At 28.9% G+C, this 57,671-nt stretch carries 57 protein-coding genes and 1 tRNA gene; 51 read left to right on the top strand and 7 right to left on the bottom strand.

Features of this window, described 5'->3' with window-relative positions; genetic code table 11:
* Window positions 1-10 precede the first annotated feature (10 nt).
* From OCV55_RS04135 to OCV55_RS04125, 3 genes are all read left to right on the top strand, one after another.
* Window positions 11-850 (top strand): Cof-type HAD-IIB family hydrolase, encoded by an 840-nt coding sequence (locus OCV55_RS04135; protein WP_317991241.1) that lies wholly within the window; start codon window positions 11-13, stop codon window positions 848-850.
* Between the two features lie 102 nt (window positions 851-952).
* A complete protein-coding gene (locus tag OCV55_RS04130) occupies window positions 953-1,651 on the top strand; it encodes an ABC transporter ATP-binding protein (RefSeq protein ID WP_147579892.1) in 699 nt (232 codons plus the stop codon).
* Window position 1,652: 1 nt separating this feature from the next.
* Window positions 1,653-4,010 (top strand): ABC transporter permease, encoded by a 2,358-nt coding sequence (locus tag OCV55_RS04125; RefSeq protein ID WP_147579891.1) that lies wholly within the window; start codon window positions 1,653-1,655, stop codon window positions 4,008-4,010.
* 24 nt (window positions 4,011-4,034) lie between these two features.
* On the opposite strand, the gene OCV55_RS04120 is transcribed toward OCV55_RS04125, so the two are convergent.
* The 3 genes from OCV55_RS04120 to OCV55_RS04110 are packed head-to-tail and all read right to left on the bottom strand — an operon-like array spanning window position 4,035 to window position 5,194.
* Window positions 4,035-4,433, bottom strand: coding sequence for a DUF6120 family protein (locus tag OCV55_RS04120; RefSeq protein ID WP_032091481.1), 399 nt, complete (start codon window positions 4,431-4,433; stop codon window positions 4,035-4,037).
* Window positions 4,434-4,455: 22 nt separating this feature from the next.
* Window positions 4,456-4,863 (bottom strand): DUF6120 family protein, encoded by a 408-nt coding sequence (locus OCV55_RS04115; RefSeq protein WP_147579890.1) that lies wholly within the window; start codon window positions 4,861-4,863, stop codon window positions 4,456-4,458.
* On the bottom strand, window positions 4,856-5,194 hold the full coding sequence (locus OCV55_RS04110; RefSeq protein WP_147579889.1) for a PadR family transcriptional regulator: 339 nt from the start codon (window positions 5,192-5,194) through the stop codon (window positions 4,856-4,858). The genes OCV55_RS04115 and OCV55_RS04110 overlap by 8 nt, the downstream gene beginning before the upstream one ends.
* 153 nt (window positions 5,195-5,347) lie before the next feature.
* Here OCV55_RS04110 and OCV55_RS04105 point away from each other — a divergent pair, with 153 nt between their 5' ends.
* The 6 genes from OCV55_RS04105 (at window position 5,348) to OCV55_RS04080 (ending at window position 7,880) form a co-directional block, all read left to right on the top strand.
* A complete protein-coding gene (locus OCV55_RS04105) occupies window positions 5,348-5,776 on the top strand; it encodes a hypothetical protein (protein ID WP_147579888.1) in 429 nt (142 codons plus the stop codon).
* A 37-nt stretch (window positions 5,777-5,813) separates the two neighbouring features.
* Complete coding sequence (locus OCV55_RS04100; protein ID WP_032091478.1) at window positions 5,814-6,374, top strand: hypothetical protein; 561 nt, start codon at window positions 5,814-5,816, stop codon at window positions 6,372-6,374.
* 203 nt (window positions 6,375-6,577) lie between these two features.
* The gene (locus OCV55_RS04095; protein WP_147579887.1) at window positions 6,578-6,868 is read left to right on the top strand and encodes a hypothetical protein; all 291 of its coding nucleotides are present in this window, start codon (window positions 6,578-6,580) and stop codon (window positions 6,866-6,868) included.
* Complete coding sequence (locus tag OCV55_RS04090) at window positions 6,865-7,404, top strand: hypothetical protein (RefSeq protein ID WP_147579886.1); 540 nt, start codon at window positions 6,865-6,867, stop codon at window positions 7,402-7,404. Before OCV55_RS04095 ends, OCV55_RS04090 begins: the two co-directional genes overlap by 4 nt.
* Window positions 7,391-7,648: a hypothetical protein gene (locus OCV55_RS04085; RefSeq protein ID WP_267309811.1), complete on the top strand. Its 258-nt coding sequence runs from the start codon at window positions 7,391-7,393 to the stop codon at window positions 7,646-7,648. Before OCV55_RS04090 ends, OCV55_RS04085 begins: the two co-directional genes overlap by 14 nt.
* Window positions 7,611-7,880 (top strand): GNAT family N-acetyltransferase, encoded by a 270-nt coding sequence (locus OCV55_RS04080; protein WP_267309810.1) that lies wholly within the window; start codon window positions 7,611-7,613, stop codon window positions 7,878-7,880. The genes OCV55_RS04085 and OCV55_RS04080 overlap by 38 nt, the downstream gene beginning before the upstream one ends.
* A gap of 132 nt (window positions 7,881-8,012) precedes the next feature.
* Here OCV55_RS04080 and OCV55_RS04075 read toward each other — a convergent pair whose 3' ends face one another.
* Window positions 8,013-8,267 (bottom strand): hypothetical protein, encoded by a 255-nt coding sequence (locus OCV55_RS04075; RefSeq protein ID WP_147579885.1) that lies wholly within the window; start codon window positions 8,265-8,267, stop codon window positions 8,013-8,015.
* A gap of 326 nt (window positions 8,268-8,593) precedes the next feature.
* Between OCV55_RS04075 and OCV55_RS04070 the strand changes: the two genes are divergently transcribed.
* The 7 genes from OCV55_RS04070 (at window position 8,594) to OCV55_RS04040 (ending at window position 14,801) form a co-directional block, all read left to right on the top strand.
* Complete coding sequence (locus OCV55_RS04070) at window positions 8,594-10,033, top strand: amino acid permease (protein WP_147579884.1); 1,440 nt, start codon at window positions 8,594-8,596, stop codon at window positions 10,031-10,033.
* A gap of 31 nt (window positions 10,034-10,064) precedes the next feature.
* Window positions 10,065-11,381 carry a M18 family aminopeptidase gene (locus tag OCV55_RS04065; protein WP_147579883.1) on the top strand — a complete coding sequence of 439 codons (1,317 nt, stop codon included), beginning with the start codon at window positions 10,065-10,067 and terminating at the stop codon, window positions 11,379-11,381.
* 1 nt (window position 11,382) lies between these two features.
* Window positions 11,383-12,021 (top strand): hypothetical protein, encoded by a 639-nt coding sequence (locus tag OCV55_RS04060; protein ID WP_052011132.1) that lies wholly within the window; start codon window positions 11,383-11,385, stop codon window positions 12,019-12,021.
* A gap of 56 nt (window positions 12,022-12,077) precedes the next feature.
* Window positions 12,078-13,001, top strand: coding sequence for a hypothetical protein (locus tag OCV55_RS04055; RefSeq protein ID WP_147579882.1), 924 nt, complete (start codon window positions 12,078-12,080; stop codon window positions 12,999-13,001).
* An 11-nt stretch (window positions 13,002-13,012) separates the two neighbouring features.
* Window positions 13,013-13,891, top strand: coding sequence for an HAD hydrolase family protein (locus tag OCV55_RS04050; protein WP_147579881.1), 879 nt, complete (start codon window positions 13,013-13,015; stop codon window positions 13,889-13,891).
* An 88-nt stretch (window positions 13,892-13,979) separates the two neighbouring features.
* A complete protein-coding gene (locus OCV55_RS04045; protein ID WP_147579880.1) occupies window positions 13,980-14,213 on the top strand; it encodes a hypothetical protein in 234 nt (77 codons plus the stop codon).
* Between the two features lie 195 nt (window positions 14,214-14,408).
* On the top strand, window positions 14,409-14,801 hold the full coding sequence (locus OCV55_RS04040) for a hypothetical protein (RefSeq protein WP_147579879.1): 393 nt from the start codon (window positions 14,409-14,411) through the stop codon (window positions 14,799-14,801).
* A gap of 142 nt (window positions 14,802-14,943) precedes the next feature.
* Here OCV55_RS04040 and OCV55_RS04035 read toward each other — a convergent pair whose 3' ends face one another.
* Window positions 14,944-15,828: a DMT family transporter gene (locus OCV55_RS04035; RefSeq protein WP_147579878.1), complete on the bottom strand. Its 885-nt coding sequence runs from the start codon at window positions 15,826-15,828 to the stop codon at window positions 14,944-14,946.
* 184 nt (window positions 15,829-16,012) lie between these two features.
* Here OCV55_RS04035 and OCV55_RS04030 point away from each other — a divergent pair.
* From OCV55_RS04030 to OCV55_RS03880, 32 genes are all read left to right on the top strand, one after another.
* Window positions 16,013-16,089: transfer RNA gene (locus OCV55_RS04030), tRNA-Arg, on the top strand.
* 239 nt (window positions 16,090-16,328) lie between these two features.
* A complete protein-coding gene (locus OCV55_RS04025) occupies window positions 16,329-16,781 on the top strand; it encodes a hypothetical protein (RefSeq protein WP_147358335.1) in 453 nt (150 codons plus the stop codon).
* 109 nt (window positions 16,782-16,890) lie between these two features.
* Window positions 16,891-17,712: a ParA family protein gene (locus tag OCV55_RS04020; RefSeq protein WP_147579877.1), complete on the top strand. Its 822-nt coding sequence runs from the start codon at window positions 16,891-16,893 to the stop codon at window positions 17,710-17,712.
* Window positions 17,666-18,622: a ParB/RepB/Spo0J family partition protein gene (locus tag OCV55_RS04015; protein WP_147579876.1), complete on the top strand. Its 957-nt coding sequence runs from the start codon at window positions 17,666-17,668 to the stop codon at window positions 18,620-18,622. The genes OCV55_RS04020 and OCV55_RS04015 overlap by 47 nt, the downstream gene beginning before the upstream one ends.
* A 636-nt stretch (window positions 18,623-19,258) precedes the next feature.
* Window positions 19,259-19,444 carry a hypothetical protein gene (locus tag OCV55_RS04010; RefSeq protein ID WP_147338256.1) on the top strand — a complete coding sequence of 62 codons (186 nt, stop codon included), beginning with the start codon at window positions 19,259-19,261 and terminating at the stop codon, window positions 19,442-19,444.
* Between the two features lie 22 nt (window positions 19,445-19,466).
* On the top strand, window positions 19,467-20,546 hold the full coding sequence (locus OCV55_RS04005) for a hypothetical protein (protein WP_147579875.1): 1,080 nt from the start codon (window positions 19,467-19,469) through the stop codon (window positions 20,544-20,546).
* A gap of 93 nt (window positions 20,547-20,639) precedes the next feature.
* Window positions 20,640-20,753 carry a DUF3789 domain-containing protein gene (locus OCV55_RS14075; RefSeq protein ID WP_370747613.1) on the top strand — a complete coding sequence of 38 codons (114 nt, stop codon included), beginning with the start codon at window positions 20,640-20,642 and terminating at the stop codon, window positions 20,751-20,753.
* Between the two features lie 59 nt (window positions 20,754-20,812).
* Window positions 20,813-21,472 (top strand): hypothetical protein, encoded by a 660-nt coding sequence (locus OCV55_RS04000; protein ID WP_147579874.1) that lies wholly within the window; start codon window positions 20,813-20,815, stop codon window positions 21,470-21,472.
* 79 nt (window positions 21,473-21,551) lie between these two features.
* Window positions 21,552-21,842 carry a hypothetical protein gene (locus OCV55_RS03995; RefSeq protein ID WP_032089823.1) on the top strand — a complete coding sequence of 97 codons (291 nt, stop codon included), beginning with the start codon at window positions 21,552-21,554 and terminating at the stop codon, window positions 21,840-21,842.
* Window positions 21,835-22,143, top strand: coding sequence for a type II toxin-antitoxin system RelE/ParE family toxin (locus tag OCV55_RS03990; protein ID WP_032089824.1), 309 nt, complete (start codon window positions 21,835-21,837; stop codon window positions 22,141-22,143). Before OCV55_RS03995 ends, OCV55_RS03990 begins: the two co-directional genes overlap by 8 nt.
* Before the next feature lie 346 nt (window positions 22,144-22,489).
* Window positions 22,490-26,125: a SpaA isopeptide-forming pilin-related protein gene (locus tag OCV55_RS03985; RefSeq protein WP_147579873.1), complete on the top strand. Its 3,636-nt coding sequence runs from the start codon at window positions 22,490-22,492 to the stop codon at window positions 26,123-26,125.
* 150 nt (window positions 26,126-26,275) lie between these two features.
* The gene (locus OCV55_RS03980) at window positions 26,276-26,971 is read left to right on the top strand and encodes a hypothetical protein (RefSeq protein ID WP_117852038.1); all 696 of its coding nucleotides are present in this window, start codon (window positions 26,276-26,278) and stop codon (window positions 26,969-26,971) included.
* Between the two features lie 10 nt (window positions 26,972-26,981).
* Window positions 26,982-35,216 carry a DUF6908 domain-containing protein gene (locus OCV55_RS03975; protein WP_267309809.1) on the top strand — a complete coding sequence of 2,745 codons (8,235 nt, stop codon included), beginning with the start codon at window positions 26,982-26,984 and terminating at the stop codon, window positions 35,214-35,216.
* Between the two features lie 2 nt (window positions 35,217-35,218).
* Window positions 35,219-36,172 (top strand): DUF3991 and TOPRIM domain-containing protein, encoded by a 954-nt coding sequence (locus OCV55_RS03970; protein WP_147579871.1) that lies wholly within the window; start codon window positions 35,219-35,221, stop codon window positions 36,170-36,172.
* A 90-nt stretch (window positions 36,173-36,262) separates the two neighbouring features.
* A complete protein-coding gene (locus tag OCV55_RS03965; protein ID WP_147579870.1) occupies window positions 36,263-37,756 on the top strand; it encodes a ribonuclease H1 domain-containing protein in 1,494 nt (497 codons plus the stop codon).
* A 24-nt stretch (window positions 37,757-37,780) separates the two neighbouring features.
* Window positions 37,781-38,134 (top strand): type II toxin-antitoxin system RnlB family antitoxin, encoded by a 354-nt coding sequence (locus OCV55_RS03960; protein ID WP_117816161.1) that lies wholly within the window; start codon window positions 37,781-37,783, stop codon window positions 38,132-38,134.
* 68 nt (window positions 38,135-38,202) lie between these two features.
* Window positions 38,203-38,400: a DpnD/PcfM family protein gene (locus tag OCV55_RS03955; RefSeq protein ID WP_147579869.1), complete on the top strand. Its 198-nt coding sequence runs from the start codon at window positions 38,203-38,205 to the stop codon at window positions 38,398-38,400.
* Window positions 38,401-38,539: 139 nt separating this feature from the next.
* The gene (locus tag OCV55_RS03950) at window positions 38,540-38,878 is read left to right on the top strand and encodes a plasmid mobilization protein (protein ID WP_230308170.1); all 339 of its coding nucleotides are present in this window, start codon (window positions 38,540-38,542) and stop codon (window positions 38,876-38,878) included.
* Between the two features lies 1 nt (window position 38,879).
* Window positions 38,880-40,229, top strand: a complete 1,350-nt coding sequence (locus OCV55_RS03945; RefSeq protein ID WP_147579868.1) for a relaxase/mobilization nuclease domain-containing protein — start codon at window positions 38,880-38,882, stop codon at window positions 40,227-40,229.
* Between the two features lie 15 nt (window positions 40,230-40,244).
* Complete coding sequence (locus tag OCV55_RS03940) at window positions 40,245-40,976, top strand: PcfB family protein (RefSeq protein ID WP_147579867.1); 732 nt, start codon at window positions 40,245-40,247, stop codon at window positions 40,974-40,976.
* A gap of 3 nt (window positions 40,977-40,979) precedes the next feature.
* The gene (locus OCV55_RS03935) at window positions 40,980-41,882 is read left to right on the top strand and encodes a hypothetical protein (protein WP_118487438.1); all 903 of its coding nucleotides are present in this window, start codon (window positions 40,980-40,982) and stop codon (window positions 41,880-41,882) included.
* The gene (locus OCV55_RS03930; RefSeq protein ID WP_032089834.1) at window positions 41,882-42,082 is read left to right on the top strand and encodes a hypothetical protein; all 201 of its coding nucleotides are present in this window, start codon (window positions 41,882-41,884) and stop codon (window positions 42,080-42,082) included. Before OCV55_RS03935 ends, OCV55_RS03930 begins: the two co-directional genes overlap by 1 nt.
* Window positions 42,069-43,838 (top strand): VirD4-like conjugal transfer protein, CD1115 family, encoded by a 1,770-nt coding sequence (locus OCV55_RS03925; protein ID WP_147579866.1) that lies wholly within the window; start codon window positions 42,069-42,071, stop codon window positions 43,836-43,838. The genes OCV55_RS03930 and OCV55_RS03925 overlap by 14 nt, the downstream gene beginning before the upstream one ends.
* 84 nt (window positions 43,839-43,922) lie before the next feature.
* Window positions 43,923-44,207 (top strand): glutamyl-tRNA amidotransferase, encoded by a 285-nt coding sequence (locus tag OCV55_RS03920; protein ID WP_449670219.1) that lies wholly within the window; start codon window positions 43,923-43,925, stop codon window positions 44,205-44,207.
* A gap of 32 nt (window positions 44,208-44,239) precedes the next feature.
* Window positions 44,240-45,070, top strand: a complete 831-nt coding sequence (locus tag OCV55_RS03915; RefSeq protein ID WP_147579864.1) for a hypothetical protein — start codon at window positions 44,240-44,242, stop codon at window positions 45,068-45,070.
* A gap of 29 nt (window positions 45,071-45,099) precedes the next feature.
* Window positions 45,100-45,501, top strand: coding sequence for a PrgI family protein (locus tag OCV55_RS03910; protein WP_147579863.1), 402 nt, complete (start codon window positions 45,100-45,102; stop codon window positions 45,499-45,501).
* A 118-nt stretch (window positions 45,502-45,619) separates the two neighbouring features.
* Window positions 45,620-46,075 carry a DUF4181 domain-containing protein gene (locus OCV55_RS03905; protein ID WP_147579862.1) on the top strand — a complete coding sequence of 152 codons (456 nt, stop codon included), beginning with the start codon at window positions 45,620-45,622 and terminating at the stop codon, window positions 46,073-46,075.
* Between the two features lie 143 nt (window positions 46,076-46,218).
* Window positions 46,219-47,976: a hypothetical protein gene (locus OCV55_RS03900; RefSeq protein WP_147579861.1), complete on the top strand. Its 1,758-nt coding sequence runs from the start codon at window positions 46,219-46,221 to the stop codon at window positions 47,974-47,976.
* An 86-nt stretch (window positions 47,977-48,062) separates the two neighbouring features.
* Window positions 48,063-50,390: a VirB4-like conjugal transfer ATPase, CD1110 family gene (locus OCV55_RS03895; RefSeq protein ID WP_147579860.1), complete on the top strand. Its 2,328-nt coding sequence runs from the start codon at window positions 48,063-48,065 to the stop codon at window positions 50,388-50,390.
* A 65-nt stretch (window positions 50,391-50,455) separates the two neighbouring features.
* Window positions 50,456-51,202 carry a DUF6674 family protein gene (locus OCV55_RS03890; protein WP_147579859.1) on the top strand — a complete coding sequence of 249 codons (747 nt, stop codon included), beginning with the start codon at window positions 50,456-50,458 and terminating at the stop codon, window positions 51,200-51,202.
* 13 nt (window positions 51,203-51,215) lie between these two features.
* On the top strand, window positions 51,216-51,605 hold the full coding sequence (locus OCV55_RS03885; RefSeq protein ID WP_147579858.1) for a DUF6075 family protein: 390 nt from the start codon (window positions 51,216-51,218) through the stop codon (window positions 51,603-51,605).
* On the top strand, window positions 51,602-53,116 hold the full coding sequence (locus OCV55_RS03880; protein ID WP_147579857.1) for a lysozyme family protein: 1,515 nt from the start codon (window positions 51,602-51,604) through the stop codon (window positions 53,114-53,116). Before OCV55_RS03885 ends, OCV55_RS03880 begins: the two co-directional genes overlap by 4 nt.
* Window positions 53,117-53,593: 477 nt before the next feature.
* Here OCV55_RS03880 and OCV55_RS03875 read toward each other — a convergent pair whose 3' ends face one another.
* Window positions 53,594-54,049 (bottom strand): hypothetical protein, encoded by a 456-nt coding sequence (locus tag OCV55_RS03875; protein ID WP_147579856.1) that lies wholly within the window; start codon window positions 54,047-54,049, stop codon window positions 53,594-53,596.
* A 424-nt stretch (window positions 54,050-54,473) separates the two neighbouring features.
* Here OCV55_RS03875 and OCV55_RS03870 point away from each other — a divergent pair, with 424 nt between their 5' ends.
* The 3 genes from OCV55_RS03870 to OCV55_RS03860 all read left to right on the top strand — a co-directional run bounded on the left by OCV55_RS03870 (window position 54,474) and on the right by OCV55_RS03860 (window position 57,172).
* Entirely contained in the window at window positions 54,474-54,701 is a 228-nt protein-coding gene (locus tag OCV55_RS03870) for a hypothetical protein (protein ID WP_147579855.1), read from the top strand.
* A gap of 202 nt (window positions 54,702-54,903) precedes the next feature.
* Window positions 54,904-56,085, top strand: coding sequence for a hypothetical protein (locus OCV55_RS03865; RefSeq protein ID WP_118662148.1), 1,182 nt, complete (start codon window positions 54,904-54,906; stop codon window positions 56,083-56,085).
* Between the two features lie 4 nt (window positions 56,086-56,089).
* Complete coding sequence (locus OCV55_RS03860; protein WP_118662149.1) at window positions 56,090-57,172, top strand: hypothetical protein; 1,083 nt, start codon at window positions 56,090-56,092, stop codon at window positions 57,170-57,172.
* Window positions 57,173-57,482: 310 nt separating this feature from the next.
* On the opposite strand, the gene OCV55_RS03855 is transcribed toward OCV55_RS03860, so the two are convergent.
* The coding region (locus OCV55_RS03855; protein ID WP_267309808.1) for a hypothetical protein at window positions 57,483-57,671 on the bottom strand (189 nt) is incomplete at its 5' end.

Here is a 57,671-nt window from a genome sequence, read left to right as displayed (position 1 = left end):
GAGATAGATTATGGCAATTAAAGTAATAATTATGGATATTGATGGGACTTTAGTCAATGATGAAAAAGTCATTACACCACTTACTAAAGAAACCCTTTTAAAAGCACAAGATAAAGGGGTACGTTTGGTTTTAGCTTCAGGAAGACCAACAAGTGGATTATTAAAACTTGCTGAAGAATTGGATATGAGAAATCATCATGGTTTATTTGTATGTTTCAATGGTTCAAAAGTAGTTGATTGTCAAAGTCATGAGACACTTTATAATCATGCGATTTCAGTAGAAGATAGTAAAGCTGTCTTAGAACATTTAAAGAATTTTAAAGCAAGACCAATGTTTGATAAAGATGAATATATGTATGTTAATGATGTTTTTGATAATACAATTACATATAAAGGAAAACCATTTAATGTGATGCAATATGAATCAAGAGGAAATAACTACATCTTATGTGAAAAAAGAGATTTAGCAGCCTTTGTTGATTTTGAAATCAATAAAATTCTTACATTTGGTGATCCAGACTATTTACAAGCACATTATAAGGAAATGATGGAACCATTTAAAGATCGTTTAAACTGTATGTTTACATCTGATTTCTATTTTGAATATACTGCAAAAGGTGTTGATAAAGCCAAAGCTTTAGATAGTGTTTTAATTCCTATGGGTTATAAAAAAGAAGAAATGATGGCTTTTGGAGATGCTCAAAATGATAAATCAATGGTTGAATATGTTGGCTTAGGTGTGGCTATGGGAAATGCTTCAGATGAATTAAAAGCAGTAGCTAATGAAATTACAGATACAAATAATAATGATGGTATTGCCAAAGCCATTATGAAACATATTGAGTTATAAAAACGGAGAAATCCGTTTTTTTCTTTGAGATACTTGAAAAAAAAGGAAAGGGATAGTATTCTATAGTTAGTTAGATTAGGCTAACTATAGGAGGGGGATATTATGTTTTTATCAATCAAGGATCTTAAAAAAAGCTTTGGTGAAGATGAATATAAGACAGAAGTTTTAAAAGGTATTGATTTTGAAATAGAAAAAGGTGAAATTTGTGTTTTACTTGGGCCTTCAGGTTCTGGCAAATCAACACTGCTAAATATTATTGGAGGAATTGATCAACCAGATAGTGGCACAATTATGATTCAAGGGAAAACAATTTCAACATTAAAAGAAAAAGATCTAACAAATTATCGTCGTAATCATTTGGGATATGTTTTTCAAATGTATAATTTGATTTCACATTTAAATGTTGAACAAAATATTGATGTAGGAAAATATTTAAGTAAAAATCCATTAGATAAAGAAGAACTTTTACAAACACTTGGTTTAAAAGAACATCGTTATAAACAACCAAACCAATTATCTGGTGGTCAACAACAAAGAACTTCAATAGGACGTGCAATCATTAAAAATCCAGATTTATTGCTTTGTGATGAACCAACAGGGGCTTTAGATTATCATACATCAAAAGATATTTTACAATTGATTGAAGATGTTAATAAAAAATATGGTAATACAACTATTATTGTAACGCATAATGATGCAATTAAAGATATGGCTGATCGTGTGATTTATTTACATGACGGGCGTATTCGTGAAAATATTAAAAATACACATAAAATTCCAGCAAAGGATTTGAATTGGTAAAATGAAGAATCCATTATTTAAAAGATTACCATATATTTTAAAAGATGAAATTGCAAAATATTTAATTATATTTTTATTTATGGCAGGGTCTATTGGTCTTATTTCAGGATTTTTAGTGGCTGATGGCTCAATGATCAAGGCTTATAATGACAGTTTTGATAAATACAATATTGAAGATGGACATTTTCGTTTAAATGATTCTCTTTCAAAAGAAAATAAAAAGACTTTAGAAAAAGAAGGTGTCACAATTTATGATCTTAATTACATTGAAGAAGAAGTAGAATCTACAAGTACAATTCGTCTCTTTAAACCAAGAAATAAAGTCAATCAAGTATGTATTATGGATGGAAAACTTCCTCAAAGTAAAAATGAAATAGCAATTGACCGTATGTATGCCGATAATAATAATTACCAAGTAGGCCAAACCATCAAAGTAGGTAAAAAGAAGTTAAAAATTACGGGACTCGTCGCGTTATCAGATTATAGTGCTCTCTTTTCAAAAAACAGTGATTTAATGTTTGATGCTATTAAATTTGGAGTAGGAATTGTTTCTAATGAAGGATTTGAAAGCTTTAAAGATGCTAAAATCTACTATAACTATGCGTGGACATATAATGAAAAGGTTGATAATGAAGTTAATGCCAGCAATGATTTTTTAAACGTACTTGTTAAAAACGTTTCAGGAATTGATGATTATATTCCTCAATACGCTAACCAAGCCATCCATTTTACAGGTGATGATATGGGTGGAGATGAAGCAATGATGACAGTTTTACTTTATATCATTATTGGAATTCTTGCCTTTGTCTTTGCAATCACTACTAAAAATACTATTGAAAGTGAAGCACCAATGATTGGAACACTTCGCGCTATGGGATATACAAAAAAAGAAATGTTGATTCAATATATGACATTACCTATTCTTGTTTCTTTAGTTGCTTGTATTGTAGGAAATATTTTAGGATATACATATTTTAAAGATGTCATGGCCGGTATGTATTATGGAAGTTATAGCTTACCAACTTATGTAACGATTTGGTCTGGGGATGCTTTCATTAAAACGACAATCATTCCATTTATTATGATGGTTTTAATTAATTATGGTATTTTAATGAAATCTTTAAAATTATCACCTCTTAAATTTATGAAAAGAGATATTAAAAAAGTTAAAAAGAATAAAAAAACATTGGTATTGCATCGTTTGGGCTTCTTTTCTCAATTTAGATTAAGTGTTATTTTAAATAATTTATCAGGTTATATTACATTATTTGTGGGTGTTTTATTCGCAATTATTTTATTAATGTTTGGAATGGATATGCATCCTGTTCTCAATCATTATCAAGATATTGTTGTTAATAATATGACTGCTAAATATCAATATATTTTAAATACACCAGAATCAGTTGATACCACAGCCATTGAACAAGTTTTTCAAACGATTCCTCAAGAATTTAGAGATAGTTTCTTAAGTTTGATTGATGATCAATATGATGAAATGTATGATAACTATAAAACTAAAACCAAAGGGGCAGAAGCTTTTTCACTTTATTCATTAAAAACACTTCCAGAAAGTACAATAGAAGAAGATATTAGCCTCTATGGTTTACAAAATAATAGTCAATATATTCATATAAAATCATTACCAAAAAAGGGTGTTTATATTTCAAAAGATGTTGCTGATAAATATAATTTAAAAAAAGGAGATCGTATTTCTTTAAAAGAAAGCTATAAAGATTTACGTTATACTTTTGAAATTAAAGGTATTTATGATGCACCTGGTAGTATGGCACTTTATATGTCAAAGTCTTATTTTAATGAAGTTTTTAACTGTCAAGAAGGATACTTCAATGGTTATTTCTCTAATAAAAAAATAACAGATTTAAAAGATGACTATATCGCATCAACCATTACTCAAGATGATTTAACAAAAGTATCAAGACAATTAAATGTTTCAATGGGGAAAATGTTTTATCTGGTTGAAGGTTTTGCGATGATCATGTTTATCATGCTTATTTATCTTCTTACAAAGATGATTATTGAAAATAATAAAGTATCGATTTCCATGGTTAAAATTCTTGGATATACATCAAAAGAAATACAAAAAATGTATGTTCATGCCACAACGATTGTTATTATGATTTCAACGTTACTTTCTTTTGGAATAACAACATGGATCCTATCTTATGCTTTCAAAATTGTTTTTGAAAAATATGCAGGATGGCTTCCTTTCTATGTAGAAGGTAGTGTTTATATCAAGATGTTTATTATGACAGTTATTTCTTATTTGTTTGTCATGATGATTCAAATGAGAAAAATCAAGAAAATCCCAATGGATGAAGCGTTGAAGAATGTTGAATAAAAAAATAAGGCTCCGAAAGGAGCCTTATTCATTTTCTATGCGACTATCTTCAGTGATTTCTTCTACCCAATATCCATGAATACTGTCTCTTGCATCTTGGTAGAGTTTGTTGAAATGATAAATTTCTAAACACCAAATACCAATAGATATAAATATAATAATGGTTACTAATGTTTTAAAAATATATTTTTTATTAAGTTGCTTTATTATGTCATCGTTTTCTAAACTTTCAATATATGATCCAGCAACTTCATTAGGACTACCAAATTCATCTATGATATTTTGATAAGTACAATTAGGTTGAGTATTTGAAAATTCAATGATTTTTTGTGTTAGTAACTTTAGAAATTCTTTTTTATCTTTAGAATAAAAAGGAATAATTTTTTTAACATATTTTATATATTTTTTGATTTCTTTATTCATTTTTTACTCCTAATTTAAATACTTATTTTTCTTGTTTTTCTTTTGCTATTTTTTCTTTATATTCTTCAGCTGTATATGTTTTCATCTTTGTATGTTTTGCTTCATCAATCAATTGATTGATTCGATATCTTTCAAATCCCCAAACACTTATGCATAAAATAATTATGACAGAAATAAAAATATTTATAATTTTCTTTTTATTAAGTTTCTTTATAATTTCGTCACTATTTAAAGTTTCAATATAAGAACCAGCAACTTCATTAGGACTACCAAATTCATCTACGATATCTTGATAACTACAGGAGTCATGTTCATTAGAAAATTCAATGATTTTTTGTGTTAATAACTGTATAAATTCTTTTTTATCTTTTGAATGGATTGGAATAATTTTTTTAACGTATTTTATATATTTTTTTATATCGTTACTCATCTTTTTTGCCTTCACCATATGCAATGATTTCAAATACACCTTGCATATTCTTTCTAAATTCAATAATTGTTTGTTCTAAATATTCTTTTCCAATTGGTTCAATATGATAATAAACTCTGATTTTTTTATTAACGATCTCATCTCGACATGAAATATATTCTTTTTTTAATAAATTATGTACAACAGGATAAAGAGTACCTTCTTTAATATCTAATGAGCCATTGGAAATTTCTTTAATTAATTTTACTAATTCATATCCATAACAATCCTTTACTTTCAACAAACTTAAAACAAGCATATCAATATTAAAGAAACTGTTAGATTTTGCCATCTTTTATCACCCAAATTGATTATAACATATGAATTATTATAAACAAGATACTATTATAATAAAAGTATAATTGACATAATGGTAGAAAGACGTATAATGAAAGTAAGGAAAGCGCTTCCTTGATTCATAATATTATGGATGGAGGAAAAGAAAATGAAGAAACAATATGATGTTTGTCTTATTTATTTAAGCTATGTTTTTGAAATAATAGGTTTATTAGCATTTAAATACTTTGATAATTACATTTCTACCCATTGGATTACAATAGGAACGGATGGAAATCCCATTTATGGGGAAGTAGGCTTGCTTTATAATTTATCAGTTGTCATACATTATTTGTTTTATTTTATAATGTTTGTTTATTTTTTTATGATGATTAAAAAGGTTGTTTCTAAAGAATGTATTGATCTTAAAAGAAATACTTTTCTTTTATTTGGATTACTTGTAATTGATTTGGTTATGTATCATTTTTCAATTATGACAATGTTTCATTATTCAAGTGCCATAACTTTTATGTGCGTTGGTTTGATCATTAATATGGTTTTATATTTAAAATATCGTACGTATTTAATTAATAATTAAATGTTTGAGTGGTTTTAACAAGGAAGGGTGAAATAAAATGAAAGCAAAAATGATTTTATTACTGTTTGTTATGGGAGTAATATTAGGTGGATGTAGTGTAAAATCTAATAAGGATATTTTATTAGATGATACTAAAACAATCATAAAATATAGCCCTTATCAAAAAATGTTTATGGATTTGAATAGCAATTTTACAGAAGAAGATGTTAAAAAATATATGGGAGATCATCGATTGATAGGAGGCAGAAGTAGTTTAGGTGATTATTTTGAATATCACATATTTTTATCAAAAGATGACAATAAAAAAGCTTGTCAAGAATTTGTAGCAGTACGTTTTTTAAAAGATGGACAATTAGAAGGTTTTCGATATGTATCTCCAGAATTTGAAGGCTATGTATTTTATTATGCAAAAGGAGTGTTTTTAGAGTTTAATGATCAAAATGCAAAAGATTATTCAGGATATTATTATCGAAGTTTACCAAAAAAAGGAAATAAAAAAGGTTTAGAAATAGAATATAAAGATAATACAAAGAAAAGCACACCCTATTATCCTATTTCAAACGCCAAAGAAGCAATAAACTTTTTGATAGAAAAATAATATTTTAATAACCATTGTATTGTTGAAAAGTAAGTAAATATATAATAAAACCTTTTAAAAATTATAATAAGGAGAAAAATATGAAAAGAAATATTGGAAAATATGCTTTATGGGTTACTTTATTTTTAATAGCAGTAGTTGTATTTTGTCTTTCATTGATTTGGCTTTCTCTTGCCTGCATGTAAAGGAAAGGATGAAATTTTATGTTTTATTGGATAGCGATAGAAATTATTTTTCTTATACGTATTGTAGGACAAATTATACAATTGCTAAATAAGGAAAATAACTATGGATTGATCATTATTAGAATTTCTAATGTTTTAGGAATACTGTTGATTGCATTAGCTTTTATACAAAATCCAATTCATGAAATGAATAGAGTAAAAGATAAATATTGGGATTATTATCCAATATATCTTGTAACAGTATTTATTGATCTTATTTTAGAAGTTTTACTTCGACGTAGATTATATAAAAAGGAAGAAAAGTTATGAAAAAATTGATTATAAAAATATGTGCATTCATGATTTTGATAACACTTTTTACAGGATGTCATCCACAAAATAAATTATATTCATTTGAAACAAAGAAAATAGATGATCAAGTTATTTTGATTTTAAAAAATACTTCAAATAAACCAATTGATCTATCATTAAAAGATCAAAAAATTAAATGTTTACCGGTAAATAAAGAAACTGCTTTTATCTTTAAAAAAGAGGAATTTAAAGATACTTATTATGACGAAATAGAAGCAAAAGAAAGTACCCAATATCAAGAGTATAATAATTTTGATATCGATCGTATAACTGATATTTCTTTACAACAATTAAATGAATGCATTAAGAAAACAAAAAATGATAAAAAGAAATGTTATGGGGAAGCTATTGTTTTCTTTTATCAAAATAAAGACCTTGTAGATATCCAAAAACATGATTTTATTTTAAAAGGAAAAGAAAAAGTAATCGCTTTTGAAAGTTCAAAAATATGGGATGATACAAAGATAATAGAAAATATATATGAAAAAAATTAGTTTGAAATCAGAGGATTTTATAGAAATATGTAATGGTGTTGATTATTTAGATCAAGTAAAAGAATTAATTATAGAATATACAAAGCGTTTGGGACGTGATTTATCTTTTCAAAATATTGATGAAGAATTAGGAAATCCAGCAAAAAAATATACAGCTCCTGAAGGAGAAATTTTAGTAGCTGTAGAAGATGAAAAAGGTGATAGGAATGGTTGCCTATCATCGCCATTCAAAGAGTCACTGTGAAATGAAATGCTTGTATGTAAAACCAAAATATAGAGAAAATAAATTAGGTAAAAAGCTTGTTTTAGAAATTTTAGAGTATGCTAAAAAAGCAGGTTATATAGAAATGGTGTTGGATACGATTATTCCTTTACAATCAGCAATTCATCTTTATAAAAAGGTAGGATTTGTTGAACGTGAGGCGTATTATCATAATCCGATGGATGATGTTTTGTATTTTAAAAAGATACTTTAAGTTATTGGGCAACCAATAACTTTTTTCTCACAATTTTTTACTTTTTTCCCAAAACAGCATGTCATTTGGGAGAAAAGTAAAAAATGGGCAATTATTGAGTGATAAAAAAAAGAGAGGCAAAACCTCTCATAATTATTTTATGTTCTTTTTCCAATAGTGCTGTATTTGTTCGAGCTCTTCATAATTGATTCTTAAAATATGATCTTTAATTTGTTTGATGAAATTGTCTCTAGAATGAGGACTGCTAAAATAGAAGGGTCTACCCTGAATGTGATCACTATCTAAAATTTCTATCAACATTTTAGAATATTCTACTTTGTAGATTTTTTTAGGATGGTTATTTTGGTCACAATGAATCATGTCTTTAAAATATAATGTATTTTCCATATTTGTCACCTCTTTTGATTTATATTAACAAAGCGGGCATGTGTTTGATGAAATAAATAGGTGTTTAAAAGGTAAATATTTGGTGTTAAATAGAAATGAATAATAATAAAAGTTTATTGATGATAAAAATAGAATATTATATTTTGGGATAAATGTATGCTTTTTTAGACAATTTACGGATAAATGTCTAAAAAAGAGCACAATGAAATAAAATATATAGCATTTATCGACATAATACGATATAATTGTTTATTGTGAAGTACAATGTTTGTATTTTATTTAAGAATAAACGACCTAAGTTATTCAAAAAATACGGAGGTAAAATCATGGAAGATTCAAAAAAAATCAAGTGGTATGGTTTAGCTTTCATGGCGTTTTCTACTGTTTGGGGATTTGGAAACGTTTTAAATGGCTTTATCTACTTCAATGGTATCCAAGTAGTTTTTAGTTGGGTATTAATGTTCGCACTTTATTTTGTTCCTTACGCTTTAATGGTGGGAGAACTAGGGTCTGCGTTTAAAAATTCTGGTGGAGGAGTAAGTTCTTGGGTACATGAAACATTTGGTCCTAAACTTGCATACTATGCTGGATGGACATATTGGGCATGTCACGTTACTTATATTGCAAGTAAAGGTAGTGGAGGTTTAAAAGCATTAAGCTGGGCAATTTTTAGAAATGCTGAAGTTTATGATTCACTTCCAACATTATATGTGCAACTTGCTACACTTGCAGTATTCTTATTTTTCTGTTGGTTTGCTAGTAGAGGGTTAAACCCACTTAAACAATTAGCAACAGTTGCAGGAACAAGTATGTTCGTTATGTCAATCTTATATATCTTAATGATGTTTGCTGCACCAGCAATTAATCCAAATGGGGGATATTTATCATTAGATTTTAGTTTTGACAAAATTGTTCCACAATTTAATGTCAATTATTTTACATCACTTTCTATTTTGGTATTTGCAGTTGGTGGGTGTGAAAAAATTTCACCTTATGTAAATAAAGTAGAAAATCCTTCAAAAGGATTCCCAAAAGGGATGATTGCACTTGCAATCATGGTTATGGTATGTGCTATTTTAGGTACATTTGCTATGGGTATGATGTTTGATCCAACTGTAATCAATGCATCACCAGAATCATTTAATTCTTATGTATCAAATGGTGCTTACTGGTCATTCCAAAAATTAGGTCAATACTATCATATGGGAGATGCATTACTAATTATTTACGCATTATGTAATATGATTGGACAATTCTCAACATTAGTATTAAGTATTGATGCACCACTTAGAATGTTATTAGATAATGAAGATGCTAGACAATTTATTCCATCTAAATTATTAAAACAAAACAAATATGGTGCTTATGTTAATGGAATTAAAATGGTTGTGGCTTTATCTGGAAGTATTATTTTAATTCAAATCATTGGTGGAAAAGGGGCTGCTGGAGTATTAGCCCAATTAAATAAATTAAATTCAGTATGTATGCCAATGCGTTATGTTTGGGTATTTCTAGCTTATATTGGTTTAAGAAAAGCCTATGATAAGATCCCAGCTGATTATCGCTTTGTTAAGAGTCAACCAGTTGCTTTATTCTTTGGTGGTTGGTGTTTCTTTGTAACAGCTGCATGTTGTATCATGGGTGTATACTCAACTGATTTATTTACTTTAGTTTTAAATATTATTACGCCAATTGTATTAACAGCGTTAGGATTAATTTTACCAGCTATTGCTAAAAGAGAAAAAGCCAACGCTATTACAGAATAATTGTGATAAAATATAGAAGAGGTGTTAGAAAATGTATAGGGGAATTTCAGAAGAATTATTAGATTTTTTACAAAAAAGTCCTACAGCATTCCATGCTGTTGAAAACATTAAAAAAGAATTAAACAAAGATGGATTTGTTGAATTATTAGAGGGAAAACCTTGGAAAATGGCTCCAGGTGGAAAATATTATGTTACTCGTAATAATTCAAGTATTATTGCTTTAAAGGTCGGAAGCAATTTAGAAAATTATAGTTTTAATGTTGCTGCTTCACATAGTGATTGCCCAACTTTCAAATTAAAAGAAAATGCTGAATTAGAAGTAAAGGGTAAATACACACAATTAAATACAGAAGGTTATGGAGGAATGATTTGTTCAACTTGGTTTGATAAACCATTATCTATTGCTGGACGTTTATTAATTAAAGATGGAAATGAATTAAAAACACAATTAATTAATATTGATCGTGATTTAGTTTTAATTCCAAATATGGCTATTCATATGAACAGAGCGGTCAATGATGGTTATGCATATAATAAACAAATTGATATGCTTCCTTTATTTGGCGGGGCTGATTGTAAACCAGGTGACTTTATGAAACTCGTTGCTAAAGAAGCAGGAGTTCAAGTAGAAGATATTTATGGTAGTGATTTATATCTATATAATCGTACAGCGCCATCTATCTGGGGAGCTAACGATGAATTTATTTCAAGCCAACATTTAGATGATTTACAATGTGCTTTTACTTCATTAAAAGGATTCTTAGCTGGTGGAAATGATCAATCAATTGATGTATTAGCTTGCTTTGATAACGAAGAAGTTGGTTCAGGAACAAAACAAGGAGCTGCTTCAACACTTTTATATGATGTTTTAAAACGTGCTAACAGTGCACTTGGAAAAACAGAAGAAGATTTCTATTGTGCAATTGCTTCAAGTTTTATGTTATCTGCTGATAATGCACATGCAGTTCATCCACATCATCCACAAAAAACAGACGCAACAAACTGTGTTTATATGAATGAAGGAATTGTTGTAAAATCTCACGCAGGTCAAAAATATACAAGCGATGCGGTAAGTGTTGCAGTATTTAAAGATTTATGTAAAAAAGCCAATGTACCTGTACAATTCTTCGCAAATCGTTCAGATGAAGCGGGAGGAAGTACTTTAGGAAATATCGCAATGGCACAAGTTTCTATGAATAGTGTAGATATCGGTTTACCACAACTTGCAATGCACTCTACATATGAAACTGCTGGTATTAAAGATACTTATTATATGATTCAAGTCATGACAGAGTTCTTTAATAGTCATATTAGCGAAGTAAATAGTCATTCGTTAAAGGTAGATTAAGATGAAAGAAAAGAAGTATGATTTATATTTTGAAAATAGTGTTAAAGTAAAAAGTTTAAATGATGATTATTTTAAATGTTATCAAGAAATTGAAAAATGCTTGTTTAAAAAACGAAAAGATGTTTTAAAGACAAATATTTTACTTTCTGAAATTCTTGATCAAATGAAATCTTTTCAAGATCAAGGAAAAACAGTTCAACAAGTGATGACTAAAGGAAGTCAAGCATTTGTTGATCAAATAGATAGAAAAATAAATTACAAAGAAAAAATCAATCAATTAAAACAAAGAGATTCTAATAAATATGAAATGTCTGGAATATTACTTACCATGTGTATATATATTGTGCTTCTTTTTGTTAAAGAATTGGTAGGAAATCATTATTTAATTAATTATTATATTGATTTATTAGTAGCAGTCATTATGCTTGTTATAAGTGTTAAGCAGCTTTTAAATCAAAGACAATTGATTAAACGATATCAAGTTTCATTTCAACCTTTTATCATTGAAATAGTAAGTATTGTTATATCATTATTGATTTCAATCTTATTTTATAACAGTCCTTTTGATATCACTTTTGTTATTTTAGTTGTCGCATTTTTTACAAGTAAGAAAATGTATTCAAAATCCTTAAGCAATTAAGGATTTTTTCTTTGCATTCATTCAAATTTATAGTAAAGTATTAGAAGGTGATAAAAATGGAAAAAGAAATCATATTAGAAAACTTAGATGAAAATATTGTAAATGAAGCAACATTTTACAATCAACAAAATATACCGTCACAAATCTCTAAAGCACTTTATTTATATGGAAGTACCACAGATTATCAAGTACTTGGATTTGTTGATGCCAGCGATGATGGTAGTCAAGGAATGATTTTTACAGATCAAGGTGTTTATTTTTGTTTTAAAGAGCCTCATTCCTTTTTATATGAAGATATAGAAGAATTAGTACTAGTAAAAAAAGAAGAAGGTTTTGATTTTTATGCGAAAATCAAAACAAAAGCAAATACTTTTGTTTTTAAAAATAAATATTTAAATTTAAAAGGATTTATTGAATGTTTAAGTGAAATTTTAGAAATGCCTGTTCATTATGAAATGTCAGCTTATGAAAAAGTAGAATACTTTGTACCAATTGTTTTAAATGATTTAAAAGAAGATGTTTATGAAGATTTAGAACTTAACGAACAACACTTCCAACAAATTAAAGATATTGAACATGAATTAGAAATGGCAAAAGAACTTAAAGATTTAGATTATCAAGATGAATGTCGTTCTTTATGTCGTTATTGTTTAGATTTCTTTGAAAGTTTAGGATTGGATAGTGATGAAATTGATGCTTTAAATGAAGCACAAAGTTTCTTTGATCAACAAGATAGTCAAGAAAACCAGCAATTAGAAGGGGCTAAACGTTGGGTCGATGAAATGATGAGTAATTATCAAAATGGTGATACAGGAATGTATGATCAAATGAAATCAACGATGGAAAGTTTAGGTATTGATGAAGAAAGACTTAAGAATATGTCTAATGAAGAAGTTGATCAATATGTTAAAGAAATGTGTAAAAAATTTGGTATTTCACAAAGTTTGTTTGATAAATTAAAAGATAGATTTGGAAAATAGAGGGAATTAGAATGATTAAATTAGTTGTATTAGATGTTGATGGAACAAGTATTGATAGAGATAATCATTTTTATGATGATGATATTAAAGAAATTGATTTTTATAAAAAAAAGGGCATTGAATTTATGTTTGCTTCAGGTAGAGATATGAATATGATGCTTGATATGATTGAAAAGTCTCATGTAGATGGAGATTTGATTATTAATAATGGGACACAATATCGAAATATTGAAGGAACTAAAAATATTGTGCATCCAATGGATGAAGATGCTTTTAGAAAGATGATTCCTATTTTACAAAAACATAATTATCATATTTCTATTCATACAACAAAAGGAAAATATATTTTAACAGATTTTGAAAGTTATTGGGACTTACATGTTAAATTATTAATGAAAGGTCGTGAGGGCGTTACTTTAGAAGACCTTCCAAATACGACATTCTTTAGAAGATGGGGATATTTAAATGATTGTACGTCGGTTTCTTCAATTGATGAAATTTATCAACAAGGAGCACTTCCTTTAAAAGTAGATGCTAGACATTTAAATCCTGAAGAAGCAAAGGGCGTAAGAGAACTTTTAGATTGTATACCTCATTTAAACATTTCTTCATCATATGAAGATAATATTGAAATTACTTGTGATGATTATGATAAAGGAATTATGTTAAGAGAAGTTTTAAAATTAAAAGGATTGACTCTTGATGAAGTAGCAACTTTTGGAGATGGTTTAAATGATGTATGTATGTTAAAAGGATTTCCTTATAGTTTTACACCAGCTAATGGATGTAAGGAGGCTAAAGAAGCAGCAACCTATACACTTACTAAAACAGGTGGAAATGGTGCTATTCAAGAAGGACTTCATATTTTAAAAGATTTAGATTTGATTTAACTTTCAAAGTAAAAGCTTTGAAAGTTTTTCTTTTTTTAAAGAAAAACGTCAAAAAATTGTCTATATAATAATAGGAGGGATAAATTAAATGGACCAAGTACTAGAAATTACATCAAATGATCATATTATCATGCTCGATAAACTCTGTAAAAGAATATTAGGACATCCAGAAACTTTAGGAAGAATCACCAAAGGCTTTGTTAAAGAAGCTAAGGATGTCTCTTTAGAAGAAATCATTGAAATTATTAAAGGAAAGAAAGATCAGGAAGGAAATTATTATTTTCAACAACTCAATAATGTTATTGATATACCTCATCATTGAAAAGTAGAATTTGATTATTTCTGTTATATCAATCTGTCACAAGTTGATGGAACAATGAAAAGAATCTAACTGGATGTAGAAATACAAAATGTAGAGAATCCTGGCTATGCTTTGCTTACAAGAGGAAATGATTATCTTTCAAGAATAATTACCAGTCAAAATGGTAAAGAATAGGATTATCGAAATTATGATGGGATGAAAAAAGCCTATGTGATATGGATACTGCCACAGGCAGCTAAAAAAGGAGATGGACATGTCAATCGAATAAGTTCTAAATTAGAAAATATCAGTGGAAGTACTATTGAAAGGTTAGAAAGTTATGATAAAAGCGAACAGATTATGGTATACTTAAATAAAGATTATGATATCAAAGAGAAGTATGAGGGTAGTGATTGGATCAAGGCACCGTTAGTCATCTTTTTAAATAATACATATGATCTTTTGAAAAAGAAAGAGATCATGAAAGAATATGGATTTGAAGAAATAGAGAAGGAGGTTGAAAAGATGTGTGATTTAGGAAAAATGATAGCGAGAGAAAATATAGAAAAAGGATTAGTACAAGGACAAAAAAGAAAAATATTGAACTGATTACAGATTTGATGAATAGCTTAAGTATTTCATTTTCAAAAGCGGTTGAATTGTTAAAAGTTTCTAAAGATAAAGTTTTAGAAATAGAAAAATATTTTAAATCATAAAAAAATGGCAAAAAGTTAAATACTTTATGTCATTTTTATGAAGCTTTCTTTTTATAAGATAATATAAAGATTGTAGACATAACCATAATAAAACCTAATACATCCATTAATGTAAAAGGAGAATGTAACCATAAACACATGCAAATCGTTGCACTTAATGGTTCAACTGCAGCAATTAATGAAGCTCTCATAGGTCCAATAAGATTGACTCCTATAAGATACATTGAAAAAGCTAAAACAGTTCCGATAACAATAATTCCTACCATTGCTAAATAGCCATAGATATCTAAAGAAACAGAGATATTCCAAACACGGCCAATTATTCCTAATACGACGCCACCTATAATCATGGCATAGCCTGTAGGAATCAAACTGCCGTATTTATTCATGATATGTCGAGGAAGCAATGAATAAAATGAAGCAGCCAATCCTGCCATCACTCCCCAAAACAATCCTTCAAAAGATAAGATCATTTCATGAATATTTCCATGTGTTGCTAGGATGAAGGTTCCACCAAAAGCTAAAATAACACAAAGAAGTTCTTTTTTATAAGGAAGTCTTTTACAAACAAGACATGTATAGAACATAATAAAGATTGGATTCAAGTATTGTAGTATAGCTGCGGTTGAACTGTTTGAATAATAGATTGTTGTCATATAGGAATATTGACAAAACATTAATCCTAATAGTGCAAACAAAATAAGTTGAAAGACATCATTTTTATTATTCCAAATACTTAATGTCTTTTTTGTATCTTTGATAAAACAAACACTTAATAGAATGATTCCTGCAAAGATCATACGCAATGTTGTAAGCCACATTGTATTTAAATGATAAGTTTGAAATAGAAACTGTCCCATGGTTCCTGAAATACCCCAAAATGTACCACCTAATAATGTAATAATAATTCCTTTTTTCATAACCTCACCCCATGGATGACATTCTAACAAATATTGATTTAAAATACTATATTTGATACATTATTTATCTCTAATATGATAGAATATATTTGCTGGTGCTATAGCTTAGCTGGATAAAGCGTACGTCTCCGGAGCGTAAACGGGTGTTTAGCTAAAATGATTATAATTTCTACAAAAAATATATGGTACTTTAGCTCAGTTGGATAGAGTATGTGCCTCCGGAGCACAGGGTCATGGGTTCGAATCCCATAAGTACCGCCATTTTTATTGGTTTTTCTATTAAAAATAGGATGTTTGATAGGTATTATTACTTATTAAATATCCTTTTTTCTTTCTAATGAAGTTAAGAACTTTTTTTGATTTTTTTTCTAACAAAAATAGGACTTTTCTAACAAACTAGATAACATATTAGAAATTAAAAGGAACTAAGTAAACAATTTAATAAGCAAAGGAGATTCAAAATGGATCTCCTTTTTTCATATAAAGGAGGTGATGAACTTATGAATAATGTATTGCTTTATTTTGCTTTGAAGCATGATGGTGACTTTGAAAAAATATATAATGATATAAAAGCAAAAGTTCCTGTAGATGAAAATGAATTTATTAAATTAAAAAGAGGATTGAAAACAAAGTATGTAACAATTTTAGATAACAACTATCCTACAGTTTTGAAACAAATTGCATGTCCACCATTCGTTTTATTCTATGAGGGTAATATAAGACTTGCTAAAGATTTAGTGGTTGGAGATGCTTTTATATATTCTTCTTTTAATAATAAAAGGTATTTAAGCACAGTTGAACCATCAGCTGACAGAGGAAAATTCTGTTTTGACTATATCATTGCTTCTGAAAGTCATGATAATTTTTTTAAACTTAGAGAGCATGTAATGGATAAGAAAGTTCCATTAAAAGACTACAGTAAAAATACAAAACATAAACAACAAGAAAGATAGCATCTAAAAGTCATCATAGTAGATGGCTTTTTTACATAGCCAATCATTGATTGGCAAAAAAGAAAGGAGGTTAATTTAATGCTATATATAAAGATAGGAGTGATTACAAATGAGCAAAGTAATAGCAATTGCAAATCAAAAGGGTGGTGTAGGTAAAACAATGACATCTGTTAGTTTAAGTGCATGTCTTGCATTAAATAACAAAAAGGTATTGCTGTTAGATTTAGATCCACAAGGACATTCAACAAAAGCATTTGGATTTTATGACAGAACACAATATCCTTTATCTATGAAGGATGTTATTGTATCAGTTATTGAAGATATACCACTTGATAGAGAACAGCTAATACTTCACAGTAATGAAAATGTTGATATTGTTCCATCAAATATTTCTCTTGCAGGAATAAATTCTAAATTAGAAAGTGCTATGTGTAGAGAAACGGTATTGAAAAGATTTATTGATACCGTAAAAGATGATTATGATTATGTCATTATAGATACAAATCCGTCACTGGATAATCTACCTATTAATGCTCTTACTGCTTCAGATAAAGTTGTTATAACTGTACAAGCAGAGCCTTATGCTGTTGAAGGTATGGCTGACTTATTAAGATCAATTAATATGGTTAGAAGAAACCTTAACCATGATTTAAAAATTGAAGGTGTGTTGATTACAATGACAAATGAAAGAACCAATCTATCAAAGAAAATCACACACGAAGTTAGAGAAAATTTTGGAGGTCATATCAAGGTATTTGATACAACAATTCCAAGATGTACAAAGGCAGCAGAAAGTACAGGAATAGGAGAAAGTATATTTCAATATGATCCAAAAGGTGCAGCAACTAAAGCTTATGAAGCTTTTACAAAGGAGGTCATCTTAAATGCCGAAAAAGAGCATAAACGACATAAGAGTTCCTACGTACGATGATTTATTTACCAACGAAGAACAAAGACAGGAGGCAAAACTAGAAAAGATAATGGAAGTTCCTGTTGAAGATATTCAGGAGTTTAAAAATCATCCGTTTAGAGTTAGAAATGATGAACAAATGTCTGAACTTGTAAAAAGTGTTTCAGAAAATGGTATTTTAGTTCCTGTTCTTGTAAGACCACATCCAAATGGTCACGGATACGAAATGATTTCTGGTCATAGAAGAATGAATGCAGCAATGGTAAATGGTCAAGAAAAGATACAGGCTATTGTAAGAGAACTTACTGATGACCAAGCAACAATCATTATGGTTGATTCAAATATACAAAGGGAAAACATTTTACCAACTGAAAGAGGATTTGCTTACAAATTGAAATTAGATGCAATGAAACATCAAGGTAAAAGAAGTGATATAACTTCTACCCAAGTTGGGCAGAAGTTGAAAAATAAGTACTCAATTGAACAACTGGCAGAAGATGTTGGCAACACAAGGACACAGATTCAACGATTTATTCGTTTAACTGAATTAATTGAACCGTTGCGAGATATGGTCGATGGTTTAAGAAGTGATGGAAAAAAGATTGCATTTAATCCTGCTGTAGAACTTTCATATCTTTCAAAAGAAAATCAACAACTTGTTGTAAAAAATATAGAAGGACTTGATTTAACACCCTCACATGCTCAAACAATAAGAATGAAGGAGTTGTCAAGAGAAAATCGTCTAGATGAAAATGTTATTTATTCAATAATGACGGAAGAAAAAGCGAATCAGAAAGAAAAATTGTCGTTTAAAATGGAGGATATTAATGAATACTTTCCAAAAAACTATACGCCTAGAGAAAAAAGTGAAGTTATATTGAAACTTTTAAAAGGATGGTCAAAAAGAAGAAATAAAGATCAAGAAAGATGACAGTTACATATATAACTGTATTTTTTGTACATTTTATTTCAGCAGACTTAGTGAAGGGGGAGTCTGTTTTTTGTGGGGAAATGTGACTCGGTTTTCCCCTAAGAACCCCTTTCCTGTTATCTTACTGGGAAAAGTAATATTAGTATAGAAGAGAAAAATAAACAATTTTTATTTTATATATGTGAATAATTATATAAATTGACAATGAAAAAGCTTACATAGTAAAATTTAATAAAGATAAAATGGAGGTGAATTCTTGTGAGGTCTTTGAAAAAGTATATATATCCAACACTATCAGATAGAGTGTATGAGATATTGGGCGAAAATTATTTTTTGATTTTGTACCCAGTTTTGTTGTTTTTTATCATTGCTGAAAAATATCTTAATATAATATCCTTCGATGGTTTAGTTTATTTTACATTACTTTTGTTGAGACGAAAATTAGTTTATCTCGATTTTCATTTTAAGAAGATATCTATTATTTTTTGGACGATTACTCTGCTGTTATCTGGATTAAGTTTTTCTTTCTTCAAACAAGCAAATTACTTATACATGACGAAAGCATATGTAGAGTGTAATGTTTTGGAAACAAAAGAGTATTCGCTCGTTCGTCGAAATAAGGGATATACAACTTTTATGATGAAAAATCAGAATGATATTGGAGAAGATTTTAAAGTTATTGAAGATATTATTGGAAAAATAGATTCATATGAAGTTAATCAAGAAAATAGTTATCTAATAAGATTACAAAATAAAAAGGAAAAGATTGTCCGTTTTAATAATTATAATCAGTTTACATTATTTAGTTTAGATGTTGATTAAGAGAAAAGAAAGGAGAAAACTTATGATTAAAAAAATACTTATTGGAATTGTTACGGCTGGTATGATATTAACAACTATTCCAACAGTAAATGCGGAAGATGAAATTACATTAAATGAAGTGACTGATCAAATAATCGATATTTCAGATAAGTATAATTCAGCTGGTATTACATCGGGACAATTATTGAATTTAATTACACTAACTCAAACGGATGATGAATTATTAGATACTATATCATTAGATAAAAATAATTTATTCGATACATCTATACCAAAAAAAGTAAATATACAATCATCACGAAGTGGAGATTTGTATGATGGAAACCCACCTGCATCTAAAGGGGAACAAAAAGATCGAATGAAATATATTAGATCTGTATATGATAATGAATATAACGATGGAAATCATGATGAAAGCATATATATTTTGTATTTGTATACCTCTCATTATATTGAAAATATAAACTATGATAAGAGTTTTTCAGATGAAAAAAATTTCGGACATCCTGTATATGCAAATATTATTTCGCAAAATGATATAGATGCATATGAACAATTTTATAAAGCACAAGCAGGTGTCGCTATTTATAAAGCATTTAGAACTTATACAATCGGAATAAAGAATTTTATTGAAAATGGTGCTAATTATACACTTATGAATGAATTGCTTGGATCAATAAAAGAAAATATGGATGATGAGTATTCAAAATATATAACAGCTCTTGATGCAGCTGGAATAACAAATAGTACTGATATTTTAGCAACAAGTGCCAAAATGTATAATGCATTTACTGGTGCTTTAGATAATGGAAAAACAAAAGAAGAAGAAATAATAGATTATATGAACAGCCAATTGGAACCTGGATTACAAGGGATGGTTTCTAGTACGTATTTCGGATTTGTGAAAAATATATTAGATAAATTAAGTGGTTCAGGAGCAGCAACTGGATTATTTTCTTCAGTTTTATCTGGAGTTGTTTACTATTTTGATACACTTGCAAATGTAATACCTACTTTGTCGCTTGCAGGCTTGTATTATTCTTATCAAATGAGGAAAGCAGAAAGATTAGGTATCTACTATGGATTAAAACCAAGACCATAAAATGAAATAATTTAATAGTTAACATCAAAACTAAATGTTTTAAAAGGCCTATAGCAATGACTATAGGTCTTTTTTTGAAGGAAGGTGGATATTATGAAGGAAGTAATAATTATTATTGTTTCAATGCAAATTGGTGCACTAATAGGTGTTTTCACAATGTGCTTTTTACAAATTAATAAAGGAAATAGTAAATTTGATAATAAGTAAACAGAAGTCTAAACTGTATATGAAATAAATAATGATGAATAAAAGGAGATGAAGAAAGTATGAAAAAAAGCAGTATTATAGCTATTGGATTATCTACACTGTTGGTTGTTTGTAATGCACTACCAATGAACAACCATGTAGAAAGTAAAAAAGAAGAAGTTATTTCACAAAAAGAGGCATCAAAAAAGAAAATAAAGAAAAAGGATGTATCTAAAGATGAAACCGATGAAAGTGATGAAACTGTAAATGATACTTCCAAACAAACAGCAGAAGAAAATACGATTCAGGAAGAACAAGAATCTGTAAAAAGTGATGTGCAAACTCAAGAGAAAACGAGTAATCAAAATACTCATGAAAATAAAATACAAAAGAAAGTTGAAATAAAACAAACACCAGCACAACCTGTTGAAAGCAATCAGTCTTCTGTAACACCAAGTCAGCCAACATCAAATGGAAATACTACTAATGCACAACAAACTCAAAAGGAAGAACAAACAAAAATTTTAAGAGTGACATATTGGGTTAAATGTGATTGTGGAAAAGAACTGACACATTCAATAGATTATAAAGATTACGAGTCTTACTATAATAGCAACGATTACTCAGTAAAGATTTTAATTAACCAATTATTAGATGAAGGGCATTGTGCTGGAAATGAAGAAGTATGTGGTGCTTCTCATTATCGATATGGTACAAATGAAAATTGGATAAAAGGTTAAGTGAAATTTTACGAAGTATATTACGTTGAATATGACGTAAAATAATAGTATAATGACTTTAATAAAAGGAGGAGAGAATATGCCAAATATAAAACCTATCTCTGATTTAAGAAATTACAGCGCAGTACTTGAAGATGTTACTGTTGGTTCTCCTGTTTATTTAACAAAAAATGGCCATGGTTGTTATACTATTATGGATATAAATGAACAAGAAGAAATGTCAAGAAAGGCGAGAAAGTATGACAAGATGGTAGCAGAACTAGAAGTAATGAAAATGTTAAATGAAGGCTTAGCTTCAGCAAATGAAGAAGGCTGGATTGATGAAGATTCAATGAGATCACATTTTAAGGAAAGATTTGAAAATGAATAAGATACACTATTCACCAAAGTCACAACGAGATCTTGATGAAATTTATGATTATATTAAATATAAATTATGTAGTCCAATAGCTGCAAAGAATACAGTATCAGGAATTTTAGATAAGATAGAAAATCTAAAGAGTCATTCAGATATTGGAAATATATGGTATCTTGAAAATGATGTAAACAGTGGATACAGATATGTTCATTATAAAAACTATGTTGTCTTTTACATGGTAAAGAATGATGATGTCTATATCGTAAGAATACTTCATAGACTTCAAAATTATGTAAGTCAATTATTTTTGTAGAAATTAGATTGATAAGTAAATCATTATCAAATTATGTAGAAACATGATAGAATTAAATACGGATAAAGAATAAGTAAATAGTTTATCATAGACAATTACTGAAAATTCAAAATATTACCAACAAATTTTTATAAAAATCTCTCATTCTTTATCCATTTAATATTATAAGCAGGCAGGTCGATATGATCTGTCTTTTTTTGTTGGAGGAATATATGTATTTAAATAAATGGGTATTCAAGCCATAGGACAATCGAAAGATTGTCCTTTTTGCATTTAATAAACAAAAGAAGTAGAGCAATGTTTGAAACTTGCATTGCAAACAATAAATAACAGGAGAAAAAGTAAAATGAAAAATAAACTTTCTAAACTATATAAGATTTTTTTAGCAGTAGGAATGGTATTTTCAATGTGTTTCAATACGCTTGGAATGAGTGTCGTAAATGCTTATGATCCATCCGTTCCTAAAGAATTTACAAGAGTGAAAAATATCAAGTATCCAGAATGGTGGGGCAGAAAGATTCCATCCATTGCTTCATGGTCAACATATTCATGTAAATACGATGGCAAATGGGCTTTCTGTTTGGAAGCAGAAAAGAAAACACCTGCAAGCGGTAAATATCCTGCACAGGTCATTGAAAATAATGAAAACGTAAGAAAGCTTCTTTACTATGGCTTTGGAGGTCCAGCAGCCTATGGTGAATTTGCTGCGGATGCAGATCTAAAGACAGCTATCTGTCCAGATGACCCTCTTACAAATGATGATATCAAATATCTTTTGACACATATCTTTTTAAGTGGTGCTTATTCAGGACAATGGAAAGGTTTTGATGAAAACTTGTTCAACCAAACATTCGGAAGTAATTATGGTACAAATATCATGAACATCTATCGCCGAATCATTTCATTACCAGATCCAGGTAATGGTGTTTCTTGGGAAGGCAACAAATCAGGGAACAGAGCATTGTTTAAAGCAAGCTATGATAAGACAAATAAGCAACAAGTTACAAATACTGTGAAGTTAAATGGTGCTTCTTCTGCTGAAGTGAATATCCCATTGGCTTCAAATGTGACAATTCACATTGCTGGAACTTCTGCAAGACAAACAGGTGGTACTGCAAAAGTTTATGGCGGACAAAGCTTTTATTTCACAGCGCCATGTCAAAATTCACCATCAAATTTTGTGAGTGATAATGTATGCGGAAGCGGATGTGAACGATTTACAGCATTAGCTATTCATGATGGAGGTGCAGGAACTCAAGCACAAGGAACTTGGAATATGGATCCTGATGATACACGTCTATATTTAAATATTGAATGGCTTGATTTTGGTTCTTTGGAATTAACTAAAAAGAATACAAATCAAGATCTCATTGATGGTGCAAAATTCAATATCAAATCTGTTTCATATGATGGTTATAATGAAAATACTGTTGTAAAAAATGGAAAAATCAAAGTGAATGATTTATTGGTTGGAACTTATGAAGTCAAGGAAACAGAAGCACCTCATGGATATCTTTTAAATACAGATACTTTTACAGTCAAAGTAGAAAAAGATAAGACAACAGTATTGAGTGTTACAGATGATGAACCTAAAGGAAATATTGATTTCCAAAAAGAAATCGATACTTCTAAAACGAATGGTCTAAAAGGTGATGCTACTACTGAAGGTGTTACTTTTGAATTACACGCAAATGAAAAGATTACAAATCAGGCTGGAACAAAAACTTACTATGAAAAAGGTGCATTGGTATCAATTAAGAAAACAGATGCCAATGGAAAGATTGCTTGGAGTGAATTGCCATTAGGAAAATATTACATTCAAGAATCAAAGACAAATGATTCATTGGTCTTCAATAATGCAAAGATCAGTGTATCAATTGATTATGAAGGACAAACAGTTTCAAAAGTATCAAGAAGTGCAAAAGGTACTAACAGAGTGAATATGCAAAAGATCCAAGTTTTCAAATCAGGAGAAAAGGACAGTATTTCAGGTCTTGTAAAAGGATTACAAGGAGCAGAGTTCACGTTCAAATTGTACAGTGAAGTTAACCATGTCGGATGGGATAACGCTACAACTTATGCAGTCATCACAACTGATTCAAATGGTAAAGCAAATACACCATATCTTCCTTACGGGAAATATATCGTCAAAGAAACAAAGACACCTAAAGATTATATTACAGCACCAGATTTCACAATTTCAGTAACAGATGATTACAGTGAATATAAAGATGTTGAACAGGTAAAACGTGTCAATGTGAATAACCGACCATTTACGTCACAACTTAAAATTATCAAATTAGATGCTGAATCAGGAAAGAAAGTCACATTAAATGGTGCATCATTTAAAATCAAAGATTCAAAAGGAAACTATGTTGTACAAAAAGTTGGCGGTAAAAAATATGACACATTTACAACTAATTCTAAAAACGTTGTTACAGTAAAGGATGCTGAAGAAGGAACAGTAACACTTCCTTTACAGTTAGACGCGGGAGATTATTCTATCGAAGAAGTAGAAACACCTAAAGGCTTCTTGCAACTAGAACAACCTGTGAAATTCACAATTACAAATACAAGAGATTATGACAAGGATGAGGATGAAGATCCAATTCTAACTGTGAAAGTTAAAAATGCACAGCCAAAAGGAAAAATCATTTTAACAAAGACAGACAAGGCTACAAATGAAGCACTAGCTGATGTTGAATATGAATTAACTGCCAAAGAAAACATCTACAGTGCAGTTGATGGTACTTTACGCTATGCAAAAGGAGCTACTGTTGCTAAAGGAAAAACAGATGGCAATGGAAAACTTGTCATTGATTCGTTATTCATGGGCAAATATGAATTAAAGGAAACTTTAACAAATGAAGGATATGTGCTTTCAGAAAAAGTACATCAAATCAATCTTGAACAAAAAGATCTAACAACTAAAGAATATGTCATTACAAAGAATGTAACGAACATTGCACCTCATGGTGAAATCCATGTGCAAAAAAGAGACAGAGATACATTAGAAGATCTTTCAGGTGTTACTTTCCAATTAATAGCAAAAGAAGGCATCTATTCACTAGATGGAAGAAATACACTTCTTTATAAAAAAGGTGAAGCTGTTTCAATGGATATTTCAGAAAACGGATATTATGTGACTAATGAATTAGGTGAAATTCTTATTTCAGGACTACCACTTGGAAAATATGAGTTGAAAGAAGTTCAAGAATTAGAAGGATATGTTAAAAACAATAAAGTCTATGACATTGACTTAAGCTATGATCACACAGATAAGATCATCTATTCAAAAGAACTTGATGTTCTTAATAAAAAGACAGCAACTGAAATTTCAAAAGTAGATGCAACTAATGAAAAAGAACTTGAAGGTGCGAAACTTTCATTAAGAGATGAAGATGGAAATCTTGTAGAAGAATGGACATCAACAAAAGATGTTCACATTATCAGAGGTCTTGTATCAGGTAAAAAATATATCTTGCATGAAGATCTTGCACCATTAGGATATGCAACAGCAAGTGATGTAACATTTACAGTAAATGAAGATGGAAGTGTGACTAAAGTTAAAATGAAAGATGAAATCACAAAGGTAGATATTTCAAAAGTAGATGCAACAACTGGAAAAGAAATTGAAGGAGCTAAACTTACCTTAAAAGACAAGGAAACAGGTGAAGTAGTTGAATCATGGACTTCTGGAAAAGAACCACACCGAATCGAAGGATTAACTGTTTCAAAAACTTATGTTCTTCATGAAGATTTAGCACCTGCAGGTTACAATGTTGCAAGTGATGTTGAATTTACAATCTCTAATACAGGAGAAGTTCAAAAAGTGGTCATGAAAGATGAAGCAAAACCTGTTGTTGTAAAAACAGGTGATGATAGTAATATCAGTTTCTATGTTGCAATGGGAATGTTTGCTTTAGGTTTGATCGTATGTTTCTATGCAAAAAGAAAATATGGAGAAAAGAATGACAAATAATGTCTGTTCGGTTTTAGCTTCACTTCTTATTCTTTTTGGAGTTGCTGGTTTAAAAATATATATTCAAATCAGACATCTGAAACAGATTAGACAGAAAATGAAGGGGAGAAATTTCTCCCTTTTTTCATTTGATAGAAAGGAAGATAAAAAGTGAAAGAATTACAAATAAAAGAGATTTGCCAAGAAATAATCGATAAACAGACCAAATGTAATTATTCAGTTGAGTATATCCTTAAAAACAAGGATGATATCGTTCGTGCAGTTGCTGTAAATAAACATACAAAAAGCACTATCCAACTTGATATTGTCGATGGTCGAAATCATACACAGAATCTTGATTATTTTAACTTCAATCCAGATTTGTTTTTGTTTAGTGATTTAGAAAGAGAATATGAATTGCTTTATGCACCGTTGAATGTTCATTACGATATTTGGCGCTATTCTAAAGAAAATCATGAAACTCTTATTCATAAAAAAGGAATGAATCTTTATTTTGATTTTTGTAAGCGGAAAGATATTACAGAAAATACAATGTTCTTATTGAGTCTTAATAAAATAGATATTTCAAAATTCTATCATGAAAAAAATGGCTCGTATGAAATCATTCAGGAAATGCATATCAATGATGATTCGATTGTTATAGGATACAGTCCTACATCTCCAGCTAAATTTGTTACTTGGGAAACAAATGGAAATAGAAAATATGGATTCTATACAGGACATTATTTTAATGATTATGAAGAAGCATATAAGGATATGGAGAAACGTTCAAAATATTTACTTGAGCAGAATCTGTGTAGAAAAAGGAACTTTTTAAGAAAAAATAAAATAAATCAAGAAAGGTAGGTGAGATGAAATGAATAAACTAGATACATTATATGAACTTCTTGAAAAATCATGTCATGATATTATTCAAAGTGAGGAATCATGGCTTTCATTTTTAAAAACATCCGGCTATCTTTATAATTTTAATTTTACCAACCAACTATTGATCTATCAGCAAAGACCTGATGCAAAAGCCTGTACGGACTTTGAAACATGGAATAATAGGATGAACAGGTGGATCAAAAAAGGTTCAAAAGGTATAGCACTTATAGACGATGATGGTCGATATACAAAAATAAGATATGTTTTTGATATTGCTGATACAAGGAGTCCACATAATAGAGAACTTCATTTATGGAGTGTACAAGAGTCGTTTCATAAACAATTGATTGATAGAATTGCAAAACAATTTGATATGACTTCAAATGATGAGGATTTAGGAAGTTTCATCAAAGAAATTGCAAAGGAACAGACAGGCTATTATGTGGATGATTATTTTAAAAGGTTGATGAAATTAAAAGACGGTTCTTTGCTAGAAAGCTATGGGGAAAATGAACTAAAGAATCTTTATAGAAATCTTTTAGAAAATTCAGTTGCCTACAGTTTAATGAGCAGATGTGATATTGAAACAAAATTTTATTTCGAAGCGGATGATTTTATATCAATAGAACTTTTTAATACACCTGAAATGTTGGGAGTAATAGGTAATTCCTTTCAAGAAGAAAGTAATTCACTTTTAAATGTGATTTTTCATATTACAAAAGAATTGATAATTCAAAATCGCACATTTGAAAATAACAATCGTTTAGTAGATGATAAAATTGAAAAAAATGAAGGGAGTGTTATCAATGGAACAAATCACATACTCAACAGTGGGAGATTATCAAATGCCCAATTTGACAGTAGACAAGGAGATACCTTTAGGAAAATACGCAATGATGAAGAAAAAATATCTGAAGGAACAGCAACCAGAAATTCTCTTTTCACTTCGAGTAAGGAATCAACTGAACTCTTACTTAATGGAAACAGAGAAGAAGGCAAACGAAATGATGGAAATGTTGATGAAGGAATTGTTAACGAAAAATCCAGCACCAAACAAAGAGATACATCAGATGGAATGGGTACAGCATATGAACAACCTTCAAAAAACAGCGGAAGAAATCATTCTGAAGGAAATAATCTACAATTAGATTTAGGAATTAAAGAAGTCGATAAGGAAAAGGGTGGCGATAATGTATTGCCACCCTTTGATTTAAGTGATTTACCTCAACTCTTAAGAGAAGATGTTTCATTGCAACATAGCAAAGAAGAAATTATTCAGTATTTTCATGAGCACACCGATGAAATTGAAAGGGCAAATTATTTAAAAGAATGTTATGATGATACGCTTGTTCAAACATTCAGGTGTCCAGAACATTATGACTATAGTTATCTTGGATATAAAAAAAGAAATGATGGATTGGATGTATGGAGTGGTAACTACTTGAATATGAAAAGCAAATCGTACTTGTCTTTTTTTCAACTTCAAAGTTATCTTGCAAAAATTATTGAAAAAGATGAATATCTTACATCGCTTTATGAAAATGAATCAGGATTAAAAAGGGCATATGAAAACAAAATCATCAATGCAAATGTTTTTTATCATGTTTTTCAGTATAACGATGAACTTTTAGAATCTGCAGGAAGAATCATTGAGTTTTTTCAAACACATGACAGTGATGAAGAACGTTGTGAATATGTTCAGCATATATATCCTGACAGTATAAGAGAATGGAAAGTTGATGACGTCATTCTTGGATATGACAGATTAGATGATGGGTTGCATATTTATTTAGGAACTTTTGATAATCAAGTTGTTTCTTATGATTATTCATGGAATTTTGTTGCTAAAGAAATTGATGGCATGATATTATCTCGATATTTTGCACCAGATATACAGATTCCATCACTGGAGGAACAAAAAAATGTAGTATATGAGAATATTCAAAATTTTGAAAATGGAATCTATTTTTCACAACAGGAAATAGATAGAGTATTGACTCGTGGAAGTGGATTTGAAGAAGGCAAATACCGAATCAATCAAATGTTTTCAAAAAATACTACATTGAAAGAAAAGGTTCAGTTTCTAAAAAAAGAATATGGAGAGGGTGGAAGTTCTCCTGCAGTAGGTTTTATAAATGTCAATTATGATGCTAAGGGAATGAGTTTAAGTCGTTATCGTGAGATTGGAAAAGATGAAATCAAAATCACTTTAAAATGGGATAAGGTTGCTAAAAGGATAGATGAACTTATTCAGCTTGACAGGTATCTTAATAAAAAAGAAAAAGAATATTATCCAGCATTCTTGCAAAATCAACTTCAACATCAACTCGAATATGAAAGGAAAAGTATTAATCAAAGTATTATCCCTGAATCTTCCGATGATTTACAGAATGAAAATATTTCAAAAGAGTATCAATGGAACTTGGGAGACAGCGTATATGTTGGAGCAACGGAATACAAAATTATTGAAAGTGGTAATGAAATAACTTTACAGGATGAAAGCTTCCCATTGTTTTTAGAATATTATTCTAAAGATGATTTTCTCAAATTGTTAAAAGAAAACCCATTAAATGACCATTTGTTAAAAACAATAACACAGGAAGTTCAAGATATAAACATTGATAGTTCAAACCGTGCAATCATTAGGAGGTACCTTCCTGACCTTGAAGATCAAATTAAGCGTTCTATGATTTATCCCGCATTACGTGATAGTGATACAACAGATGAAGAGGCAGAAGATTATATTCGAGAAGAATTGATTTCTATTATGCCTTCTTATGAAACGAAGGATCCAAATTTTTATAACAGATATCTTAATGATGATGATTTTAGAAATTCACTTGTTGATTATTTGATTGATAGAACTTATGAAGATTATTCAATATCTAATGATATTTTCAACAAAGAAAATAAAGAAAATAGACAGTTGTTTGAAAAAATGAAAAAAATAGTACCACGTATTATGAATGAAATCTCTGGTTTTTGTAACATGATAACTGCAAGTGACAATGATCCTTTGATGATTTTATATGATCATGATGAAAAAACAATAGACATGTTCCATTATTATGAGGTAAATGGTATAGAAGTAAGTGAGCCTTATATGACCTTTAAAGTTGATTTTTCAAAAGAACTGTTAGAGCCGATTTCATATAAAAATGACTCAATTGATATTGAAATTTCTTCTGATAATAAAAATAAAGACGCTTTATCAACCAAAGATGATTTAGAAAATTATGCAAATCAATGGCTTGATAAACTTTTAGAAAAAAATTATATAGTTGAATCCGAGCAAGTATTTAAGGATAGCATTAACAAAAGAGAAATTTATCATATAGATTATGATGGCTCTTTTATTGTTTATACTGACATGCCTTATTCTTTAGTAAAGGAGTTCGCAGATAATTATAATTATATTGTCTCAGATAAGATTCAAAAAGAAGATGTTTCAATTGATCCTGTTCAATCTAAAAAGATAAATTATCAAATCATGGATAAAGATTTAGGTAAAAGAACTCCAAAAGAAAGATACAACGATAACGTAGCAGCAATCAGACTGCTTTTTTCTTTAGAAAAACAAGGAAGAAATGCAACAAAAGATGAACAGGATATTTTGTCACGATATGTTGGCTGGGGAGGATTAGCAGATGTTTTTGATGAAAGTAAATCGAACTGGGCTAATGAATATCTTGAACTCAAATCACTGTTGAGTGAGGAAGAATATAAAAGTGCAAGAGAGTCAACACTGACTTCTTTTTATACTTCACCTGTTGTTATCGAAAGTATCTATAAGGCATTGAACAATTTAGGATTCAGACATGGTAATATTTTAGAACCATCATGTGGTATTGGTAATTTCTTTGGTATGCTTCCAGATGAAATGAAGGGTTCAAAGATGTATGGTGTGGAGTTGGATTCGATCAGTGGTCGTATTGCAAAACAGCTTTATCAAAATTCAAATATTGCAATAGAAGGTTATGAGGAAACTAAGTTACCAGATAGTTTTTTCGATGTAGCTGTTGGAAATGTGCCATTTGGAAACTTTAAGGTCGTAGATAAAAAATATGACAGGCTGAATTTCAATATCCACGATTACTTTTTTGCAAAAACAATCGACAAGGTAAGACCAAATGGGATCATTGCTTTTGTAACTTCACGCTATACAATGGATAAAAGAAACAGCAATGTAAGAAGATATATCAATGAAAGATGTGAACTTTTAGGTGCTATCCGTTTGCCTAATGATGCTTTTGGTGATACAAAAGCGGTCAGTGATATTCTATTTCTTCAAAAAAGAGAGCGTCCTGTTTTAAAAGATGATGATTGGGTTTCAACAGGGATAACAGAAGAAGGATATGTCATCAATCAATATTATATTGATCACCCTGAAATGATCTTAGGAACAATTGAAAAAACACATGCAATGTATGGCAGAGAGGATATAACGGTCGTAGGATATGATGAACCTCTCAATGAATCATTAGGAAAAGCCATCTATAATATCAAAGGTCATATAGATGAATTTGATATTGTGGAAGAAAATGAATATGAGATTGAAAGTATACCTGCTGATCCGCAGATAAGAAATTATTCCTATACTGTTATAGGCGATAAGGTCTATTATAGAGAAAATTCTTTAATGAATAAAGTTGATGTTGGTGATACAACATTTAAAAGAATAAAAGGCATGATTAGAATACGTGATACTGTCAGAGATTTGATTACCTATCAAAGTGAAGATTATCCAGAGGAAATGATTGCTAAAAAGCAAAGAGAATTGAATGATTACTATGATGTTTTTACTCAAGCATATGGTTTGCTCAACAGTCGAGGTAATACCATTGCATTTAGAGAAGACAGTTCGTTCTATCTTTTATGTTCTTTAGAAAATTTAAATGAAGATGGAACTTTAAAATCTAAAGCAGCCATGTTTACTCAAAGAACGATTCGTAAAAAGAAAGAGTTTAACAATGTTGCTACAGCTAATGAGGCATTGATGGTGTCTTTAAGTGAAAAAGCAAAAGTCGACATTAATTATATGAGTGAATTGACGGGCATAAGTAATGAAAAAATCAAAGAAGATTTAGATAGTATCATATTTAAAGTCCCTAGTGTTTTAAATGAAGAACAGGAAGAATATGTAACAGCTGATGAATACCTTAGTGGAAATATCAGAGAAAAATTAGAAATAGCTAAAATGTCAGCAGCAATTGATCCAAAGTATCAAAAGAATGTAGAGGCTTTAGAAAAGGCAATGCCTAAAGAACTTACAGCCAGTGAAATTGAGGTCAGACTTGGGGCAACTTGGATTCCAGTAGAAATCTATCAGCAGTTTCTTTATGAGTTACTTGATACACCTAGCTGGGTAAGAAACTATACGAAGATTTCTTATTCTTCTTATAATGCTAATTGGAATATCAGTGCAAAGAATATGGATAAAGAAAGTGTAAAAGCTGATAAGACTTATGGCACTTCAAGAGCAAACGCATATAGATTGATGGAAGATTGTCTTAATTTGAAACAGACAAAAATATTTGATTATGAATATGATGATGACGGTAATAAACAAGCGATTCTTAATAAAAAGGAAACGATGATTGCTCAACAAAAACAGGATACAATCAAAGAAAGATTCAATAATTGGATTTGGAAAGATCCTCAAAGACGTGAAGAATTAACACAGATTTACAATCGATTATTCAATAGCATAAGACCCCGTGAATATAATGGTGATCATTTAGAGTTTCCGGGAATGAATCCTGAAATTACTTTACGAAAACATCAGAAAGACGCCATAGCACATATTCTTTATGGTCAAAATGTTCTTCTTGCTCACGTAGTGGGGGCAGGAAAGACTTTTGAAATGACGGCAGCATGTATGGAATTAAAAAGATTAGGTTTAGCACAAAAGCCAATGTTTGTTGTTCCCAACCATTTAGTTGAGCAATGGGGAGCAGAATTTTTGCAACTCTATCCAAGTGCCAACATTCTAGTTGCAACAAAAAGAGATTTTGAAAAGAAAAATAGAAAAAAGCTGTTTTCTAAAATGGCAACTGGTGAATTTGATGCTATCATCATAGGACATTCACAATTTGAAAAAATACCCATGTCAATTGAAAGGCAGAAGATGAATATTGAAAATGAAATTGAAGAAATTACAAATGGAATAAGTTCTTTAAAAGCAAACAATGGAGAAAGATTTACAATCAAACAGTTAGAAAGAACCAAGAAAGGGTTAAAAGCAAAACTCGAAAAACTGAATAAGAATGATAGAAAAGACGATCTAATTACTTTTGAAGAAATAGGAGTGGATCGTCTTTTTGTTGATGAAGCACATTTTTATAAAAATCTTTTTCTATTTACAAAGATGAATAATGTATCAGGACTTTCTACAACAGATGCACAAAAATCTTCAGATCTTTATTTGAAGTGTAGGTATTTGGATGAAATTACAGGAGGAAAGGGGGTTGTTTTCGCGACAGGAACACCTATTTCCAACTCGATGACGGAAATGTATACGATGCAGCGTTATTTGCAGTATTCCACTCTAGTTAAGCATAATCTTCAGCATTTTGATTGTTGGGCTTCTACTTTTGGAGAAACAAGCACGAGTATTGAACTTGCCCCTGAAGGTTCTGGATACAGGATGAAGACTCGTTTTTCTAAATTCTTCAATCTTCCTGAATTGATTAATATGTTCAAGGAAGTAGCAGATATTAAGACTGCTGATATGTTGAATCTTCCTGTTCCTAATGCCCATTACCAAAATGTGGCAGTTAAACCTTCTGATATTCAAAAAGAACTTGTTGAAAGCTTAGGTGAACGTGCTCAAAAAATTAGAGATGGAACAGTTGATCCTCATGAGGATAATATGCTTAAAATTACGAACGATGGAAGAAAATTGGCACTTGATCAAAGGCTTATCAATGAACTTTTACCAGAAAATAAAAATAGCAAGGTCAATGCCTGTATTAAAAATATATTGAAGATATATCATGAAACAGTGGAAGAAAAAAGTACACAGCTAGTTTTTTGCGATATGTCTACTCCTCGTAATGATGTATTCAATGTCTACGATGAAATTAGAAATAAACTATTAGAAGAAGGAATCCCTGAAAGTGAAATTGCATATATCCATAATGCAAAAACAGATGTTAAAAAGAAAGAACTCTTTTCTAAGGTTCGAGAAGGTAAAGTGAGAATTTTGATTGGTTCGACAGGTAAAATGGGAGCTGGAACTAATGTACAAGAGCGCTTGATAGCAATACATGATCTGGATTGTCCTTGGCGACCTTCGGACTTGGAGCAACGTGCAGGAAGAATCGTAAGACAAGGAAATAGAAATAAAGATGTCTATATTTATCGTTATGTAACTGAAGGAACATTTGATGCTTATCTATATCAGTTGGTTGAAAATAAACAAAAATTTATAGGGCAAATTATGACAAGTAAATCTCCTGTAAGAAGTGCTGAAGATATAGATGAAGCTTCACTTTCTTATGCAGAGATAAAGGCACTAGCGAGTGGAAATCCCAAAGTGAAAGAAAAGATGGAGCTTGATACAAAAGTATCCAAATTAAAGCTTGCCAAAGCAAACTATCTCTCTCAAAAATATGATTTAGAAGATAGAATTATTAAATATTATCCACAGAAGATTAAATCCATTAAGACAAGGATTGAAGGGCTAGAAAATGATATAAAAGATTTGAAACCTCAAAAAGAGTTTCAGCAAATAAAAATCAAGGATATGTTGATAGTAGATAAAAAACAAGCAGGAAATGCAATAATTCTTGCCTGCAAGGGATATGATGGTCAGGATAAAAAATATATTGGGGATTATAGAGGATTTGATTTGTACATTCAGTTCAACAGTTTAAGTCAATATTACATCATGTCTTTAAAGAAAGAACTTTATTATCCTGTTGAATTAGGAAATGATGTTTATGGAAATCTTACAAGAATTGATAATGCTATTGAAAATATTCCAAAAAGTTTAAAAGTGGAAAAGGAACTTCTTCAAAATACATTGCAACAGTTGCATAATGCTGAACTTGAAGTAGAAAAGCCATTTGAAAAAGAAGATGAATTGAATGATGCCTTAAAGAAACTGTCCAAAATCAATAAAGAACTTGATTTAGATAAGAAAGAAAATATTCCAGATACTTCTGTTCAAAAAAACGATACAGGTATTGGTCGTAAATCAAAAGTAAATAGGATGCGATAAGTATGTCAAATAAGTTTTACACAGATGAGGAGGCACAAGAACTACAGAAGTTGGATGTGTTTACTTATCTGTATAATTATGAACCAAGTGAACTTGTTAAATCTGGAAAAAAAGAATACCGAACGTCAACGCATTCATCTTTGGTTATCTCTAATGGTAAGTGGATTTGGTTTTCTCAAGGAAAAGGTGGGGTAAGTGCAATCAGTTATTTAATGGATGTTAAAGGTATGAACTATTATGAGGCTGTAAAATATGTTGATAAATGTATAAGAGATAGTCCGCCTGTTTATCGTGTAAACAAATGTTCAAAAACGAACAATGGTATTTTCAAATTGCCACCCGTTTCAAAAGATAATAAAAAAATGATGTACTATCTAAAAAATAAAAGAAAAATTGATAAAGAAGTTATTCAATTTTATTATCAAAAGGGAATGATCTATGAGTGTAGTTATGATCACTCTGTTGTCTTTGTAGGATATGATGAAAAAGGAATAGAACGTTATGCTTCAAAAAGAGCAACAGATGGTGATTGGAAGGTAGACGTATTTAACAGTAATAAGGAATATAGTTTTCAATTGGTAAATAAAGAAAGTGATGTTTTAAATATCTTTGAAAGTGCAATTGACCTTATGTCTTTTCAAACTTTAGAGAAGCTGCATAAAAGGAATTGGAAAAAGAACAATTATCTTTCTTTATCAGGAGTAACAGCAATAGGTAATTCTATTGAGGAAAGTGAATTGCCTATTGCCTTAGGTAAATTTTTAGCAATCAATCCACAAATTAAAGTTTTAAATCTATATTTGGATAATGATAAGGCAGGAAAAAACAGTATTGCAAAGATCAATTATCTTTTAGGTAAAAGCTATCAAATTTATGATAAAGGACCTAAAAAAATGAAAGATGTCAATGAAGTTTTGATAAGAAAGATAAAAAAGAAAAGTGAAATAGAAATATGATTTTGAACTATTTTATTAAATAATGAGTATATCTCGAGAATGTGTTATAATATTCATTATTAAAGTAATAAATTTTCAAGGAGGTTCAATATGGCAAATAATAAATTTTATGCTGTGAAAATAGGAAAAAAACCTGGAGTATACCAAACATGGGACCAATGCAATGAACAAGTAAAGGGTTATACAGGTGCGAAATATAAATCCTTTACTAATCTAACAGATGCTGAAAATTATATTAATGATGAATGTATTAACGAACAAGAGGTATCTAAAAATAATTCGTCTATTGAGGATATTAATACTGATATAGAAGAAAAAATTAACAACTTATCAGATGATGAGATTATCGCATTTGTTGATGGTAGTTATAATAAAGAAGCGGAAAAAGTAGGCTTTGGAGTTATTATTATTGGAAAAGGAAGAGAAATATCCTCATATTATAATTCTTTTGATGGAAAAAAAGATAAGGATTTAATTCAATTAAGAAATGTTGTTGGAGAATTAAAGGGCGTAGAAGAAGCGTTAGATGTTGCAACAAATAATAATATAAAACATATTTCAATTTATTATGATTATGAAGGCATAGAAAAATGGGTTACAGGAGAATGGAAAGCTAAAAAGGAAATCACAAAAAAATATTCTGAAAAAGTACAAGAAAAAATGAAAATTATAGATATTGAATTTGTGAAGATTCCTGCTCATTCTGGAGTATATTTTAATGAGGAAGCTGATAGATTAGCAAAAAATTCTATATTAGCCAAAGGACATAAAACATATAAAGACGGATCTGTATACTTTGTTGGACACACTGTTGAAGATTGGAAGGAAATTGTTGATTATATTAATAGTGAAGCTGAATCCTTAGAAAAGGGTGTGGAATCAATTATTATTGCAGAAAATGTAATCAGTGATACAAAAACACGATTAGTAATTTCTGATAAAAAAAATAAAGTATCTATTAATATTTATCAAAATAAAAAATCTTATGTTCAAGGAAAACAGAGTGTTTTATTTCAAAAAATAATTGCAACATCAATTAGTTTTTTAACAAATGGGCAAACTGTTGTTGAAACGCTAAATTCATATCATGCATTACCTGTAAAGAAAGAAGAATTAGAGCAACAATTTGAAAAAATGTTACCAAACTATCGAGATAAATATAATGATAAAATATATTCAACGTTGCTATCTGCAATTTATAATACAATGTTGACAGGATATATGCCCGATTATACTTGTTTAGTTACCCCAATATTTAGAAGTTATGAGTATTATCTTCATAAAATTTTAAATGCTAAAATGGGATTAAAAACTACGCGCGATAATGGTACAAATAATTTTGGATATTTTGAAAAAAAAGCTATAGGTGTTTATGAATGTAACAGTTCAGCAAAGGATAAACTTTCTAAAGACCAATTATATTTCTTAAATAAATTTTATAGTAATTATAATTCAGTAAGACATCGATATTCGCATTGGTCTGCTGATGATGTTGATACAGCAGTTATTGATAATATTGCACAAGCAAGAGAATTGATTGAAAAAGGGTTGAATTTAATTAACGAATATTATAAACTGTTCTAATCTTTTTAGTAGAAGGAGGCACATATGGAAAAGTTATTAGTAAATATGATAAATAATTCAAGATATATGGCATGTATTACTGTCCTTGATTATGAAATATTTTTAAGCAAGTGTTTAAAAGAAATAGTATTTGAGCCTTCTTCAAATGGAGATAGATACGTGCTAGTTGATTTGGCATTAAAAGTCGGAATTGGAAAAGATAGGTTTGCTGAGTTTAAAGTAAATGAAACAGGAAAAATTTTAACGTGTGATTATAAGTATGTGATTGTTGAACCTATGTTAGAAAATATTGCAAATAATTATTTAAAACAAAATAAAGAAATTGTTTTACATTCAATGTTAACGGATTCTCAAAAGAAAAAAATATTATATAAATAACAATTATGATAAAAAGTCGAAGTCATGAAATATAAATTCATGACTTTTTATTATACAAGGAGAAAATAATGAAGGAATATGTTGTTGAAATTACAGAAGTATTACAGCATCAAGAAACAGTGAAAGCTCATTCTAAAAATGAGGCAATTAATGCTGTAAGAGAAAAGTATAAAAATGAAGATGTAATACTTAGTGATGAAAATATAACGGACTTAAGATTTGATGTTCTTGAGGTCAAGAAAAAACTTTTTGACAGGGAAAGATAGTTTTCCAGTAGGATAATAAATTCATTAAATAGAAGTATTATCCTATTGATGACTTTTGTAGCAAGCAAGGACTTTTGTACCCAAAGTCAGCTTGTTAGGGACAATCCCTAAGACCCTACAGGAAATGGAGTAGATAAAATTGAACAAGATCAAAAGAAATAAAGAGATAAAAGTAAGATTATCTTTGATTGAATTGGAAAATTTAAATGAGTGTGTTAAGAAAACAGGACTGTCAAGAGAAGAATATATTCGTACATTGATAAGTGGATATGTTCCATCACCAAGGATCAGTGATGACGTCAAGGAAATTATCAAGCAGTTGAGAATGATAGGTAATAACTTAAATCAGATTGCAGTTATTGGTTATAAAACTGGAACAATTGATATTTTAAAATATAAGAGAAACTGTTCAGAACTTGAAAAAAATGTTCAATTAATATTAAGCAATGTTACTGAACCTACAAGGATGGAAAAGTAAAATGGCTACAACAAGTATATGGGCAGTTAAGGATAATTTGGACAGGGTTTTAAATTATGCTTCTAATCCTCTTAAGACAAAAGAAACGGATAGTGGTTATGAATATGAAGGACTTGAGAATGTTATTGATTATGCTGTCAATGATGATAAAACTGAAAGACAACTTTATGTCAGTGGTTTAAATTGTCATCCCTCAACTGTTCTTCAGCAAATGGAACAGACAAAAAGAAATGCACACAAAGAGGATGGTGTTCTAGCATTTCATGCGTATCAGTCTTTTTTACCAGGGGAGGTTACAGCTGAAACAGCACATCAAATTGGATTAGAACTTGCCCATCAGATGTGGGGAGATGATTTTGAGGTATTGGTCTGCACACATACAGATAAGAAACATTTTCATAATCACTTTGTTATAAATTCTGTTTCATGGACAACGTACAAAAGATTTTTAAACAAACACGCTGACTATGACAGAATGAGAAGATTGTCGGATGCACTTTGTGAAAAGTATAGACTTAATGTAATCACAGATCCTAAAAAGGGAGTGCACTATTCTGAATGGCAAGCTAAAAAACAGAAAAAGCCTACACGAAGAACGCTTATAGAAGATGATCTTGAACGTGCTATTGCATCATCAAGAACATTCACACAGTTTTTACAATATCTCAAGTCTATTGGATATGATGTGAAAACAAATGTAAAACATATTGCAGTCAAACCACCCGGAGCACCTCGTTTTTTTAGACTTTATAAAGTAAGAGATGATGGAACATATAGTGAAGAAAATATCAAGAAAAGAATCATTGAACAGGATCTGTATTTTGAAAAAAGAACACGAATCAAAAGTAAATATCAATATCATGGAAATATCAAAAAGGCAAAAAAGATAAAAGGAATAAAGGCATTGTATTTCCATTATATGTATCGAATGGGAATTATCCCTAAAAATGTACCTTCTAGAAGAAAGGTACATTTTATTTTTAAGGAGGATCTTAGATATATGGACAGGATTACTGAAGAAACAACTTTTCTATGCAAAAAAAAAATCAATACGATCGAGGATTTGGAAAATTATGAAAGTGAAATAAGCAACAAAATTGAAAAGTTAGTCAAGGAAAGAAGATGTCTTTATAACAAGGTCAAAAGATGCCGAAATCTTGAAAGAAAAGAAATGATTCAAAAAGATATCGAAACAATTTCAAAAGAAATAAAGGATTATCGAAAGGAGGTGAAATTATGTGAAGGTATCAAACAACGTTCCTTAAAGATTAAAGATAAATTGCAAACAGTTAAGGAACAAGAAAATAAAGTACAAGAAAGAAGTTCAAAAGAACGAAAAAGAAATTATTAAGGAAGGAGGAACTTTATGAATGCTGGCGGAGAAACAGCCGATCAAGCAGTGAGGATGACACTGCAGGGAATAGAAATGGCAGCTAATGTAGCTTTAAAGGCAGGTGGAATGGCTTCTAAATCTTTAGCAGTAACACTTTATGCAATTTTAACAGATAAGAAAAAGGTTAAAGGAAAAACAAGACTAGCTAATATGTTGAAATCTGGAAAGGAACTTAAAGTATTTGCTGTACATCATTCAGATTTGAAAAAGTTTTGTGAAGAAGCAAAACGTTACGGTGTTCTTTATTCTGTATTAAAAGAAAGAAATAATACGGATGGAATATGCGATATTATGGTACGAGCTGAAGATGCAGCAAAAATCAGCAGAATCGTAGATAAATATGAACTTGCAACTATTGATACTGAAGCAATGAGAAAAGCAGCGCTTGCAAAACAGCCTGATGAATTCAAAGATGTCAAACTATTAACTGAAAAAGAACATGATGAGTTGGTATCTTCTTTATTGGATTCAATGAAAGAAGAACAAAACCCGTCTATGGCTCGAACGAAAACGAGAGGCGAAAATCAGTTCGAGCATATCTCAATGGAGGAAGGTATCAATAAAAGACCATCAGTAAAAAAAGAACTAGATGAGATAAAAAATAGAAATAAAAAGGCTAAACCTAAACAAACAGTTAGACAAAGAAATAGGGTACGTCATAAACAGCCTCAACGTAAGAAAAAGATAAAAAGAAAGGTAAGATAAAATATGAGTGATATATATAATTTATTAAACAATGCAGCTAATGAGAAAGTTGAAGAAAAACCTAGAATTCCTCCAGAGGAATATGCCAAACAAAAACAACAAAAAAGACAGAATCTTTATGATATGGCTGAGAAGCAAACACATGAAGTTGTTTCCTCTCCACAAAATTATCTAAACTATTTAGAAATGCAATCAAAATTTGGTTATACTGTTACCAATACACTCTTGGTCATGGCACAATGTCCACAAGCAACACTGTTAAAAGATAACAATCGTTGGGTAGAAGAAAAAAAGTATGTAAAAAAAGGAGTAAAAGGAATTGGAATATTAGAGCCTAAAGGTGAGTATCAAGGAAATGATGGCGTGATAAGAACCAACTATGATGTTAAATATGTTTTTGATATTTCTCAATTAAACAGACCATACAGAATGAAAAAACAAAATTTGTCTGTTAGAGAAATCATCAGCGGTCTAGTTTATCAATCACCTGTTAAAATGCAAATGGTTGACAATACTGAAAATGGTTCGCTAGTACAATACTCTCCAGATAATCAAATGATCTACTATGCAGATGGGATGAGTCCGACAGATTTAATGGAAGGTTTAGCAAGGGAATATTGCTATGTAGAATTTGAAAGCCAATATGGAAATGTTGACAGAACAGAGGATGCCTTTATGGTAAAAAGTGCTGCCTATATTCTTTGTAAAAAATTGAACATTCCAGTTTCAAACGTTGATTTCGCAAATGAAGTAAAAAATTATTTTGAAGGAATGGATTCTCGAGATACCAAAGAAGAATTAAGCAATATTAAAAGTATTGCAGATGAAGTGAGCAATCGAGCTGAAAGAGGAATCTATAGATTGCAACAAGAAAGAGATAGTGCAAGCAGAGGAGAAGAACGTTAATGGGGTTATTTAAGAATAAAGAACCAACGGTTTTGATTAGAGTAACGGACTTTGAAAGAAGAATAATTATTACTGCTTTAAGAAATTTAAGAGACAAGCAAATAAAAGAAAATAAGGATTATGATTATATTGAATCGATTATGGACAAGGCAGCAATAGCTGACATATCCAAATCAAAAAAATCATATGAGGAAAGATAAACAGGTTGAACTTGTTTTTTATTTTGTAGGAGCAGTATTTATAGCGTGGCTTTCAGTTCTTGTTGCTCCTTGCATCCATGAGGGACTATTTGATGCAATCATTTACTTAAATGAAGCAATGAATAGCCCTTTTTCTTTTGAATTATGTCAGGATACTCTTAAATGTATCTTGATATCTGAATTAATCTATTCTTTTTCATACTTGGCTTATTACTATAACAGGAAGAATTATAGAAAAAATGAGGAGTATGGTTCGGCAAAATGGGCGAATAATAAAGCTGTCAATAAAAAATATACTGAAAAGGATTACTATTCTAATAAGATACTTTCGCAGAATGTTCGTATTGGTTTAGATGGCAGACGACATAGAAGAAACCTAAATACTTTGGTTATTGGTGGAAGTGGAGCAGGGAAAACTCGCTTTTTTGGTAAGCCTAATTTGATGCAATGTAATACATCTTTTGTGGTTCTTGATCCAAAAGGTGAACAACTCAGAGATGTAGGAAATCTTTTAGAAAAAGAAGGATATGTTATCAAAGTTGTTGATCTTATCAATATGAACAGATCACATTGTTATAATCCGTTTCGCTATATCAAGGACGATAAGGATGTTTTAAAGCTTATAACCAATCTTATAAGAAATACTACACCTAAAGGTAGTCAGACAAATGATCCCTTTTGGGAAAAATCGGAAACGGCTTTATTAGAAGCTCTTTGTCTTTACCTTTTACATGAAGCACCAGAAGAAGAACAAAATTTCACGATGGTCATGGAAATGATTGCAGCTGCTGAAGTAAAAGAAGATGATGAAGAATATCAAAGTCCGCTAGATGAATTGTTTGAAAGATTGGAAATAAGAAATCCAAATTCATTAGCTCTCAAGCAATATAAGATTTATAAACAGGCGGCAGGGAAAACTGCTAAATCGATTCTTATTTCTGTAGGTGTGCGTTTATCAGCATTTAACTTGGAAAGTATTGCTAGTTTAACTGCAACAGATGAGTTGGAGCTTGGTTTGGTGGGAGAAAGAAAAACAGCAATCTTTGCGGTTATTCCAGATAATGATTCAACATTCAATTTTCTTATCGGTATGCTGTATACGCAGCTTTTTCAAATGTTGTATTATCAAGCGGATATTGTTCACGGTGGTGCGTTACCAGTACCAGTACATTTTCTTATGGACGAATTTGCGAATGTTGCTTTACCAGATGAATTTGATAAATTACTTTCTACAATGAGATCACGACTTATTTTTGTTTCAATCATTATACAGAATCTTGCTCAAATCAAAGGACTTTATAAAGACAGTTGGGAAAGTATCGTAGGGAATTGTGATACATTATACTATCTTGGTGGAAATGAACAGAGTACACACAAATTCATGTCAGAATATTTGGGAAAAGAGACACTTGATACAAATACTTACGGTAAATCAAGTGGGAGGTCAGGAAATTATTCAACAAACTATCAACAGGCTGGAAGAGAATTACTTACACCAGATGAAGTTAGATTGTTAGATAATGATTATGGATTGCTTTTTATTAGAGGAGAACGACCTGTATTTGATAAGAAGTATGATATTTTGAAACATCCAAGAATAAATGAAACTACGGATGGAAATGCAAAACCATATCTACATGGTAAAATCAAATATTCAATTGATGACTGGCAAAATATTTTATTGAGCGATAGAGAATATGAATTATTAAGTGATGAAGATATGGACAACTACTTTAAACAATTAAATAGTAAATAGGAAAGTAGCTTTAGAAATAGAGCTGTTTTTATTTTGAAGGGAGAAAAACAAATGAGAAAATATTTAAAAAAATATAAAAAGACAATGAAGATATTTTTTGTTTATACACTCAATATCATTTTAATGAATTTCAAGGTAATTCAAGTTTATGCAGATGGAGATCCATTAACAGTTGTTAATAATCTCTCAACTTTTGTTTTTAGTTTAATTAGAGCTATTGGAATGATCATTTTAGGATTTGGAATTGTACAGTTAGGATTAAGTTTAAAAAGTCATGATCCATCACAAAGAGCAAATGGATTTTTAACTGTAGCAGGAGGCATCGTCATTACCTTTGCAAAAGAAATTTTAAATATAATTACAGGATAGTGATTTTAAATGGGTAAGGCAGGTGATAGATATTGGGTAGTATTATTGATAACTTAACAAACGCAATCAATACATGGAATGAGAAACTCGCAGAAATATGGTTGTTACTAACACAGACACCTCAAAACTTTAAAGGCGGGAATATTTGGAATGTGATTGTGAAGATACATGGAGGTTTGCAAGCCATTGGACTTGCCCTTCTTGTTCTTTTCTTTGCAGTAGGAATGGTAAAGACATGCAGTAATCTAAACGAGATAAAGCGACCCGAGCAGGCAATTCGTTTGTTTTTAAGGTTTGCAATTGCAAGGGGTTTGGTTGTTTATGGAATGGAATTGATGACAAAATTATTTGAAATAGTGCAAGGTATAACCTCTCAAATTATGACAACAGTAGGTGTTGGAACAGCAACATCTACTACTATTCCTCAAGAAATTATAGATGCAGTAGAGGAATGTGGATTTTTGGAAAGTATACCTGTTTGGGCGGTAACACTTTTGGGTGGTATTTTCATTACGATTTTGTCCTTTGTACTCATACTTATTGTTTATGGTCGTTTCTTTAAATTGTATATGTATACGGCCATTTCTCCTGTGCCACTTTCTACTGCTGCAGGAGAAAGTACACAGTCAGTAGCGATAACGTTTATTAAGTCTTATGTGGGTGTATGTCTAGAAGGAGCAATTATAGTTTTAGCATGTATTATTTTTTCACAATTTGCGGGGTCACCACCAGTTGTAGATAGTGAAGTGAGTGCAATTTCAATGTTGTGGAGCTACATTGGAGAACTTATTTTCAATATGCTGATTTTAGTTGGTACGGTAAAAATGTCAGATCGAATTGTTAAAGAAATGATGGGATTGTAATAATTAGATAAGTGTATTAAGGAGGGTATATGGAAGTAAAAATCAATAAAGAAATAAGAGACTATACAGAAGGCATTTTATTGGGATTATCCCTAAGACAATGCCTTTTTTCTTTTTTAGCGTGTGTAATGGCAGTTATATTTTATTTTTTATTCATTGATCGTTTAGGAATGGAGATAACAAGTTGGTTGTGTATGATTTCAGCTGCACCATTTGCAGCACTTGGATTCATTAGATATCAAGGAATGAATGCTGAACAGATTGTTGTATGTGTGATACGCTCACTATTGATTAAACAGCATAATTTGATATTTAAACCACAAAATTTATATTACGAATATTTAAAAGATTTTTTAAAAATTAAAAGAAAGGAGTCTATTGATCCAAATGATAAAAAGCTACGAAAGATAAAAAAAACAAAAAGAAAATAATTTTTTAAAAATAGTATTGTGTATACTTGGTACGAAAAATGAAATATGATACAATATATTATAAAATTTTAGATATAGAAGAAAGGAAACAAATATTTTAATTTGTTATGGTTGGTTTATGGTAAAAATAGGACAATATTTTGATAAAATACTAGATTATTTTTTAGTAACGGTTATAGTTGTAATATTTGGTGCGGCAGGAATATTGGATATATTTAAGATTAAAATTATTTCTCAAGAAGTGGTGGATATTTTTTCACTTACTGCTTTTTTATATGCATTATTTTTAAAATATGAAACTGAAAAAAAATTAGCAAGGAAATTCGATTTTTCTAAAAAAAATTCAAATTACTTTTACAAAAGGGGCGAACTACTAATGTCTATATTGTTATTCATTATATCAGTGGTTTTATCTAGTGTACTGATTGTAAAAATAATAAATTGTTTTGAAATTAGTTATAATGGATTTAGTTTTCTTGCACTGACCATTACATTTCACAGTATATACACTGATAAATATGTAGTTAAGAGTAATAAAAATGTAAGTAATTTTACAGAAAATACAAAAAACTAATTTATTAATAATTATATGTTATATCTTTATTTTAAGAAAAAGAATCAAATTATTATAAATAGTGATATATTTTAGTTTTATAATTTAGAAATTATATAGGTGTATTATAATTTTACGTTAAAGTGATTTAAGGGAGGAGTAATATGGAAAATGATGTGCCAAGTAATGGAACAATTGAACATATTTCCATTAATAATTTAGAAAATACCATTTTGAAATGTAACAAACTTCAAACATTTATTAGCAGCAATGATAAAACACCATCTTGGGATGGGGAAGTGTTTATATATGGGAGTTCAAAGAAAATTAAATCAAATTTGATTGGAAAAGCAAATGTTCAAGTAAAAGGAAAATGGAGAAAAGATATTACAAAGATAGTAAAAGAAATAAGTTATCAAATAAGTGTTGATGACTTAAAAAATTATAAAGACAATGGAGGTACAATTTTTTTTGTTGTATATTGTAATTATCAAAATTTCAGTATATTTTACACATCACTATTACCAATAGATATAGAAGAACTTTTAAAAAATAAAGAACATCAGAAGTCAATATCAGTAAAACTAGGTTTATTTCCAATGGATAATTCAGATGAAATATTTAATGTGTTTTATGAATTTTATGAAAATTCAAAGAAGCAACATCAAATAAGTCATAAGATAATAAATAATTTTTCTAGAGGAATTTTAGATAGTGAAAGATATAATTTAGTTATGTCATATTCTAATTTAAAACTACAAACTAAAGAGGAGATGATGAAGCATATTTTAACACACCCAACTTATTCATATATTCATGATAATGAGTTAGGTATCGATTCTGTATATAAAAAAATAAATTTTGATACTATTGTTGAAGAATGCCCAGAAGAAATATGTGTTGATGGAAAAGTTTTATTCAATAAATTACATTATGAATACGACAAAAATGGACTATCCAAAATTAAAATTGGTAAATATATATATTTGGATATTCATAATAAAAAATTCCATTTTAGTGTTGCAAAAACTTTATTAGAGCAGATTAAAAATCTCCAATATATTGAACATGTTATGCAAAATAATGATAACGTTATAAAAATAGATAATTCTAAACTTATGCTCTCACATGATAATATAAAGAAAATATTATTTAATCTAATGGATATTCAAAATGCATTAAAAAAAATGCATGTGAAAAAAGATTTGGTTTTAGAAGAATTAACAGCTAATGAATGGAATAAACTTATTGCTTTTTCGAAAAGTATATTATATGGTGAGGAAATACCATATTATATACCTGATGATGGTCAAATAGGAATATTTGAGTGCAATAACATTAATTTGTTAATAAGTTGTGAACGTGCTCATAACGGTAAATATATTATCCATGATTTCTTCTCTTCAGATTCAAAATGTAAGAATAAAGAAAAAATAGATGAGTATTTAAAATGGGTGAGTTACGGTGATTATTTTGATAATTTTGAGATAAATAATGTGTTTTCAACAATAGAAGCTTTAAATAAAGATGGCCGAGCAAATGAAGCGATTAATGATACTGTTATTTTGTTAATTATAAATTTTGATAGTTCAAAAAATAAAAATTTACTTATTTTAGGATCAAGATTATTAGAGAATATTTTGAAAACAGTAGAAGATACGGATTCAAATTATATTTATAAAATAAATTTGTTACAAATTTTTAAAAGACAGAGAAATTTAACAAATGAAGAAAATATATATTTAGTTGATTTGAAACAGAGAAAAAAGGACAAATTTTGTAAAATATGTTGTGATATATTGTTAGAAAATTATAGAGAAGCTGAAATTGAAATAAAAACATTAAGTACTAAAGAAAAAAATGATTTAGGTAAATTGCCGATTTATAAACTTTATGAATTGGAAACTAATGATAGTAAATAGATATTAAAAAAAGCATAATATGCTTTTTTTATTTTATAGAAAATATAATAATTAAATTCTTTAAAGAAAGGGGATTATGGATTTGTATGATAAAAAGTTACGAAAGATTAAAAAAACAAAACAAAGAAAAAATAAGCGTTCCCAAAAGCGCACAGGATCTAATTGATATTGATACCATCTATAAAGATGGTATTTTTTGTTCTAAGAACAAGTATTCTAAAACATATAGGTTTAAGGATATTAATTATTCAATAGCTTCAAAAGATGAAAAGGTTGGATTGTTTTTAAATTATAGTGAATTGCTTAATTCATTAGACAGTTCAACAATGACAAAGATTACAATTAATAATAGAAAAATTAATATAAAAGAATTTAAAGAAAAGATTTTAATTCCATTAAGAAATGATCATCTTGATAAATATCGAAAAGAATACAATGATATGTTATTAGAGAAAGTGTCTGGAGCAGATGGAATTATTCAAGAAAAGTATATAACAATAACTGCCTTTAAAAAGAATGTAGAAGAAGCAAGAAATTTCTTTTCAAGGGTAACTGTGGAATTATCATCTCATTTTTCTAAATTGGGTTCTCAATTAGAAGAACTTGATGCTATTGAAAGATTAAAAATTCTTCATGATTTTTATAGAAATGGACATGAAGAACAGTTTTCATTTGATATGGATGTTTCAATGAGAAAGGGACATCATTTTAAAGATGCTATCTGTCCACAAATGCCAAAGTTTCATGATAAATATTTTCAATTAGGAGATAAGTATGGAAGAGTTATGTATTTAAGTGAGTATGCAAGATATGTAAAAGACAGTTTTATTTCAGAACTTTGTTCATTAAATAAAAATCTTATGTATTCAATGGATATTATTACAGTTCCAACAGACGAGGCAGTAAAAGAAGTTGAAAGAAAATGGCTCGGTGTTGAAACTAATATCACAAATTGGCAAAGAAGACAGAATGCTAATAACAATTTCAGTGCTGTAATTCCTTATGATATGGAACTTCAAAGAAAAGAGAGCAAAGAATTTTTAGATGATTTAACAGTAAGGGATCAACGTATGATGTTGGGCTGTATGACAATCGTTCATTTAGCTGATAGTCTAGAAGAACTTGATAATGATACAGAAGCACTTATGGCGATTGCAAGAAAGTATATGTGTGAATTGGATATATTGTTTTTTGCAAGTAGACAGCTAGATGGGCTATCAAGTGTTTTACCAATTGGAACAAATAAGCTAAATATTATAAGAACATTACTTACAGAAAGCATGGCTGTCTTTATACCGTTTAGAGCACAGGAAGTTGTTGATGATGGAGGCATTTGGTTTGGACAAAATGCTATTACAAATAATTTAATTATGTGCAATAAAGAAAAATTGATGAATCCTAATGCCTTTCAGTTAGGAGTACCCGGCTCTGGAAAATCCTTTTTGACAAAGGAACAAATCGTATTTTTAGCTCTTGCAACTCAAGATGATATTATTATCTGTGATCCAGAAGCAGAGTATTCGCTTTTAGTTAAAGAGTTGGGAGGAGAAGTTATAACGATTGCAGCAGGAAGTGAAAATCATATTAATGCAATGGATATGCTGGAAGGTTATGGTGATAGTGGTAATCCAGTTGGAGATAAGTCACAATTTATCATGTCTTTATTTGAACAGTTGGATAGAGATGGAATTAAACCAGTAGACAGGTCGATTATTGATAGATGTGTAACTTTGGTATTTCAGGATTATTACCGAACAAGGAAAATGCCTACACTTGTTACGTTGAGAGAAAAACTGTTAGAACAACCTGAAATGGAAGCACGAAGTTTAGCTTTGAAACTTGAATTGTTTACAGATGGATCATTAGATGCATTTGCACATCAAACAAATGTAAATACTTCAAGCAGAATTGTATCGTATGATATTTTTAAACTTGGAAAACAGTTAAAGACAATGGGATTATTAGTTATCACGGATGCGATGATTAACCGTGTTAATGAAAATTGGCGAAAAGGGAAAAGGACACATATCATTCTTGATGAATTTCATGTAGTTTTTGAAAATGAGGAGAGTGCTTCTTTTTTTAACTCGGCGTGGAGACAATTTAGAAAAAGAGATGGTTATCCTATTGGAATTACACAGAATGTTGAATATCTGTTAGATAGTGTTCGGGCAAGTACAATGCTTTCTAACAGTGAGTTTGTTGTTATGCTAAATCAATCATATCAAGATAGAGAAAAGCTTGCGAAATTACTTAATATCTCTGATGAGCAGTTAAGTTATATAACTAATGCACAATCAGGGTGTGGACTTATTAAGTATGGTGGAAATATCGTACCTTTTATAAATAGATTTCCAAAAAATACATTGTTATATAAATTGATGTCAACAAAGCCATCAGAAAAAAATAAATAATATTAAATATAAGCGAAATGATATAGATACATATCTTTTCGCTTTTCATGAAGGGAGAAACCATTATGGATAAACAATTACCAGCAATATACAATGATCCTTACATTAGTGAATATTTTAAGATGCTTTATAAGGAACATAAAGAGGATAAAATAAATGAAACTAAAGAATTACTCGATTATATTTCAAACATGGAAAAGAAAATAGATTATATGACAAGTGAAGTCTTAGAATTAAAGAATACAATAGAACAATTACAAAATCCAACTATTCGAGAAACTATGAAAAGTATAGCTGAAGATATAAAAAAGACAGTAGATAATGGAAAGAAACAATTAAGTGATATAAAATCAAATATTTTATCTTCAGTAAAAGAATGTGTGAATCAGTTTAAACAACATGGTAAACAGGCAGTTATCAAAACGATTGAAATTTCACATTTTAAAGTGGCTCTTGGAAAATTCCATAGGTCACTTTTTAAATGTGTTAATAAAACACATCTACTTATAAATAAATGTGATGCTGTTACTAACGAATTAAGAAATACAAAGATGAATTTTAAAAATATCGGAGCGATTATTATGGGAAAACCACCAGTTAATAAAAGATCGGAAATGAATAAAATGAATTTTATTCAAAGAACGTCACGTTCAATGCTGTCTAATTTAGAAAAAATGATTGTAAAAACTTCAAAGATGATTCATCGAGTGGATAACATAGATAAAAAGTCTGTAAAAAGTGAAATAAAATATTTAGAAAGCAAGACAGCGGAAAAATCAACAAAAAGTAAAATTAAAGAAAAAATAAGATAGTGAGGGGAATATAATGAAGTACTTTAACAATGAACATAAAAAAGCATATCATTTAGCTATAGAAAAAAGTGGAATTAATGATGTTTATCATCAATCGCTATTTTATACATTAACCATTGATAAAGATTGCAGAGAGCATATTAATGATCTTTATGATTTTAATAGGAACACTATTAAACTGTCAGGACTAGATAAATCATGGCATACTTCAGGATCAATTAATACAGCATTGATGGGTTTCAATTTGTTCAATGGTTATGTAGATGAAAAAAATTCAAAAGTTTCAACACCTTATGAACTGTTTTCATGTGAATACAGTTCTTTTTTTATGGAGTCAATAAAATTAAGATATCCTGAATATTATAAATGTAGAAAAGATAAGAGTTTTGATAGCTGTTTATGATAAAGAATATTAAGACAAAAGAAACAATTAAGGATATTAAGACTCTTGATAAGAAAAAGACGCTAGATTCTTTTAATAAAAAGCAAAGTATCAATATAAAAAATAATGTACAGGATGAAAAGGAAAATAAGGAGTCAAATTATGCAATAAATAAAATCAAAGGTACAAGTAAAAAAACACTTGTTAGTACTAGAATAAAAATAAAGAAATATCGAAACCAAAAAAGAAAAAATGAAAAGCTTATAAAGGAAAACAATACAAAAAAGGGTAATATCAAATTAAAAAACATAAAATTATCAACAGCTAAAAATAAAATTAATTCCAGAACAAGTGGTAATTTATCGAACACAATTAATCAAACTTTGTCGAATCAGACAATAAGTCAATCAAGAATGTTGAACAAATATAGAAAATCATTAAATAAGTTCAATGGAACAACCACGATGAAATATTCAGGTAATAAAATTATAGATTTTATAAAAAAGCTGATAAGTTTTGTAAAAAAACCAATAGCAATCATGAATCATTTGATTTCTTATGGAACAGGAATGATTATTCTAATAGTGATTGTTTTATTTATTGGAGTATTTTCTGCTTTGTCAGATGATTCCAGTGTAAATACATCTGTAGAAGGACTTAGTTTGGAAGTAATAGCTTATACACCAGTAATTGAAAAATATGCGTTGGAAAGTGGGATTGGTGATTATGTTTCTTTGATACAGGCAGTAATGATGCAAGAAAGCGGAGGAAAGGGAAATGACCCTATGCAATCATCAGAATGTGGGTTTAATGAAAAATATTCAAGGGTGCATAATGGAATAACAGATGCTGATTATTCCATTAAGGTGGGAATACAACATTTAGCTAGTTGCTTAAATGATGCAAAAGTAGCTTCAAGTGGGGATACCGAGCATATATCATTAGCCCTTCAAGGGTATAATTATGGAAATGGATATATAAGTTGGGCAAATGAACATTTTGGAGGATATACTAGAGCAAATGCAAAGGTGTTTTCTGATGAAATGAAGGCAAAATTAAAAATAAATGTTTATGGTGATCCTGATTACGTTGCACATGTTTTAAGGTATTATCATATTGGAAATAACAATATAGTGGAAGTTGCAAAGTCACAAGTTGGAACAACAAGTGGAAGTAAATATTGGACATGGTATGGATTTAATAAAAAAGTAAATTGGTGTGCCATTTTTGTATCATGGTGTGCAAATGAAAGTGGAATGTTAGATGATAGCTCAGTACCAAAGTTTTCTCTATGTACAGATGGAGAAAATTGGTATAAGAAAAATAACAGATGGAAAGATAAATCTTATGTGCCAATGACAGGAAATATTATATTTTTTGATTGGCAGCAGGATGGTCATACAGATCATGTAGGTATTGTTGAAAAAGTTGAAAATGGAAAAGTATTCACTATAGAAGGTAATAGCAAAGATGAGGTTAGAGAAAAAAGTTATAATTTAAGTAGCAAATCAATTTATGGGTATGGAGTTTAAGAAATAATAGCTTGTTATAAATTTATTATTGTCATATTTTATCGTATTATGGCTTTTATTATGATATAATCTTTAAGCACTTATGTGCCTATGGAGGATCTAGCATGTTTAAACATCATACTAGGAGACTAGCATTGATGTGACTTTAAGAGAGGATTAAATGGAATATTTAATTATTCTTTATTTAATTCTAGTTATTACCGCTTTTATATTGAAGTAGTTTTAACTGCTTAAGTCTATTGATGCTAGTATCCAAAATAGTGAAAAAGGAAGAATTGCAGTTCTTCCTTTTTCTTTAGTCTATTAATGCTAGTCCTATGACTACGCCTATAGTATATCACATTTTTTATAAAATAGAAGTTACATATTTTGAAAATTTTAGAATTAGTCATTTTTTCATTGGAATGCAATAAATTTATGAAAGTATTATAGACATAATAAGAAAAGAATAAATCAATATAAGATTTATAAATTTTTTTATTTTCCAGAATCTAAATAAGTAAATGCAAGAGCTAGTGCACAATAAAGTTTATTACATATATCTATCGTATTTAAAATATTATTAAAGTCAATTTGTGGACATGTAAAATTTAAAACAAGATTTAATACTAAAATAAATAAACTAATAAAAAATATTGAATTAATTAGAAATTGTATTAATATTTTACCTTTTTGAAATATTTTAGATGTAATATAAACACTAATAATTAGTGTAATAGTACAACTTATAAATGTCATCAAGACACTATTTGGAAAAATATAAGGTAATAATTGGATAATAAAAAATGTAATTATAATAATTAAAGAGACTATAGACTCTTTATCTGCACTTTCTTTGATGAATGTAACTATATTAAAAATATCCATATTTCTATTTTCAACTTCATTTAATAATTTTTTAATACTTTTATTCTTTTTTATATTTTTATTCATATCTTTATTTATTTCTTCAAATTCTTTTTTATTGTTTTCTCTGCTTTTTTTGTATTATTTCATAATAACATTAAGAAAAAACAGATTTAGAAAGGCTATAACTAGTAAAAAAAATAAAGGGGATAAATTAAATATTTTTTTATTTGATAATTGAAATTTAATTAAAATTCCTGTAAATAAAATTGAAAAGATTACCAGTATAATCAAAGCACTGTTACATCAATTATTTTGTTTTTTACTTCTTCATTCAGTTTTTGAATTCGAGAACGAAATAGTTCTATATTTACATTTTGATCTGTATTTTTAATAATTGAATTTTGTTAAATTTTTTTCTGTATAATAATTTTTAAAGACCAATTTGTTCTTTTTTTACTTAACTATCTATTTATATGTTATCTATAGTTTTATAGGGAGGAGAAAATATATGAAAGAATTGAAAAAAATTATAAATAATAAAAAAATGATAGAAAAAGGAATTAAAGATCAATTGGACTCTGTAGCAAGTACTTTACAAATGATTCAACAAAGTGATGAATGTACTGATGAGATAGAAAAAATATTATTTAATCAGATCGGCGTGTTAATTTTTACTATAGAGGAATTGGATAATTATTTTGATTTATTTAATAAATTTGAAATAAGTATTAGTTGATTACTAAATTTTTTATAAATATATATTTTAAATACAAAAAAAAGAGTAATAATGATATAATATCAATATAATTAACTTCAAATTTTAGATATGATAGGATAGTGAAATTATATAAAAGTTATTAATTTGGGTTTTATTGAACTTAATAAATATATAACAAAAAATGTAAATGTGAAACTAGAAAAAGAAAGGAAACAATATTATGAAAATTTTATCCCAATCAAAAGATCATAGAATAAATAGTAAGAATTTTTATGTGGAAATGAGTTTTAAAGAATACCTTGAATTTGCACCTCAAATATTATCAAATAACAAATTTCAAAGAAAAAGAGTAAGAACTTCTAAAACTATTTATTCTTTGTTAAGGGAAGATTTAATAAATGGTTGTATAATGCCACCATTGGTTTTAGCTGTAACAAATTTTGATTTAGAGGACACTATATCTAATGAAGTGTTTTACAGTTTTTTACAAGATAATCCTGAAAAAATAATGATTTTAGACGGACTACAAAGAACATACGTATTGCTAGATGCGTATAACTCATTAAAAGAAGATAGTACTAAAGAAGAACAATTACGTAATTTTCAAAATTATACACTTAGGGTTGAAATATATGTAAATATTAATAAATTTGGTGTTTTATATAGGATGTTAACCCTTAATACAGGTCAAACACCAATGTCTGCAAGGCATCAAATAGAAATGTTATATAGTGATTTAAATAATACAGTATTTGACGGAATAAAAATTGTTACTGACATAGAAGGTATGGCTAATCCTGATAATAATGAGTTTACTTTTAAAAATGTAATTGACGGATTTAATTCATATATGAATAGAAGTGAACTACCAATAGATAGGCAGGATTTACTAGATAATATAAGAATGCTTGAGAAAATGTCTGTTGAATCAAATAGTAGTGATATATTTGAGGACTTTTTAAAAAGTTATATTAATATTTTTAAATCTCTTCAAAAAGTTTTTGGTGATGAGGATATACTGGATGATGAAATAGATGAATATCAAATAAAAGGTGCACCATTTGGAAGAAATGTTAATAAAGTATTTTCAACTTCGCAAGCTTTAACAGGATATGGTGCTGCGATAGGAAAATTAAAAGATTTTAAAATAATTAAATCTTTTGAAGATTTAGATCCAATCTATGAAAAAATTATTGAAAACAATAGTGGAAAACAATGGCTTTTAGAAATGATATCAAAACTTGATAATATAAGAGAAAATTCAAAAAAAATAGGTAATGCTCAAAGAATGTATTTTCAATATTTTTTTAGAGAATTATTAAATAAAGAAAATGAATCTTATTTAGATTTGGATAAAGCAGTATATAATGGGTATGAAAAGTATAGAAGTCAGGTAGAATAATTGTATGAAAATTAAAAGTAAAGATATAGAATATGCGTATACTCATCTAAAATTTGATGAAGGTGAGAATGCATTTATTTTGTCTGATGGTCAAGAACATGAACTTTTATTTTCTACTGATTTACATTTGGATACTGAATATGATCCTAATAATTTTAAACTTTATTATTATTATAATAAAAATTGTTCAGAAAATAGTATTTTTCAAGTATATATAAAAAGTGATGAAAATAAAGAAATTCGGATTGGTTGGATATTTCCAATTTCTTCGTTATTGTCTGATCAACATGATGAAGCACAAAATAAATATTTTCAAAAATATGCATATGTTGCACTGTACAACATTTTAAATGAATTAGATATTGTTAGTAATGAAATATATAGTAACATTATTTATGAAGCTTTATCATCTGATGATAGAATTATTTTCGTTATGGATAAAGAAAATATTGTAAATATTGTAAATTTTGAAATTTCTGACTATCAAATTGGATTTTATAAATATGGATTTTATGAAAGCGATAAAGGAATAAGAAACAGTAATTTTGATAAACCAAGGAAAAAATTACATTTAAAAAAATTTTCAAATGCTCTAATTGATAAAAATAGTAAATTAATTATTTTATCTATTTTAGAACAAATAACAAGTTGTTCTTCAGAAATACTAGTTTTTTATTTTTGTTATCAAATTATTGAATTTTTAATAAATAAAGTTTTTGATAATGAATTCACAACTGTTGTAAAAAAGGTAACTGATAGTGTTGAAAATTTATTCGATATTAAAGATGAATTTAATGATTTAATGAATGAAAAAAAACGAGTGAGAAAGTTGTTTAATGATTATTCTAATATTAATTCAAATTCTAGAAATAGTTTGAATGAATTATGCAAAGATCTGTTAAGAGATAATGAACATAGAAATTATAATGATTTAGGCGATAATATTTATGCTGTGAGATGTCTTTTAGTACATAAATTATATTCAATACAGAACATAGAACAAGAACTAGTCGATATTGATTATCGTTTTTTTGAATGCATAATTGAAATATTAGAAACATTTAAGCTAAATACTGATTATAAATAACTATTGAAACTTAACTTTAATGAATTTTGAACTAATTGAGAAATTAATACAATATTTTATTTAAACAATTTATTTTAAATTGTTGATAACGAGTATTAGATTTTTCAAAACACTTATAAAAAGCTATAAAGAAATTGAATCTTTTGATTTAGAATTCTTTATAGCTTTTTTTGCTTATATTTATTTAATAATGAATATATAATATTAACAGAATGTTTCAAATATTTCATAAACAAGTAATGAGATGATTTCATTTTTTATTTTCTGATAATTTTTAATTTTTTTAGTTCATCAACATTAATTTTCTTAATTAACCATCTGACACATGTGCATAGTATGGTTCGGATAAATTGAGTACAGTAATAATTGCTTTTTTAGGACATGGATGTGAATTCAAAATGTATTTCTGTATTTTATTCATGAAATTCTTTCCAGTATATCTATGGTTGAAACGCCACTCTTGTTCATTCAAAAACAAAGGTAAGTCACGTTTAGTTAC

The organism is [Clostridium] ammoniilyticum (genome assembly GCF_025566905.1).
Taxonomy (GTDB): domain Bacteria; phylum Bacillota_I; class Bacilli_A; order Erysipelotrichales; family Coprobacillaceae; genus Faecalibacillus; species Faecalibacillus intestinalis.
This window is presented reverse-complemented; position numbering and strand designations above follow the sequence as displayed.

Coding starts and splice junctions, on each gene's coding strand:
- OCV55_RS14075 (WP_370747613.1), top strand. CDS start 20,640: ATGAAGGAAGTAATAATTATTATTGTTTCAATGCAAATTGGTGCACTA.
- OCV55_RS04040 (WP_147579879.1), top strand. CDS start 14,409: ATGAAAAAAGCCTATGTGATATGGATACTGCCACAGGCAGCTAAAAAA.
- OCV55_RS03925 (WP_147579866.1), top strand. CDS start 42,069: ATGAGGAAAGATAAACAGGTTGAACTTGTTTTTTATTTTGTAGGAGCA.
- OCV55_RS03955 (WP_147579869.1), top strand. CDS start 38,203: ATGAAGGAATATGTTGTTGAAATTACAGAAGTATTACAGCATCAAGAA.
- OCV55_RS04115 (WP_147579890.1), bottom strand. CDS start 4,863: ATGAGTAACGATATAAAAAAATATATAAAATACGTTAAAAAAATTATT.
- OCV55_RS03905 (WP_147579862.1), top strand. CDS start 45,620: ATGGTAAAAATAGGACAATATTTTGATAAAATACTAGATTATTTTTTA.
- OCV55_RS04015 (WP_147579876.1), top strand. CDS start 17,666: ATGCCGAAAAAGAGCATAAACGACATAAGAGTTCCTACGTACGATGAT.
- OCV55_RS04100 (WP_032091478.1), top strand. CDS start 5,814: ATGAAAGCAAAAATGATTTTATTACTGTTTGTTATGGGAGTAATATTA.
- OCV55_RS03870 (WP_147579855.1), top strand. CDS start 54,474: ATGAAAGAATTGAAAAAAATTATAAATAATAAAAAAATGATAGAAAAA.
- OCV55_RS03885 (WP_147579858.1), top strand. CDS start 51,216: ATGAAGTACTTTAACAATGAACATAAAAAAGCATATCATTTAGCTATA.
- OCV55_RS03880 (WP_147579857.1), top strand. CDS start 51,602: ATGATAAAGAATATTAAGACAAAAGAAACAATTAAGGATATTAAGACT.
- OCV55_RS03975 (WP_267309809.1), top strand. CDS start 26,982: ATGAATAAACTAGATACATTATATGAACTTCTTGAAAAATCATGTCAT.
- OCV55_RS03960 (WP_117816161.1), top strand. CDS start 37,781: ATGGAAAAGTTATTAGTAAATATGATAAATAATTCAAGATATATGGCA.
- OCV55_RS03930 (WP_032089834.1), top strand. CDS start 41,882: ATGGGGTTATTTAAGAATAAAGAACCAACGGTTTTGATTAGAGTAACG.
- OCV55_RS03970 (WP_147579871.1), top strand. CDS start 35,219: ATGTCAAATAAGTTTTACACAGATGAGGAGGCACAAGAACTACAGAAG.
- OCV55_RS04085 (WP_267309811.1), top strand. CDS start 7,391: ATGAAAAAAATTAGTTTGAAATCAGAGGATTTTATAGAAATATGTAAT.
- OCV55_RS04130 (WP_147579892.1), top strand. CDS start 953: ATGTTTTTATCAATCAAGGATCTTAAAAAAAGCTTTGGTGAAGATGAA.
- OCV55_RS04045 (WP_147579880.1), top strand. CDS start 13,980: ATGGACCAAGTACTAGAAATTACATCAAATGATCATATTATCATGCTC.
- OCV55_RS04000 (WP_147579874.1), top strand. CDS start 20,813: ATGAAAAAAAGCAGTATTATAGCTATTGGATTATCTACACTGTTGGTT.
- OCV55_RS03895 (WP_147579860.1), top strand. CDS start 48,063: ATGATAAAAAGTTACGAAAGATTAAAAAAACAAAACAAAGAAAAAATA.
- OCV55_RS03965 (WP_147579870.1), top strand. CDS start 36,263: ATGGCAAATAATAAATTTTATGCTGTGAAAATAGGAAAAAAACCTGGA.
- OCV55_RS03995 (WP_032089823.1), top strand. CDS start 21,552: ATGCCAAATATAAAACCTATCTCTGATTTAAGAAATTACAGCGCAGTA.
- OCV55_RS03860 (WP_118662149.1), top strand. CDS start 56,090: ATGAAAATTAAAAGTAAAGATATAGAATATGCGTATACTCATCTAAAA.
- OCV55_RS04095 (WP_147579887.1), top strand. CDS start 6,578: ATGTTTTATTGGATAGCGATAGAAATTATTTTTCTTATACGTATTGTA.
- OCV55_RS04110 (WP_147579889.1), bottom strand. CDS start 5,194: ATGGCAAAATCTAACAGTTTCTTTAATATTGATATGCTTGTTTTAAGT.
- OCV55_RS04025 (WP_147358335.1), top strand. CDS start 16,329: ATGAATAATGTATTGCTTTATTTTGCTTTGAAGCATGATGGTGACTTT.
- OCV55_RS03935 (WP_118487438.1), top strand. CDS start 40,980: ATGAGTGATATATATAATTTATTAAACAATGCAGCTAATGAGAAAGTT.
- OCV55_RS04080 (WP_267309810.1), top strand. CDS start 7,611: ATGGTTGCCTATCATCGCCATTCAAAGAGTCACTGTGAAATGAAATGC.
- OCV55_RS04065 (WP_147579883.1), top strand. CDS start 10,065: ATGTATAGGGGAATTTCAGAAGAATTATTAGATTTTTTACAAAAAAGT.
- OCV55_RS04075 (WP_147579885.1), bottom strand. CDS start 8,267: ATGGAAAATACATTATATTTTAAAGACATGATTCATTGTGACCAAAAT.
- OCV55_RS03940 (WP_147579867.1), top strand. CDS start 40,245: ATGAATGCTGGCGGAGAAACAGCCGATCAAGCAGTGAGGATGACACTG.
- OCV55_RS03910 (WP_147579863.1), top strand. CDS start 45,100: ATGGAAGTAAAAATCAATAAAGAAATAAGAGACTATACAGAAGGCATT.
- OCV55_RS03900 (WP_147579861.1), top strand. CDS start 46,219: ATGGAAAATGATGTGCCAAGTAATGGAACAATTGAACATATTTCCATT.
- OCV55_RS03865 (WP_118662148.1), top strand. CDS start 54,904: ATGAAAATTTTATCCCAATCAAAAGATCATAGAATAAATAGTAAGAAT.
- OCV55_RS03990 (WP_032089824.1), top strand. CDS start 21,835: ATGAATAAGATACACTATTCACCAAAGTCACAACGAGATCTTGATGAA.
- OCV55_RS03945 (WP_147579868.1), top strand. CDS start 38,880: ATGGCTACAACAAGTATATGGGCAGTTAAGGATAATTTGGACAGGGTT.
- OCV55_RS04070 (WP_147579884.1), top strand. CDS start 8,594: ATGGAAGATTCAAAAAAAATCAAGTGGTATGGTTTAGCTTTCATGGCG.
- OCV55_RS03985 (WP_147579873.1), top strand. CDS start 22,490: ATGAAAAATAAACTTTCTAAACTATATAAGATTTTTTTAGCAGTAGGA.
- OCV55_RS04125 (WP_147579891.1), top strand. CDS start 1,653: ATGAAGAATCCATTATTTAAAAGATTACCATATATTTTAAAAGATGAA.
- OCV55_RS04005 (WP_147579875.1), top strand. CDS start 19,467: ATGATTAAAAAAATACTTATTGGAATTGTTACGGCTGGTATGATATTA.
- OCV55_RS03890 (WP_147579859.1), top strand. CDS start 50,456: ATGGATAAACAATTACCAGCAATATACAATGATCCTTACATTAGTGAA.
- OCV55_RS04050 (WP_147579881.1), top strand. CDS start 13,013: ATGATTAAATTAGTTGTATTAGATGTTGATGGAACAAGTATTGATAGA.
- OCV55_RS04120 (WP_032091481.1), bottom strand. CDS start 4,433: ATGAATAAAGAAATCAAAAAATATATAAAATATGTTAAAAAAATTATT.
- OCV55_RS04035 (WP_147579878.1), bottom strand. CDS start 15,828: ATGAAAAAAGGAATTATTATTACATTATTAGGTGGTACATTTTGGGGT.
- OCV55_RS04010 (WP_147338256.1), top strand. CDS start 19,259: ATGATGAAAAATCAGAATGATATTGGAGAAGATTTTAAAGTTATTGAA.
- OCV55_RS04090 (WP_147579886.1), top strand. CDS start 6,865: ATGAAAAAATTGATTATAAAAATATGTGCATTCATGATTTTGATAACA.
- OCV55_RS03920 (WP_449670219.1), top strand. CDS start 43,923: ATGAAGATATTTTTTGTTTATACACTCAATATCATTTTAATGAATTTC.
- OCV55_RS04135 (WP_317991241.1), top strand. CDS start 11: ATGGCAATTAAAGTAATAATTATGGATATTGATGGGACTTTAGTCAAT.
- OCV55_RS04105 (WP_147579888.1), top strand. CDS start 5,348: ATGAAGAAACAATATGATGTTTGTCTTATTTATTTAAGCTATGTTTTT.
- OCV55_RS04060 (WP_052011132.1), top strand. CDS start 11,383: ATGAAAGAAAAGAAGTATGATTTATATTTTGAAAATAGTGTTAAAGTA.
- OCV55_RS03875 (WP_147579856.1), bottom strand. CDS start 54,049: ATGAATAAAAATATAAAAAAGAATAAAAGTATTAAAAAATTATTAAAT.
- OCV55_RS04055 (WP_147579882.1), top strand. CDS start 12,078: ATGGAAAAAGAAATCATATTAGAAAACTTAGATGAAAATATTGTAAAT.
- OCV55_RS04020 (WP_147579877.1), top strand. CDS start 16,891: ATGAGCAAAGTAATAGCAATTGCAAATCAAAAGGGTGGTGTAGGTAAA.